The sequence below is a fragment of the Nonomuraea sp. NPDC049750 genome (assembly GCF_040659625.1).
Taxonomy (GTDB): Bacteria; Actinomycetota; Actinomycetes; order Streptosporangiales; family Streptosporangiaceae; genus Nonomuraea.
Genome location: NZ_JBFANB010000025.1, coordinates 55076 through 111004, shown reverse-complemented (window position 1 = coordinate 111004; position 55929 = coordinate 55076). Strand labels below are relative to the sequence as shown.

57 protein-coding genes (2 of these 57 only partly in view) are annotated in these 55929 nt (G+C 69.7%); 32 read left to right on the top strand and 25 right to left on the bottom strand.

The window, feature by feature from the left end; genetic code table 11:
• Positions 1-461: the 5' portion of an AAA family ATPase gene (locus AB0J16_RS43555; RefSeq protein ID WP_358551144.1), read on the bottom strand. 73 nt of this gene lie to the left of the window's left edge; only the first 461 of its 534 coding nucleotides appear in the window; it begins with the start codon at positions 459-461; the stop codon falls past the left edge of the window.
• Between the two features lie 246 nt (positions 462-707).
• Here AB0J16_RS43555 and AB0J16_RS43550 point away from each other — a divergent pair, with 246 nt between their 5' ends.
• Positions 708-1691 carry an MBL fold metallo-hydrolase gene (locus AB0J16_RS43550; protein WP_358551142.1) on the top strand — a complete coding sequence of 328 codons (984 nt, stop codon included), beginning with the start codon at positions 708-710 and terminating at the stop codon, positions 1689-1691.
• A 62-nt stretch (positions 1692-1753) separates the two neighbouring features.
• Here the strand turns inward: AB0J16_RS43550 and AB0J16_RS43545 are convergent, their stop codons facing one another.
• Positions 1754-1972 carry a hypothetical protein gene (locus AB0J16_RS43545; protein ID WP_358551140.1) on the bottom strand — a complete coding sequence of 73 codons (219 nt, stop codon included), beginning with the start codon at positions 1970-1972 and terminating at the stop codon, positions 1754-1756.
• 98 nt (positions 1973-2070) lie between these two features.
• On the bottom strand, positions 2071-3219 hold the full coding sequence (locus AB0J16_RS43540) for a lipase family protein (protein ID WP_358551138.1): 1149 nt from the start codon (positions 3217-3219) through the stop codon (positions 2071-2073).
• Positions 3220-3430: 211 nt separating this feature from the next.
• On the opposite strand from AB0J16_RS43540, the gene AB0J16_RS43535 reads away from it, so the two are divergent.
• On the top strand, positions 3431-4009 hold the full coding sequence (locus AB0J16_RS43535; RefSeq protein ID WP_357961346.1) for a hypothetical protein: 579 nt from the start codon (positions 3431-3433) through the stop codon (positions 4007-4009).
• 3 nt (positions 4010-4012) lie between these two features.
• Here the strand turns inward: AB0J16_RS43535 and AB0J16_RS43530 are convergent, their stop codons facing one another.
• Positions 4013-4951, bottom strand: coding sequence for a YafY family protein (locus AB0J16_RS43530; protein WP_358551136.1), 939 nt, complete (start codon positions 4949-4951; stop codon positions 4013-4015).
• 113 nt (positions 4952-5064) lie between these two features.
• Here AB0J16_RS43530 and AB0J16_RS43525 point away from each other — a divergent pair, with 113 nt between their 5' ends.
• The 9 genes from AB0J16_RS43525 (at position 5065) to AB0J16_RS43485 (ending at position 13970) form a co-directional block, all read left to right on the top strand.
• On the top strand, positions 5065-5898 hold the full coding sequence (locus AB0J16_RS43525) for an NAD(P)H-binding protein (protein WP_358551134.1): 834 nt from the start codon (positions 5065-5067) through the stop codon (positions 5896-5898).
• Between the two features lie 38 nt (positions 5899-5936).
• Positions 5937-7094 carry an epoxide hydrolase family protein gene (locus AB0J16_RS43520; protein WP_358551132.1) on the top strand — a complete coding sequence of 386 codons (1158 nt, stop codon included), beginning with the start codon at positions 5937-5939 and terminating at the stop codon, positions 7092-7094.
• A gap of 60 nt (positions 7095-7154) precedes the next feature.
• Positions 7155-8252 (top strand): winged helix DNA-binding domain-containing protein, encoded by a 1098-nt coding sequence (locus tag AB0J16_RS43515; RefSeq protein WP_358551130.1) that lies wholly within the window; start codon positions 7155-7157, stop codon positions 8250-8252.
• A gap of 349 nt (positions 8253-8601) precedes the next feature.
• Positions 8602-10158, top strand: a complete 1557-nt coding sequence (locus tag AB0J16_RS43510) for an ATP-binding protein (protein ID WP_358551128.1) — start codon at positions 8602-8604, stop codon at positions 10156-10158.
• A gap of 55 nt (positions 10159-10213) precedes the next feature.
• The gene (locus tag AB0J16_RS43505) at positions 10214-10624 is read left to right on the top strand and encodes a roadblock/LC7 domain-containing protein (RefSeq protein ID WP_357961336.1); all 411 of its coding nucleotides are present in this window, start codon (positions 10214-10216) and stop codon (positions 10622-10624) included.
• Positions 10621-10968 (top strand): DUF742 domain-containing protein, encoded by a 348-nt coding sequence (locus AB0J16_RS43500; RefSeq protein WP_358551126.1) that lies wholly within the window; start codon positions 10621-10623, stop codon positions 10966-10968. Before AB0J16_RS43505 ends, AB0J16_RS43500 begins: the two co-directional genes overlap by 4 nt.
• Positions 10949-11527 carry an ATP/GTP-binding protein gene (locus tag AB0J16_RS43495; protein ID WP_358551124.1) on the top strand — a complete coding sequence of 193 codons (579 nt, stop codon included), beginning with the start codon at positions 10949-10951 and terminating at the stop codon, positions 11525-11527. Before AB0J16_RS43500 ends, AB0J16_RS43495 begins: the two co-directional genes overlap by 20 nt.
• Positions 11524-12849 (top strand): cytochrome P450, encoded by a 1326-nt coding sequence (locus tag AB0J16_RS43490; protein ID WP_358551122.1) that lies wholly within the window; start codon positions 11524-11526, stop codon positions 12847-12849. The genes AB0J16_RS43495 and AB0J16_RS43490 overlap by 4 nt, the downstream gene beginning before the upstream one ends.
• Positions 12753-13970: a cytochrome P450 gene (locus AB0J16_RS43485; RefSeq protein ID WP_358551120.1), complete on the top strand. Its 1218-nt coding sequence runs from the start codon at positions 12753-12755 to the stop codon at positions 13968-13970. The genes AB0J16_RS43490 and AB0J16_RS43485 overlap by 97 nt, the downstream gene beginning before the upstream one ends.
• Before the next feature lie 62 nt (positions 13971-14032).
• Here AB0J16_RS43485 and AB0J16_RS43480 read toward each other — a convergent pair whose 3' ends face one another.
• Positions 14033-14986 (bottom strand): LysR family transcriptional regulator, encoded by a 954-nt coding sequence (locus tag AB0J16_RS43480; RefSeq protein ID WP_358551118.1) that lies wholly within the window; start codon positions 14984-14986, stop codon positions 14033-14035.
• A 73-nt stretch (positions 14987-15059) separates the two neighbouring features.
• On the opposite strand from AB0J16_RS43480, the gene AB0J16_RS43475 reads away from it, so the two are divergent.
• Positions 15060-15311 (top strand): hypothetical protein, encoded by a 252-nt coding sequence (locus AB0J16_RS43475; protein ID WP_358551116.1) that lies wholly within the window; start codon positions 15060-15062, stop codon positions 15309-15311.
• Positions 15308-15952: a cyclase family protein gene (locus AB0J16_RS43470; RefSeq protein WP_358551114.1), complete on the top strand. Its 645-nt coding sequence runs from the start codon at positions 15308-15310 to the stop codon at positions 15950-15952. Before AB0J16_RS43475 ends, AB0J16_RS43470 begins: the two co-directional genes overlap by 4 nt.
• A 132-nt stretch (positions 15953-16084) precedes the next feature.
• On the opposite strand, the gene AB0J16_RS43465 is transcribed toward AB0J16_RS43470, so the two are convergent.
• The 3 genes from AB0J16_RS43465 to AB0J16_RS43455 all read right to left on the bottom strand — a co-directional run bounded on the left by AB0J16_RS43465 (position 16085) and on the right by AB0J16_RS43455 (position 18412).
• Complete coding sequence (locus tag AB0J16_RS43465) at positions 16085-16342, bottom strand: hypothetical protein (RefSeq protein WP_358551112.1); 258 nt, start codon at positions 16340-16342, stop codon at positions 16085-16087.
• Positions 16343-16700: 358 nt separating this feature from the next.
• The gene (locus AB0J16_RS43460) at positions 16701-17762 is read right to left on the bottom strand and encodes an ATP-binding protein (protein ID WP_358551110.1); all 1062 of its coding nucleotides are present in this window, start codon (positions 17760-17762) and stop codon (positions 16701-16703) included.
• Positions 17759-18412, bottom strand: coding sequence for a response regulator transcription factor (locus tag AB0J16_RS43455; RefSeq protein WP_358551108.1), 654 nt, complete (start codon positions 18410-18412; stop codon positions 17759-17761). Before AB0J16_RS43455 ends, AB0J16_RS43460 begins: the two co-directional genes overlap by 4 nt.
• Before the next feature lie 88 nt (positions 18413-18500).
• Between AB0J16_RS43455 and AB0J16_RS43450 the strand changes: the two genes are divergently transcribed.
• Positions 18501-19829: a S41 family peptidase gene (locus AB0J16_RS43450; protein ID WP_358551106.1), complete on the top strand. Its 1329-nt coding sequence runs from the start codon at positions 18501-18503 to the stop codon at positions 19827-19829.
• Positions 19830-19859: 30 nt separating this feature from the next.
• Here AB0J16_RS43450 and AB0J16_RS43445 read toward each other — a convergent pair whose 3' ends face one another.
• Positions 19860-20036, bottom strand: a complete 177-nt coding sequence (locus AB0J16_RS43445) for a hypothetical protein (RefSeq protein ID WP_358450280.1) — start codon at positions 20034-20036, stop codon at positions 19860-19862.
• 32 nt (positions 20037-20068) lie between these two features.
• On the opposite strand from AB0J16_RS43445, the gene map reads away from it, so the two are divergent.
• Positions 20069-20917 carry a type I methionyl aminopeptidase gene (gene map, locus AB0J16_RS43440; protein ID WP_358551104.1) on the top strand — a complete coding sequence of 283 codons (849 nt, stop codon included), beginning with the start codon at positions 20069-20071 and terminating at the stop codon, positions 20915-20917.
• Here the strand turns inward: map and AB0J16_RS43435 are convergent.
• The 5 genes from AB0J16_RS43435 to AB0J16_RS43415 all read right to left on the bottom strand — a co-directional run bounded on the left by AB0J16_RS43435 (position 20904) and on the right by AB0J16_RS43415 (position 27220).
• Complete coding sequence (locus tag AB0J16_RS43435; protein WP_358551101.1) at positions 20904-21293, bottom strand: hypothetical protein; 390 nt, start codon at positions 21291-21293, stop codon at positions 20904-20906. The genes map and AB0J16_RS43435 overlap by 14 nt on opposite strands.
• Before the next feature lie 207 nt (positions 21294-21500).
• Positions 21501-23477: a cytochrome c oxidase assembly protein gene (locus AB0J16_RS43430; protein WP_358551099.1), complete on the bottom strand. Its 1977-nt coding sequence runs from the start codon at positions 23475-23477 to the stop codon at positions 21501-21503.
• Complete coding sequence (locus tag AB0J16_RS43425; RefSeq protein ID WP_358551097.1) at positions 23474-24109, bottom strand: copper resistance CopC family protein; 636 nt, start codon at positions 24107-24109, stop codon at positions 23474-23476. Before AB0J16_RS43425 ends, AB0J16_RS43430 begins: the two co-directional genes overlap by 4 nt.
• Positions 24110-24153: 44 nt before the next feature.
• Positions 24154-25437, bottom strand: a complete 1284-nt coding sequence (locus AB0J16_RS43420; RefSeq protein WP_358551095.1) for a helix-turn-helix domain-containing protein — start codon at positions 25435-25437, stop codon at positions 24154-24156.
• Between the two features lie 229 nt (positions 25438-25666).
• Positions 25667-27220 (bottom strand): helix-turn-helix domain-containing protein, encoded by a 1554-nt coding sequence (locus AB0J16_RS43415; RefSeq protein ID WP_358551093.1) that lies wholly within the window; start codon positions 27218-27220, stop codon positions 25667-25669.
• Between the two features lie 93 nt (positions 27221-27313).
• Here AB0J16_RS43415 and AB0J16_RS43410 point away from each other — a divergent pair, with 93 nt between their 5' ends.
• The 3 genes from AB0J16_RS43410 (at position 27314) to AB0J16_RS43400 (ending at position 31234) form a co-directional block, all read left to right on the top strand.
• Positions 27314-29527 carry a molybdopterin cofactor-binding domain-containing protein gene (locus AB0J16_RS43410; RefSeq protein ID WP_358551091.1) on the top strand — a complete coding sequence of 738 codons (2214 nt, stop codon included), beginning with the start codon at positions 27314-27316 and terminating at the stop codon, positions 29525-29527.
• On the top strand, positions 29511-29741 hold the full coding sequence (locus tag AB0J16_RS43405; RefSeq protein ID WP_358551089.1) for an EF-hand domain-containing protein: 231 nt from the start codon (positions 29511-29513) through the stop codon (positions 29739-29741). Before AB0J16_RS43410 ends, AB0J16_RS43405 begins: the two co-directional genes overlap by 17 nt.
• Positions 29742-29848: 107 nt before the next feature.
• The gene (locus AB0J16_RS43400) at positions 29849-31234 is read left to right on the top strand and encodes an NCS2 family permease (protein WP_358551087.1); all 1386 of its coding nucleotides are present in this window, start codon (positions 29849-29851) and stop codon (positions 31232-31234) included.
• 15 nt (positions 31235-31249) lie between these two features.
• On the opposite strand, the gene AB0J16_RS43395 is transcribed toward AB0J16_RS43400, so the two are convergent.
• Positions 31250-32266, bottom strand: a complete 1017-nt coding sequence (locus tag AB0J16_RS43395; RefSeq protein ID WP_358551085.1) for an excalibur calcium-binding domain-containing protein — start codon at positions 32264-32266, stop codon at positions 31250-31252.
• Positions 32267-32474: 208 nt separating this feature from the next.
• Between AB0J16_RS43395 and ald the strand changes: the two genes are divergently transcribed.
• Positions 32475-33596, top strand: coding sequence for an alanine dehydrogenase (gene ald, locus AB0J16_RS43390; protein ID WP_358551083.1), 1122 nt, complete (start codon positions 32475-32477; stop codon positions 33594-33596).
• A 23-nt stretch (positions 33597-33619) separates the two neighbouring features.
• On the opposite strand, the gene AB0J16_RS43385 is transcribed toward ald, so the two are convergent.
• Positions 33620-34201 (bottom strand): DinB family protein, encoded by a 582-nt coding sequence (locus AB0J16_RS43385; protein WP_358551081.1) that lies wholly within the window; start codon positions 34199-34201, stop codon positions 33620-33622.
• Between the two features lie 93 nt (positions 34202-34294).
• Here AB0J16_RS43385 and AB0J16_RS43380 point away from each other — a divergent pair, with 93 nt between their 5' ends.
• From AB0J16_RS43380 to AB0J16_RS43350, 7 genes are all read left to right on the top strand, one after another.
• Positions 34295-34849 (top strand): isochorismatase family cysteine hydrolase, encoded by a 555-nt coding sequence (locus AB0J16_RS43380; RefSeq protein WP_358551079.1) that lies wholly within the window; start codon positions 34295-34297, stop codon positions 34847-34849.
• 118 nt (positions 34850-34967) lie between these two features.
• Positions 34968-35153 carry a hypothetical protein gene (locus AB0J16_RS43375; RefSeq protein ID WP_358551077.1) on the top strand — a complete coding sequence of 62 codons (186 nt, stop codon included), beginning with the start codon at positions 34968-34970 and terminating at the stop codon, positions 35151-35153.
• Between the two features lie 207 nt (positions 35154-35360).
• Positions 35361-35492, top strand: a complete 132-nt coding sequence (locus AB0J16_RS43370; RefSeq protein ID WP_358551075.1) for a hypothetical protein — start codon at positions 35361-35363, stop codon at positions 35490-35492.
• A gap of 28 nt (positions 35493-35520) precedes the next feature.
• Entirely contained in the window at positions 35521-35790 is a 270-nt protein-coding gene (locus AB0J16_RS43365; RefSeq protein WP_358551073.1) for a metal-sensitive transcriptional regulator, read from the top strand.
• An 82-nt stretch (positions 35791-35872) separates the two neighbouring features.
• Positions 35873-37204 carry a rhodanese-like domain-containing protein gene (locus tag AB0J16_RS43360; RefSeq protein ID WP_358551071.1) on the top strand — a complete coding sequence of 444 codons (1332 nt, stop codon included), beginning with the start codon at positions 35873-35875 and terminating at the stop codon, positions 37202-37204.
• Between the two features lie 28 nt (positions 37205-37232).
• Positions 37233-37793: a rhodanese-like domain-containing protein gene (locus tag AB0J16_RS43355; protein WP_358551069.1), complete on the top strand. Its 561-nt coding sequence runs from the start codon at positions 37233-37235 to the stop codon at positions 37791-37793.
• A 70-nt stretch (positions 37794-37863) separates the two neighbouring features.
• Positions 37864-38781 carry a sulfite exporter TauE/SafE family protein gene (locus AB0J16_RS43350; RefSeq protein WP_358551067.1) on the top strand — a complete coding sequence of 306 codons (918 nt, stop codon included), beginning with the start codon at positions 37864-37866 and terminating at the stop codon, positions 38779-38781.
• 161 nt (positions 38782-38942) lie between these two features.
• Here AB0J16_RS43350 and AB0J16_RS43345 read toward each other — a convergent pair whose 3' ends face one another.
• Positions 38943-39872: an oxidoreductase gene (locus AB0J16_RS43345; RefSeq protein WP_358551065.1), complete on the bottom strand. Its 930-nt coding sequence runs from the start codon at positions 39870-39872 to the stop codon at positions 38943-38945.
• An 81-nt stretch (positions 39873-39953) separates the two neighbouring features.
• Between AB0J16_RS43345 and AB0J16_RS43340 the strand changes: the two genes are divergently transcribed.
• From AB0J16_RS43340 to AB0J16_RS43330, 3 genes are all read left to right on the top strand, one after another.
• Entirely contained in the window at positions 39954-40598 is a 645-nt protein-coding gene (locus AB0J16_RS43340; RefSeq protein ID WP_358551064.1) for a TetR family transcriptional regulator, read from the top strand.
• Between the two features lie 67 nt (positions 40599-40665).
• Positions 40666-41496: a helix-turn-helix transcriptional regulator gene (locus AB0J16_RS43335; RefSeq protein ID WP_358551062.1), complete on the top strand. Its 831-nt coding sequence runs from the start codon at positions 40666-40668 to the stop codon at positions 41494-41496.
• 44 nt (positions 41497-41540) lie between these two features.
• Entirely contained in the window at positions 41541-42503 is a 963-nt protein-coding gene (locus AB0J16_RS43330; RefSeq protein ID WP_358551060.1) for a zinc-binding dehydrogenase, read from the top strand.
• 251 nt (positions 42504-42754) lie between these two features.
• On the opposite strand, the gene AB0J16_RS43325 is transcribed toward AB0J16_RS43330, so the two are convergent.
• The 3 genes from AB0J16_RS43325 to AB0J16_RS43315 form a co-directional block, all read right to left on the bottom strand.
• Positions 42755-43303: a hypothetical protein gene (locus AB0J16_RS43325; RefSeq protein WP_358551058.1), complete on the bottom strand. Its 549-nt coding sequence runs from the start codon at positions 43301-43303 to the stop codon at positions 42755-42757.
• Between the two features lie 188 nt (positions 43304-43491).
• Positions 43492-43785, bottom strand: coding sequence for a hypothetical protein (locus tag AB0J16_RS43320; protein WP_358551056.1), 294 nt, complete (start codon positions 43783-43785; stop codon positions 43492-43494).
• Between the two features lie 213 nt (positions 43786-43998).
• The gene (locus tag AB0J16_RS43315; protein WP_358189138.1) at positions 43999-44706 is read right to left on the bottom strand and encodes a DUF3105 domain-containing protein; all 708 of its coding nucleotides are present in this window, start codon (positions 44704-44706) and stop codon (positions 43999-44001) included.
• A gap of 121 nt (positions 44707-44827) precedes the next feature.
• Here AB0J16_RS43315 and AB0J16_RS43310 point away from each other — a divergent pair, with 121 nt between their 5' ends.
• Positions 44828-45481 carry a DUF305 domain-containing protein gene (locus AB0J16_RS43310; RefSeq protein ID WP_358551054.1) on the top strand — a complete coding sequence of 218 codons (654 nt, stop codon included), beginning with the start codon at positions 44828-44830 and terminating at the stop codon, positions 45479-45481.
• A 120-nt stretch (positions 45482-45601) separates the two neighbouring features.
• Positions 45602-47044, top strand: coding sequence for an NAD(P)/FAD-dependent oxidoreductase (locus tag AB0J16_RS43305; RefSeq protein WP_358551052.1), 1443 nt, complete (start codon positions 45602-45604; stop codon positions 47042-47044).
• Between the two features lie 71 nt (positions 47045-47115).
• Here AB0J16_RS43305 and AB0J16_RS43300 read toward each other — a convergent pair whose 3' ends face one another.
• From AB0J16_RS43300 to AB0J16_RS43280, 5 genes are all read right to left on the bottom strand, one after another.
• On the bottom strand, positions 47116-48162 hold the full coding sequence (locus AB0J16_RS43300) for a low specificity L-threonine aldolase (RefSeq protein ID WP_358551050.1): 1047 nt from the start codon (positions 48160-48162) through the stop codon (positions 47116-47118).
• Positions 48159-48788, bottom strand: a complete 630-nt coding sequence (locus tag AB0J16_RS43295) for an SDR family NAD(P)-dependent oxidoreductase (RefSeq protein ID WP_358551048.1) — start codon at positions 48786-48788, stop codon at positions 48159-48161. Before AB0J16_RS43295 ends, AB0J16_RS43300 begins: the two co-directional genes overlap by 4 nt.
• Positions 48785-50854, bottom strand: coding sequence for a DUF6421 family protein (locus AB0J16_RS43290; protein ID WP_358551046.1), 2070 nt, complete (start codon positions 50852-50854; stop codon positions 48785-48787). The genes AB0J16_RS43295 and AB0J16_RS43290 overlap by 4 nt, the downstream gene beginning before the upstream one ends.
• An 88-nt stretch (positions 50855-50942) precedes the next feature.
• Positions 50943-52457 carry a serine/threonine-protein kinase gene (locus AB0J16_RS43285; protein WP_358551044.1) on the bottom strand — a complete coding sequence of 505 codons (1515 nt, stop codon included), beginning with the start codon at positions 52455-52457 and terminating at the stop codon, positions 50943-50945.
• Positions 52457-53995: a hypothetical protein gene (locus AB0J16_RS43280; RefSeq protein WP_358551042.1), complete on the bottom strand. Its 1539-nt coding sequence runs from the start codon at positions 53993-53995 to the stop codon at positions 52457-52459. Before AB0J16_RS43280 ends, AB0J16_RS43285 begins: the two co-directional genes overlap by 1 nt.
• A 106-nt stretch (positions 53996-54101) precedes the next feature.
• Here AB0J16_RS43280 and AB0J16_RS43275 point away from each other — a divergent pair, with 106 nt between their 5' ends.
• Positions 54102-55929: the 5' portion of a hydantoinase/oxoprolinase family protein gene (locus tag AB0J16_RS43275; RefSeq protein ID WP_358551040.1), read on the top strand. Its footprint extends 173 nt past the window's final position; only the first 1828 of its 2001 coding nucleotides appear in the window; it begins with the start codon at positions 54102-54104; its stop codon lies beyond the right edge, outside the window.

Here is a 55929-nt window from a genome sequence, read left to right as displayed (position 1 = left end):
TCCCCGATGACGCTCTCACAGCCATCGGGCAGCAGGTCACGCTCGATGTACCACTGACGCATCTCGCCTGCGCCGAACTGGGAACGCTGGGGCCGAGTCTCATGCCGACGGAGCGTCTCTTCCCAGGAGATGTCGAGGTAATAGAACAACGTCTTGCCAAGATGATCGCGGCCAAGCTCCTGCAGCATCTCCCCGTACCGGCTCGCGGTCAGAATGCCCTCCACGATCACGTGGTAGCCGACATCCAGGGCATGGCGGCACATGCTGTCGATGAGCCCGATATTCACCGCACCCGGTTTGTCCAGCTCACGAAGGATTTCGCGGCGCACCACGTCCTGGCTGATCAGCGCCATACCACGGCGGCCGTAAGTCTCCCGGAGAGCTCGCGCCACGCTCGACTTGCCCGAGCCGGAATTACCACGAATGACGATGAGCGCCGTACCCGGTGAGCCTGTTCGCACGTGGCCAACGTACCGACTCACGACAAACGATGAGGGCGCAGCGCCCGCCCTTGAGCGTGTCGGCAGCACGGCACCTCGGCCGAAGTCCCCGTGCAGGTCACTGAGCGCCACCACCACTACGTCGGCGCCTCTAATTCGCTACCCCATCGAGGGTCGCTGTGCCAGGGTTCTGCAGAAGATCAGGCGAACCGGGGGCTTCGATGTGGAATGGGCGCAGAGCGGCCGGAGGAATGGGATGAGCGAGAAATGACCGAGCTGGACCTGGCCTCGGCCGACCACCCCGCGCGCCTTGAGCAGGGGCACCCGTTCAGGCAGTGGAAGACCTGGCGGATGCCCGGCAGCGAGTTGACCCTCACCGGCTACTCTCGCGCGAACGACAAGACGTTCTTTCACATCCCCGAGCTGCGGTGCAGCCTCGACGCGGGGCTGTGCGAGGGGCGGCAGGTGGACACGGTCTTCCTGACCCACACCCATCATGACCATGCCAAGGACCTTGATTTCCTGGCCGCCAATCCCGCCGGCACGGACATCTACCTGCCCGCCGAGGCGGTGCCGTACGTGGAGTCCTACTTGCGCGCGTCCGCGGAGCTCAATCACGGAGCGGGGTTCGATCCCGCCCTGGCGACAGGACACCGCTTGCATGGGGTGCGGCGCGGCGACGAGTTCAGCTTCGGGCGCCGGGGGCACCTCGTGCGGGTGGTGGAGTGTGAGCACAAGGCGCCCTGTGTGGGGTACGCCTTCTCCGAGCGGAGCAAGGCGCTACGGCCGGAGTTCGAGCAGTTGCGTCAGGACCTGATTGAGCAGGGCAAGGGCGGCGAGTTCGGCCGGATCATGGCGCGGAAACGCAAAGAGGGGGTCGAAGTCGACCACGAGGTTCGGCGACCGCTGTTCGCCTTTCTTGGCGACACTCATGTGAATGTGTTCGCCCGCAACCCGTGGCTGTTTGAATACCCGGTCATCATCACCGAATGCACGTTTCTGGATGACACCGAGTTGGAGCGCGCGGATCGGATCGGGCACACGGTCTGGAGCCTGCTGCGGCCCGTGGTCGAGGCCCATCCGCAGACGTTGTTCGTTCTGACCCACTTCAGTCTGCGTCACTCCGATCAGCAGGTCCTCGCGTTCTTCCGGCAGCAGTGGGAGCAGGCGTCGCGGCCGGACAACAACGTTTTCCTGTGGGTTCACCCGGACAGCCACCTGCCTGAGCAGCACCAGCACCGCACTCCCTGACCATCGGCCGAGGGTCCGCCCCCCGGGGGAAAGGGAGACGGACCCGTTCGTATCAGTGCGTATTAGTAGGGGAAGACCGGATAGCCGTGGTAACCGCCGCCGACGCACGTGCGCCCGGTCGGGCTCAGCCAGTCAGGGACGACCACACCGCCCGCGAACACGCACTGGGTGACGGTGATGTACTCGCGGGCGGCGGCCTGAGCCGTCGCGGCAGGGGCGAGTGTCAGCGCACTCGCGGCGACCGCGGAGACGATGGTGAGGGTGAGGGTCAGGCGACGCATAGGACTCCCATCACGGAGAGTTATTTATCCACTACCCATGGTTACCTTTGCGATCGCCCGCCAAACTGCTACCGCCCCGCCAACCTGCGACAAGGCCGCTAACAGTTACCGAAGGCCGGGATGCCGAGGATGCGGAGTGCGAGCCATTCGATGGCCAGCGGCCCGCCCTCAATGGCCCCCGTCACGTGATTCGGAGCCGGGAGGGACGTCCAGCGGAGGTTGACCCCCGTCCGGCAGTACTCCGAGCGCAGCGTGGCCGAGATCGCCTGCGGGATGATCTCGTCGCCCTGGGCGTGGTAGATGAACATCGGGACACGCGGCGCGGTCGCCCCGAGGCGGTTCTCGGCGAGCCGGGCCAGCCACTTGGGCTGGTTCATCAGGTCAACGGGGCTCAGGTCGGAGAAGCGCAGGCCGGCGAGCTTGCTGCCCAGGTCGCCCACGCAGTCGTCGGCCGCGTCCGCGAGCAGGGCGCGACCGCGGTCGTTGAGGTCGGCGTTGAGATCGAGTTCCGGGTAGGCGGCGTCGAAGCCGACCCCGGCCGCGGCGGCCAGGCCGAAGTTGGCCCCGCCGTCGAGGTGGTCCGCCACCGCGTGCAGGTCGGCCGGGACTCCGCCCGCGGCCACGCCCTTGAGCCGCAGCTCCGACGCGTACGACGGCTGGAGTTGAGCAGCCCACGCGGCCGACGCGCCGCCCTGCGAGTAGCCCATGATCGCGACCGGCCCGCCCGTGGACAGGCCCGAGCCCGACACGCGCGTGGCGGCCCTGATCGAGTCCAGTACGGCGTGACCCTGCGAGATCCCCGCCATGTAGGTGTGCACTCCCGGCGTGCCGAGGCCCTCGTAGTCGGTGATGGCCACCGCGAACCCCTTGAGCAGGAACAGGCTCACCAGCGCGAGCTCCGCCTCGCCGCCCCGGCTCATGCTGGCCGAGGGCGCGCACTGGTCGCCGAGTCCGTGGGTGCCGACGGCGTACCCGATGATCGGGCGCTTGCCCAGCGGGTAGCTCGCCTTGGGTACGAGCAGGGTGCCGGACACGGCGTTCAGCGAGCCGGTGGCGGAGGTCGAGCGGTAGAGCAGGTGCCAGGCGTTCACCGGGACTTCGAGCAGCTTGCCCGGCAGCAGGTAGACGGTGGTGGGCTGGGCGGTGACCACGTCCCCCGCCGCGGCCGCGCGGGCAGGCGGCGCCGCGACGAAGGACGCGATCAGTAAGAGGATCATGGTCATGCTGACGCGGACACGTAACCTCATGTGCCACCCCTCTCCGTGGGGTTCGCTCAGGGGAAGGCGGCGCCGCGAGCCGATCGTTACCCGGCAGTAACCTCGTGTCAAGGCCCGAAACGACGGCGAATCCGAGCCGTCGTCAGACTGCCTGCCGCGCCACATAACACTGGCCACGACCGCATCACCGGGCCGCCCCGAAACGGTGAACTCCAGTGCGACGGTCGGGCACCATGGACGGATGGATGCTGGTTCGGTGACCTTTCTGCGCGAACTGCTCGCCGAGACCGGCTGGGTGGAGCGCACCCGCGAGCTCGGCCTGGCGCTGCGGACCACCCGCTCGCCCGGCGGCCTGATGCTGGTGGGCACGCCCGACGACGAACCGTGGCATCTCACCGCGCACCTCGCCGACGAGGCCCGGCTCTCCGAGCTGCCGCAGCTCGCCCCCACCCTGGTCCGCTGGAAGCCGCCCGCCGACGCCCCGGCCCACCTGCGCGTCGGGCTCGACCGGATTCAGCGGGCGGGGCGCGGCGAGACGCTGTTCGTGGTGGCCGAGCAGGACGCGCCCGTGCCGCTGCTCGAACGGGTCAACGACGCCCGCCGTACGGGGGCGACGATCCTGGCGCTGGAAGGCGGCGACACGGCGCTGGAGGGGCTGGCGCACGACGCGATCGCCGTGCCACGGCTCGGACCGGTCACCTTCGACGGCGCCCAGCACCTGGTCAGCATGGCCGCGGGCGAGCTGCCTGCGCGCCCGGGGCTGCGCGAGCGCCTGGCCCGCCTGCTGGAGAAGGTCAACGGTCCCCAGGTCGCCGACTGACGCTTATGACCCGGCGTTGGTGAGCCTGCCGGCGAGTGCCCGGACATGGTCCTTGAGCTCGGGCGGGTCAAGGACCTGGAAGTCGAAGCCTTTGAGCGCGACGTAGAGGGCGATTTTATCGAGGGAGTCGCCGCCGGCGTAGAAGAGGCAACTGTCCGCGTCGCGGTGTTCGAGGCGGCCCGCGGTAGGTGAGGTGTGTTCGGCGACGACGTCGAGCGGCGCGTGGAACAGGATGGTCGCCCGATACCGGTACGGGGAACTCGTGAGGGCGTTGGAGACATAGGTCCGTACCCCCTCGGCGGGTTCGGGCCGGGGCGTGAAACGCGGCCCAGGCTGCGGAGCCGAGTCCATACGGTCGACGCGGAAGGTGCGCCAGTCGTCGCGGTCGAGGTCGAAGGCGAGCAGGTACCACCGCCGGCCGGTGTGGACGAGGCGGTACGGCTCGACGCGGCGGGCGCGCTGCTGGTACCCGAAGCGGATGCCCTCGTGGGCGCGGCAGGCGGCGGCCAAGGCGGTGAGCAGATCGGGATCCACCATCGGGCCGGGGCCGGTCAGCGGCAGGATGGCCGACTGCATCGCGCCCACGCGGTGGCGCAGCCGGGAGGGCAGAACCTGTTCGAGCTTGGCGAGCGCGCGTAGCGAGGTCTCCTCCATCCCGGTGACCGTGCCCGTAGCGGCGGCGCGCAGGCCGACCGCGATGGCGACGGCTTCGTCGTCATCGAGCAGCAGCGGCGGCAGGGCGGCGCCGACCCCCAGCCGATAGCCGCCGGTGATGCCGGTGGCCGACTCCACCGGGTAGCCGAGCTCGCGGAGCCGGTCGACGTCGCGGCGGACGGTACGGGTGGTGACACCGAGGCGCTCGGCCAGCTCGCCGCCGGGCCAGTCGGGGCGGGACTGGAGCAGGGACAGCAGCCGCAGCAGCCGCGCCGAGGTTTCCAACATCCGCGCGCAATTCCCTTCGATCCGAAGACTTGAGGACCGGACCTGTCCTCAATGGTTTCTAGTGTTCCTCGTACCGGGGTCGCCCGGGAACCCTCGAAATCAAGGAGAGCTTCATGATCCTCGTCACCGGCGCCACCGGAAACGTCGGCCGCCACGTGCTCGACCTGCTGGTCGCCAGCGGTCACGCCGTGCGTGCCCTGACCCGGTCCCCGCAGCAGACGGTGTGGCCGGCCGAGGTCGACGTCGTCGCCGGCGACCTGGCCGACCCGGCGTCGCTGGACGCGGCCCTGACCGGCGTGGAGTCGGTCTTCCTGTTCGCCGTGCCGGGCAGCGGGCCCGCCTTCGCCGCCGCCGCCCAGCGGGCTGGCGTGCGCCGGGTCGTGCTGCTGTCCTCCGGCGGGGTGGACGACGACGCGGAGGTCCAGGACGGGCCGATCGCCACCTACCACGCCGAGATCGAGCAGGCCCTGCGCGGCTCCGGCCTGGCGTGGACCTTCCTGCGCCCGGACGTGTTCGCCGCCAACAGCCTCATGTGGGCCGGGCAGACCAGGTCCGGCGACGTGATCCGCGGCGCCTATGCCGGCGCGGCATCCGCCCCGGTGCACGAAGCCGACATCGCCGCAGTCGCCGTGGCCGCCCTCACCGAGGACGGGCACGCCGGTCAGACCTATCGGCTGACCGGCCCGCAGTCGCTCAGCCACGCAGACCAGGCCGCCATCCTCGGCCAGGCGCTCGGCCGGCCCATCAGCTACGCCGAACTACCCGCCGAGACCGTGCGCGAGGCGATGAGCGCCCACGTGCCGGGCCCCATCCTGGACAGCATTTTCGCCACCTGGGCCGCCTCCGTCGGCCGCATCGCACCCACCACCACCGACATCGAGAAGGTCACCGGTCGGCCCGCGCGCGGCTACCACGACTGGGTCCTCGACCACGCCGCCGCGTTCTAGCCACGAGACATCATTCAAGGAGACCTTGCGTGTCAGACATGAGCGAAACGATCATGCCGTTCCGGATCGATGTCCCCCAGAGCGATCTCGATGACCTGCACCGCCGGCTGTCCGCCGTGCGGTGGCCGAGCGAACTGCCCGATGTCAGCTGGAGCCGCGGCGTTCCCCTGGCCTACCTCAAGGAGCTGGCCGAGTACTGGCGCACCTCCTACGACTGGCGCAAGCATGAGGCCGCGTTGAACGACATCCCGCAGTTCACCACCGAGATCGACGGGCAACGGGTGCACTTCATGCACATACGTTCCCCGCACCCGGACGCCCTGCCCCTGATCCTCACCCACGGCTGGCCCGGATCGGTGGTCGAGTTTCTCAAGGTCATCGGCCCGCTGACCGATCCGGCCGCGCACGGCGGGGACCCGGCCGACGCCTTCCACCTGGTCATCCCGTCGCTGCCCGGCTTCGGATTCTCCGGCCCCACCCAAGAGACCGGATGGAACAGCGGCCGGATCGCGCGGACGTGGGCGCGGCTGATGAGCCGGCTCGGCTACGACCGGTACGGCGCGCAGGGCGGCGACCTCGGCGCCCTGGTCACCCCGGAACTCGGCCGTGCCGCCATCGGGCAGGTCGTCGGTGTACACGTCAACGCGGCCTCCTTCGGGTTCATCCCGTTCGGGGAGGTCTCGGACGAGGAGCGGGCCACGCTGACCGACGCCGAGCGGGCCCGACTGGGACGGGCGAAGGAGTTCATGGACGACCAGAGCGGCTACTTCAAGATCTCGGCCACCCGGCCGCAGACGGTGGCGTACGCCCTCACCGACTCACCGGTCGGCCAGCTCGCCTGGCTCGTCGAGAAGTTCAAGGAGTGGAGCTTCCCCGCCGCCGACCTGCCCGAGGCCGCCATCGACCGGGACCTGCTGCTGACGGACGTGATGCTCTACTGGCTCACCGGCACCGCCGGGTCCGTCGCCAACCTGTACTACGAGAACATGCACGCCAACACCTGGCACACCGAGCCGGCCACCACACCCACCGGTGTCGCCGTGTTCGCCCACGACCTGCCCATCCGCCGCTACGCCGAATACGGCAACAACATCACCCACTGGTCGGAATTCGACCGCGGCGGCCACTTCGCCGCCCTGGAAGCACCCGACCTGCTCACCGCCGACATCCGGGCCTTCTTCCGCCCGCTCCGCTAGCGGCGCCCTGCCGGGCCGCGGCGGCCGCGGCCCGGCTACCCCACCCCTTGAGGACCCTTCGTGCCACGACTCACCACCCGCGCGCTCAACCGAGCCACCCTCGACCGGCAACTGCTGCTGCACCGCGCGGACCTGACCGTGCCGCAGGCGCTGGAACGGCTGGCCGGCCTGCAAGCCCAGACGCCGCACACCTGGTACGTCGGGCTGTGGACCCGCCTGGTCGACTACGCTCCCGAACCCACCGCCCGGCTGCTCACTGACGGCGCCATCGTACGAATGGCGTTGATGCGCTCGACCATCCACCTGGTGACCGCCGCCGACTGCCTCTGGCTACGGCCGCTGGTGGAGCCGGTCATCGAGCGCAGCACGCTGGGTGCCTTCGGCCGCCACCTCACCGGCCTGGACCAGGCCGAACTCGTGTCCACCGCCCGCGAACTGCTGGCATCCGAACCACTGACGTTCAGCGCCCTGGGCCGAAAGCTGGCCCAGCGGTGGCCGGAACGCGACCCGGCCGCGCTGGCCCAGGCGGCCCGTGCCTGGGTGCCGCTGGTGCAGGTCCCGCCGCGCGGGCTGTGGGGCCGCAGCGGCCCGGCCGCCCACACCACGGTCGAGACCTGGCTCGGCCGGACAGTGGACCAGGCCGCGTCGGTGGACACCCTGGTACTGCGCTACCTGGCGGCCTTCGGCCCGGCGACCGTCCTCGACGCCCAGCGATGGTGCGGGCTGACTCGGTTGTCCGAGGTCATCGACCGGCTCCGGCCACGCCTGGTCACCTTCCGGGACGAGCAGGGCCGTGAACTGTTCGACCTTCCCGACGCGCCACGGCCGGATCCGGACACCCCGGCCCCGGTACGTTTTCTCTACGACTTCGACAACCTGCTGCTCTCCCACAACGACCGCAACCGCGTGGTCACCGTCAACTACGCCGACCAGGGCTTCGGCAGGACCAACGAACAGCCCCGCTCCGTACTGGTCGACGGCTACGTAGCCGCCACCTGGAAACTCGCCACCAACCACGACACCGCGACCTTGACCGTGCGCCCATTCCGGAAACTGACCGCGGCCGAACGCGAACAACTCGACGCCGAAGGCGCCCGGCTACTCGCCTTCCTCACGCCCAGCACCACAGTCCACGACATCGCGGTCCATCGGCATTAAACCCGACAAATCGGACGAGAAACCGTATTGCCGAACGCAGTGATTTCCTCACTCATAGTTGACTAACCTAGCCAAACGGGAATACTGGATTTCCCGTTTGGCCGTCGTTCCACTGAGACCGAGGATGCCCATGTCGCTTGGCACCGCCATGCCTCCGGCAGAACCGCACCAGGCACGTAGCGGTGCCGGCGTCGCGGAAGGGCTCGTACCACGCCGACCCGGCCCCCGTCGGCCGCCGCGTGAGACCGACACGCGCCGCTAACGGGCCCTTCGGCGGTCGACACCCTCCCCGCCGGCTCTCCCCGACCCCAGGACTGTCATGCCGCCAGACTCCTTCAGTGTCCCGATAATGATCGGCGCCGCCGTTCTCGCCCTCGCCCTCGCGGGCGTCGTCATCTTCCACATACGCCTACGCCGCGACCTCGCCAAGGTCCGTGGGGAGCTCGTCCAGGCCCGTCAGGCTCACGAGCACCTGACACGCGAGACCAGTGCCAGGAACCAGTGGCAGGCGCAGGTGGAGCGCCAAGCTCAGGAGAGCGTGGAGCAGATCCGCGAGGCGCGCGCCCAACAGGACCTCCTGCGCGCCGAGACCGAGCACCTGATCTCGAAGCGGATACCCGCCCTGCTGTCCCACCTGCGCGCCCCGCACGTGATCGTGCCCGGCGTGCAGAATCCGGCGCTGGCCGGCACGGACATCGACAGACAGCACCGCGCCATCCTCGAGGCGCTCACCCGCGGCGTCCGCGAGGAAGGCGAGCGCATCGACGAGGCGGCCCAGGCCGTCGTCAGGGGCGCGATGTCCCGCGTGCAGACCCAGGCGCTGCGCGCCCAGGACCTGCTGGCCGGCGTGCAACAGCGCTACAGCGGCGACGAGCACACGGCGCTGCTGCGCGAGGTGCTGGGGCTCGACATGTTCAACGAACTGATGATCCGTCGCGTGCAGGTCACCGGCATCGCCTGCGGCGCCACGCCCGGCCTGTCACGTGATGACACCTACCTGGTGGACCTGATGGTCGGCGCCATCTCCCGGGTGGAGAACTTCGAGCAACGCGTCGAGGGCCCGGCCAACCACCTGCGACGCCGGATCGGGGTCGCCGCCCGCGCCGCGGAGTCGATCCTGCTCATCACGGCAGAGCTGCTGGCCAACGCGGTCCACCACTCCCACGGCACGCTCAAGGTGACCATCGCCGTGCACGAGACCAACACCGGCGCCGCCATCGTCATCGACGACGCCGGTGTCGGCCTCAACGAGGACCAGTACGCTCGCGCGACCCGCTTGCTGAGCGGCACCCACCCGGTCCGCCTGATCGACCTGGGCAATCCGCCCCACACCGGCTGGGCCGCGATCGGCCGCCAGGCCGCGCATTACGGCATGCAGGTCACGGTCAAGAAGAGCGCCTTCGGCGGCGTCCAGGCCGTGCTGAACATCCCCACCGCCCTGCTGGTGGAGATGCCGGAGGACAGCCGTCCGTCGGTGCTGGCGCCCGAGCCGATCCGCGCCGCAATCCCGGCCTCCGCCACCGCCCTCCGGTCGGCGCACGTGGCAGCCGTCCCGGCCCCAGCACCGGCCCCAGCACCGGCCCCGGCACCGGCACCGGCCATCCGGCTGGAGCCCGTCGCCTCCTCCGTACGACCCGAGCCCGCGGCGACGCTCCGTACAGAACCCGCGACGACCCCCGAGCAGCGACAGGCCCCTGCGGGGGATCTCGCGCCACTGCCACAGCGCCGCCGCCAATCGCCGACCGGGCCGAGGCCCAGCAGAGGCCGGGGCGGCTCGGACGACAGGGTGCTCACCACCCCGGAGGAGGCCCAGAAGCGGTGGGGCGACTTCCAGGTCGGAGCCGAAGCGGGCCGCCGCGAAGCGCTGCCGCCGGAGCAGCAGCATGACATCACCGAAGGGATTTGACCGCTCCATGGATGCTCACAGCGCTTCCAGCCGTGTTCAGACCAAGGGTCGCCCGTTGTCCCTCGATGTGTCCTGGGTCCTGTCGCCTCTGCTGGCAGTGCCCGGTGTCGCCCGCGGCGTGGTGCTGAGCCGTGACGGGCTCATCCTCGGCGGCTCCGCTGACGTGACCGCCGAGACCGGCGAGCGCGCCGCCGCCATGACGAGCTCCGTACTGGGGGCGGCCCGCGCCCTGTGCGACGGCCTCAGCAACGGCGCCGACGGCGAAGTGGTGGACATCGTCATCTCCGCCGGCAGCGGCGGCTACTACTACATCGCCCCGGCCGGCGACCGCGCCGCCATCGTCGTCGCCGCCACCGGCACGGTCAACATCGGCGCGCTGGCCTTCGAGGTGCAGTTGCAGGTGCAGAAGCTGGTCAAGGCTCTCGACGAGGCCAGCGCGGCCAGGGTGCCGGGCGTCCGGACATGACCTCCGGACGGCGGCGGCGTGTCGTCCCGGACTACATGGCCGCCGCGAGGCTGACCGTGCCCGAGCACATCAATGTCGAGCGCACGACCCTGGTCTACATCGCGCCCGACGCCGCCACCATCGGGCTGGACCCTCCGGGCTCGCATCTGCTCGCCCTGCTGCGGGATGGGCCGCTGTCGGTGTACGAGTGCGCCGCGCATCTGGGACTGCCGTACTGCGTGGTGCGGTTGCTGGTCGCCGGGCTGGTCGGGGGCGGAACGCTGCTGACCCGCGATCCGCCGACCGCCGACCTGCCCGACATCGAGATCTTGGAGTTGGTGCTCAGTGGCCTCCGCGCTCTTTGACAGCGGCATCAGTACCGAACACATCCCGGTCAAGCTGGTCATCGCCGGGCCGTTCGGCGTGGGCAAGACGACCATCGTGAGCGCCCTCTCGGAGATCAGGCCCCTCAACACCGAGGAGGTGCTCACCCAGGCGGGCACGCTGGTCGACGACCTCACCGGCGTGAACGAGAAGACGACCACGACCACCGCGATCGACTTCGGCCGCCTCACCTTGCCGGGTGTGGTGCTCTACCTGTTCGGAGCACCGGGACAGACCCGGTTCCAGGTCCTGTGGAACGAGCTGGTCCGCGGCGCGCTGGGGGTGCTGGTGCTGGCCGACACCCGCCGCATCGACGACAGCTTCGCCGTCCTCGACCTGGTGGAGAAGGCGGGCATCCGCTACGCGGTGGCCGTCAACCACTTCCCCGACTCGCCGGACTACCCGCCGGAGGCCTTGCGCGAGGCGCTCGACCTGGGCCCGCGCACGCCGCTGGTGGTGTGCGACGCCCGCGACCCCGCCTCCGCCCGCGCCTCGCTGATCGCGCTGGTGGAGCACATCAGAGAGCTGGTGCTGTCATGACCATGCGCTATATGCCCGACGCCGGGCGCCTGTACGGATCTGAGTACGCCGGCGACCCGCAGGCGGTCTACGCGGATCTTCGCCGGCGGCACGGCGCGGTCGCCCCCGTGGAGATCGCCCCGGGCGTCGAGGCCCACCTGGTGATCGACTACAAGGCCGCCCTGGACGTCCTCACCAACGTCGGCGGCGTCTGGAGCAAGAACCCCAGCGCCTGGCAGACGCGGCTCCCCGACACCCCCGAGGCCGCGGGCATGATAGCCATGCTCGGCCACCGGCCCAACGCGCTGTTCTCCGACGGGGCCGAGCATGCCCGCTACCGCAAGGTGATCTCCGACTGCTTCCAGCTGGTCCAGCCGCACAAGCTGCGCCAGATGGTGATCGAGGTGTCGGACTCGCTCATCAGCCAGTTCGCCGCGAAGGGCGAGGCCGACCTGGTCGCCGACTTCGCCCGGCTCATCCCGGCCCGCATCTTCAACCTGCTCTTCGGGCGGCCCGACGCCGACAGCGCCGACTTGATCCAGGCCCTGGCGGACATGATGGAAGCTGACGGCGAGACAGGCGCACGGGGCAGCGAAGCGTTCGGCCGCTACATCGGCGAGCTGATCCAGGCCAAGTACGCCCAGCGGGGCGACGACCTGACCTCCTGGTTCATCGACCATCCTGCCGCGCTGCAGACCGACGAGCTGGCGCAGAACATCGTGCTCGTGATGGCCGCCAGCTACGAGCCCACGGCCAATCTGATCTCCAACACGATCTCCCGGATGGTCAGCGACGACCGCTACTACAGCTCGCTCACCAACGGCGCGCTCAGCACGTACGACGCCCTCATGGAGGCCCTGCGCGCCGAGCCCGCCATGTCGAACTACGGCCCGTACTTCGTGCGCCAGCCCGTGCACTTCCACGGCACCTGGATCCAGCCGGCCGAGCTGGTCCTCGTCTCCTACGCCGCGGCCAACACCGAGCCCACCAACATTCCCGAAGAGCTGCGCTCCGACGGCGGCGCGTACCTGGGCTTCGGCGCGGGACCGCACCGCTGCCCGGCCAGCGACCCGGCCGTGCTCATCGCCATGACCGCGATCGAACGCCTGACCTCTCACCTGTGCGACCTGGAACTGACCGTGCCACGCGAGGAGCTCCCGTGGCGGCCCGGCCCGTTCCACCGTGCGCTGGCACATCTGCCGGTGCGCTTCACCCCCATCCGCCCAGATCAGCCAGGAGAATCCCCTTGGGTAGTGCAGCCCCCGTCGTCCTTGACCCCTTCGGAGCAGACCTCCCCGGTGAGGTCCGTCGGCTACGTGACCTCGGCCCCCTGGTCCTCGTAGAGCTCGCGGGAGGCATCCCGGCCTGGGCCGTAACCCGGCACGACCTGCTCAAGCAGTTGATCCTCGATCCGCGGGTGAGCAAGGACAAGCGGCACTGGCGGCTGCTGCCTCAGGCGCTCACCGAGCCGGGCTGGACCTGGATCATGACCTGGATCGGCGTGTCGAACATGCTCAGCGCCTATGGCGAGGAGCACCGGCGGTTGCGCAAGCTCATCGCCCCGAGCTTCACCGCGCGCCGTACCAAGGCCATGCAGCCGGTCGTCGAGGGGATCGTCGCGGAGCTGCTGGACGCCATGGCCGCGGTGCCGCCGGGCCAGGTCGTCGACCTGCGCGGCGCCTACGCCCACCCGCTGCCGATGCGGGTGATCTGCGAGCTGTTCGGTGTCCCGGCGGACATGCGGGTGGCGATGGCCCAGGTGATGGAGGCCATCATGGACACCACCGCCACCCCGGAGCAGGCGGCGGCCACGGCGGCCCAGATCGGCACCGTGCTGCCCGCCCTCGTCTCCTACAAGCGCGAGCACCCGGGCGACGACCTGACCACGGAGCTGATCAATGTCCGCGACAGCGGCGACTCGCTCAGCGACGACGAGCTGCGCGACACCCTGCTGCTCCTCATCGCGGCCGGGCACGAGACCACCGTCAACCTGATCGGCAACGCCGTACACGCCCTGCTCACCCATCCCGACCACCTCCGGCGGGTCCTGGCGGAAGAGATCTCCTGGGAGGCGGTGATCGAGGAGACACTGCGCTGGGCGCCGTCGATCGCCAACCTGCCGCTGCGGTTCGCGATCGAACCGATCGAGATCGGTGGTGTACGGATCGAGGCGGGCGACGCGATCATCACCAGCTATCTGGCGGCCGGGCACGACCCCGACCAGCACGGCCCGGACGCCGACCGGTTCGACCCGACCCAGGACCGCGACGAAAACCTGGCCTTCGGCATCGGCGTGCACCGCTGCATCGGCGCTCCGCTCGCCCGTCAGGAGGCGCTCACCGCCCTGCCCGGATTGTTCGCCCGGTTCCCGGACCTCCGGCTGGCCGTGGACGAGAGCGAGTTGCCGCACGTCCCGTCCTTCATCGCGCACGGCTGGAGCAGGCTACCGCTGCTGCGCCGCTGACCCATGTCGGCGACGCCCGGCCGGGACCGATTCACCGGCCGGGCACAGTTGATCGATCAGCGCTACGAGTCAAGTGGCTCGGGGGTGTGGAGGTGGCCGACGAGGGTGGCGTCCAGCGCGGCGGTGGCGTCCTCGATCGCGCTGATCACCACCGACTGCACCGGGTCCGGCTCCCCCGATCTCGTACGGCTGACCCGCGTGACGGCGTCCAGCCGCCGCGCCCCCACATCCCGGATCTCACTGACCCGCACCTCCCCCTCCGGCACGTCCAGCAGGGCGAGCGACGGCACGATCGCCACCCCGTACCCGGCCGCCACCAGCGCCAGCGTGGGATCGAACTCGGTGATGACGTGCACCTTGCGCGGCTCGAACCCGTGCAGCCCGGCCAGCCGATCGAGCGCCTGCCCGCACGCCTGGTCGGGCTCGCTGGCCACCCACGGCAGTTCCGCCAGGTCGGCGACCGTGTGCGGGTCGGGCCCGTCCGGCGGCACCACGATGCGGTACTCGTCCACGTACAGGGGGCGGACGGCCAGCGACGGCTGAGCCGGCACCGGCAGGCTCATGTCCTGCTCGGTGATCAGCACGTCCACGGCCCCCAGCCGCAGCTCCTGGAGCGCGGGCTGGCCGTACACCTCGTGAATGACCGGCACGATCTTGGGGTGGCGGACGGCGAGGTCGCGCATGGCGGGCACCAGAACGTGCTTGATCACCGTCGGGAAGGCGGCGATCCGCACCGGCCCGGCCAGCCGTTCGGTGAAGCGGGTGAGCTCGCGCCTGGCCTCGGCCAGCTCCTCCTCCACACGCTCGGCGTATCCGGCGAGCACCCGGCCCGCCGGAGTGAGCGAGACGCGGCGCTGTGAGCGGTCGATGAGGGCGAGGCCCACCTCACGTTCGAGCTGGGAGAGTTGCTGGGACACCGCCGACGGTGTCAGGAACAGGGCCTCGGCCGCGCGCATGACGCCGCCGCGGCGGGCGACCTCGTGCAGGACACGCAGCCGGCGGGGGTCGATGTCCATGCAGATCAGCTTACGTCAACCTTTAGCAATCTTTATTTGCGCTTCAGCGCAATAACTCCGGACAATTGCGCGCATGAGCTTCCTCGTTGACGCCCTCGGCTGGCTGGGCGCCGCGTTATTGCTGTTCGGGTACGCCATGGTCTCCTCGTCACGCATGTCCGGTGACGGCGCCCACTACCAGTTGATCAACCTGGCCGGCTCGATCGGCCTGATGGTCAACAGCGCCGCGAACGCCGCCTGGCCCTCGGCGGGCCTGAACCTCGTCTGGGCCCTCATCGGCGCCACGGCCATCTACAAGCTCACCAGGATCGGATTCGCTCAATGATCGTCGAACTCAGCCACCGCATCACCGACGGCATGGTGACGTACCCGGGCATTCCGGGGCCGGTGATCGGTACGCACCTCAGCAGGGAGGCCTCGCGCGAGGTCTACGAGCCGGGCACCGAGTTCCACATCGGCACGATCGCGCTGGCCGCCAATACCGGCACCTACCTGGACACCCCCTACCACCGCTACCCCGACGGCCAGGACCTGTCACAAGTGCCGCTGAGCAAGCTGGCCGATCTGCCAGGGCTGGTGGTACGGGCCGAGGGCGTCAGAAAGGTCGTCCTCGACGAGGACCTGGACGTCCGCGGCCGGGCCGTACTGATCCAGACGGGCTGGGACCGGCACTTCGGCACTGACGAGTATCAGCGCGAGCACCCGTATCTGGCGCCGGAGTCGGCGGCCTGGCTAGCGGAGCAGGGGGCGGCGCTGGCCGGCATCGATTCGCTGAACATCGACGACACCCCGTCGCGCGGCCCGCGCCCGGCACATTCGGTGCTGCTCCAGGCCGGCATCCCGCTGGTCGAGCACATGACCGGGCTCGCGGCGCTGCCGGACGAGGGTTTCCGCTTCCACGCCGCGCCGCCCATGGTGGCGGGCATGGGGACGTTTCCCGTCAGGGCCTATGCGGTGGTCCCTTAATAGCGGGCCATTCAACGCGCATTCAGCGAAAAGCAGGCTACGGCGGGCCACCGCCCGGTCAGCGGCCCGCCGTAGCCTCAGAACTTACTGCGCACTATCGCCTCCGGGCCCCCATCCGAGCCCGGATCCGAATTACGAGCAGACCGATGCGATACAGACGTTGATCTTCTTGATGATAACCGTCGGGTTGAACGACGCGTACGTGTTGAAGACCGAGTTCTTGATGGCCGTGACGTTCACGACGGTGTTGTTGCAGGTGATGACGTTGGCGAGGCCGTTGGAGCAGGAATAACCGCCGGTGGCCTGGGCCATGGAAGCGCCACCCACGAGCGCGGAGCCGAAGAGACCGAGCATAAGTGCGACCGAGGCCACTCGCTTGTTCGCCTTCATGGAATTATCCATCCCCTCTTTTGTGTGGCGCCCTTTCCGCGATTACGGAAGAGTGTTCTCCTTGCCGCTGTGCGGCTGATGCGAAAACGGCTCAATTTCTATCTCAAAGCAGCCCCCCTTTCGCCGCCTCGAACTTTCTACCCCGACGTCGGCCGATGACTAGCCCCGAGTTTCGCTCGGCGCTTTATGGTTGATCACCGTCAGCGTTTTAATTCGAGACCTTACGCGCCCCATACAAGCATTTTGAGGATGCTTGTCCGATAAAGAGTTGATTTATTTGGGGGCGTTTGTCCGCCCCAGGCGAATTGGAGTCACAGGGAATCGGTCTTGCCCGTGACAGCGGCACAACCCGAGCCGCTCAGAAGACGACCACGACCTCCAGGCCGCCCCCGGGGTTGGGGCATGCCCGTACGCCCGCCTCGTGTGCCTTCGCGATCGACGCGACGATCGACAACCCGAGTCCGGCACCCTGCTCACGGGTCGTGTGGAGCCGCCGGAAGGGCTCGAAGAGGTCGTCCACACGCTCGCCCGGCACGTCCGGGCCGGTGTTCCGGACAGTCAGAGCTCTGTCGAAGAGCGTCAACTCGACACTGCCGCCGGGATGGTTGTAGCGGACCGCGTTGTCGAGGAGGTTGGTGACGAGCCGGTTCAGCAGGATCGGATCCCCATCGACGGTGAGCGGTTCGATCCGGGTGGTCACGGTGAGGCCGTCCGCGTTCCCTTCGGCCAGGACCACTCTCACCACCTCGTCCAGGGCCACCGGGAGCCGCTGCTCCAGGCCGTGTTCCGCTTGGGCGAGGACCAGCAGGGCGCCGATGAGGCTCTCGGTACGTCGGTTGTGGAACAGGAGCTTGTCGCGGATCTCGCCGACGTTCTCGGGCAGGCCGATCTCGATCGCCGCTCGCTGGACGGCCAGCGGGGTCCGCAGCTCGTGGGAGGCGTTCGCGATGAAGCGCCGCTGCGCCTCGACGGAGTGCTCGAGGCGGTCGAGCATCGCGTCGAAGGTGTCGGCCAGTTCCTTCAGCTCGTCCTTCGGCCCGACGAGCGCGATGCGTTCGTGCAGGGTCGACATGGACAGCCGCTGCGCGGTCGCGGTGATCCGGTGGACGGGCCGCAGGATCCGCCCGGCGACCAGCCAGCCGACGACCACTGACACCACCGTCAGGAGCCCGACCGTCAGCTCGGTCACCCCCCACTGGTACTGGATCACGTCGTCCACCAGATCGGGCAGCACCGGCGGCGGATCGGCCGGCACTTTCCGCAGCGGCGCCAGTGGCGCCACCGGCGCCCCCTGGATCCGCGAGATCCCCCTGTGCAGCGCCTGGCTCAGCAGCAGGTTGACCGTGATCAGCAGCACGGTCGAGGTCAGCAGGAACAATCCGGAGTAGATCAGCGTGAGCCGTACCCGGACCGTCGTCACAACACGTATCCCGCGCCGGGAACCGTCTGGATGCAGGCCGGTTCGCCCAGCTTCGCGCGTAAGCGGCTGATCACCACCCGCACCACCGTCGTGAACGGGTCCACGTTCTCGTCCCACGCCTCTTCGAGCAGCCGTTCAGAGCTCACGACCGCGCCGTCCGCCCTCATCAGCACCTCAAGGACGGCGAACTCCTTGAGCGACAGGTGCAGATGCCGCCCGTCCCGCGAGGCCTGCAGCCGGTGGGCGTCGAGCACGATCCCGTGCCGCGTCAGCACCGGCGGCACCTGCGCCTGGCTGCGCCGCCCCAGCGCCCGCACCCGGGCGACCAGCTCGGCGTAGTCGAACGGCTTGGGCAGGTAGTCGTCGGCCCCCATCCCGAGACCGGCCACCCGCTCCGGCACCGCCGCGGCCGCCGTCATCATCAGGATCCGCGTACGGCTGCCGCGCGCCACCAGCTCACGGCACACGAGGTCACCGTGCATCCCGGGCAGGTCCCGGTCCAGTACGAGGACGTCGTAGTCGCTCACCGCCAGCCGCTCCGCCGCGGCGGCCCCGTCGTACACCACGTCGACGGCCATGGCGTGGCGGCGCAACCCCACCGCCACGAGATCGGCCAGATCGCGTTCGTCTTCGGCCACCAGCACCCGCATGTCGACGTTCGTACCCGAATCGGGGTAACAGCGGCGTTAACGGATCCGTTCACGGCCGTGCAATCCGCTTCCCGTCACGCTGGCGGCCATGATCAGACTCCTCTGCACCGCCGTGCTGACGGCGGCCTGCGCCCTGGCCGCGCCCGCGTCCTCGCCGGCCGCCGCCTCAGACGACCGCTGCGCCGCCGCCACGTCGCCACCGCCGCAATCGGCGCCACCCACCTCGGTGAACACTCTCCGTCAGGCGTACTTCTGTGTGCTGGACCATTACTACAGCGGTCCGGCCATGGATCCGAAGGCCCTGCTGAAGAGCGCTTTCGCCGCCTACACCCAGGACCTGATGCGGCGCGACGCCGACCGGGCCGACCTCCGGCTGCCCGAACTGACCGGCGACCGCGACACCGACTGGGCCGCCTTCGCGCAAGTCCTCGGGACCGGTGACGTGTCCGCGCTGCGCGCCGCGATCACCGGGATGATCACCGGACTGCACGACAACCATGCCCGCGCGGTCCGGCCGACTCCCCCGCCGGAAGGGGGGCCGACCGGAACGGGCATCGTGGGCGTGTCAGCCGCGCAGGGCCCGCAGCTCGACCCGGCGGCCAAGCCGCCGTTGTTCATCACCCGCGTCCTGCCCGGCAGCCCCGCCGCCAAGGCCGACATCAGGCCCGGCGACATCATCGTCAAGGTCAACGGCATGCCGGCGTTCATCGGGGACACCGCGAACCAGAGCATCGTCAACGCCTTCGCCGCCGACACGGTAACGCTCACGCTCAAGCGCCCTACGACGGGACGGACCCGCACCATCGATCTCAAGGAGGGCCCCGTCACGGTGCAGCCTCCGGGGGTGACGTCGAAGACGCTTCCCGGCGGCGTCGCGTACATCCAGCTCCCCGGGTTCTTCGAAGGCGCCGCCGACCAGGTCATCGCCAAGCTCCAGGACAAACCGAAGGCGGTGGTCCTCGACCTGCGCGGCAACGGCGGCGGGTCGCCCCGTGAGGTGACGCGGCTGCTCGGCGCCTTCGCCCACGGCAAGGTGACCAGCTACTTCTGCCCGCTCCAGGGAGACTGCGTGCCCAACCGGACCGACGACAGCGTCCCGCTGCTCGGCCTGCGCCTCGTCGTCCTGACCGACCGGGCCTGCGCCTCGGCCTGCGAGGACTTCAGCGCGGCCGTCAAGGACAACGGACTGGGCACCCTCATCGGGACCCGCACCGCGGGAGCCATCTCCGGCCCCGCCGAAGGCTACCTCCTCGACGACGGCAGCCTCCTGCTGCTGCCCAAGGTCCGGCACCTCGGGCCCGCCCGCGAGATCATCGACACGATCGGTGTACCGGTCGACCACCACGCCCCGATGACCGCCCTTGACCTGGCCACCGGCCGTGACCCGGGCGTGGCGAAGGCGCTCGCGTCGCTGTAGATCCGCGAGCCCGGACGTAGGATCTGCGGCCTAGTCCTCGTCCTCGTCGGCCTCGTCCCACGCCTTGTTGCGGTCGGCGGCGCGCTGCAGGGCGCCGGCCGCCTCTTGCTCGCTCTCGTAGGGGCCCATCCGGTCCTTGTTGGGGCAGCCCTGTTCGGGCTCGACGCGCATGTGCTTGAGGCAGAACCACCACTGGCCATCGCTCACGGGATCAATCCTGCCCCGTAGACTTGCCTTTCATGACGACATTGCTCCAGCCAGGGCGAGTTTCGCCCATTCGAAAGGTCCCCGCGCACATCCAGCGGCCGGAGTACGTCGGCAAGAAGCGTCCCAAGACCGGTGAATCCGACGTCAAGACCCCGGAGACGATCGAGCGGATGCGGGTGGCCGGCCGGATCGCGGCGCAGGCGATGGCCGAGGTCGCCAAGCACATCCAGCCCGGTGTCACGACCGACGAGCTGGACCGGATCGGCCACGAGTTCCTTGTCGACCACGGCGCCTACCCGAGCACGCTCGGCTACAAGGGCTACCCCAAGTCGCTGTGCACCTCGATCAACGAGGTGATCTGCCACGGCATCCCCGACGACACCGTGCTGCGCGACGGCGACATCGTCAACGTCGACATCACCGCCTTCATCGGCGGCGTCCACGGCGACACCGACGCCACCTACCTGGTGGGCGAGGTCGACGAGGAGTCACGGCTGCTGGTGGAGCGCACCCGCGAGGCGATGATGCGGGCGATCAAGGCGGTCGCGCCGGGCCGGCAGCTCAACGTGGTGGGCCGGGTCATCGAGGCCTACGCCAAGCGGTTCGGCTATGGGGTGGTGCGCGACTTCACCGGGCACGGCATCGGCACCACCTTCCACTCGGGCCTGATGGTGCCGCACTACGAGGACCCGTCGCTGCGGGTCGAACTGGTGCCGGGGATGACGTTCACGATCGAGCCGATGCTGACGCTGGGCACGATCGACTACGACATCTGGCCCGACAAATGGACCGCCGTGACCAAGGACCGCAAGCGCACGGCTCAGTTCGAGCACACGATCGTGGTGACCGACACGGGCAGTGAGATCCTCACCCTCGCCTAGGCACCACGCCGCTGACGGTGGTGCCCTCGCCCTGCGTCCCGGTGACCGACAAGCTCCCGCCTAGTTCGGTGAACGTGGCCCGCATCCGCGCGATGCCGCGGCCCGCTCTGAGCGTGGTGAAGCCCCGGCCGTGATCGCGGATCGTCATCCGGAGGCCGTCCCGGCCCGAGGTCACCGCGACGGAGACAAGGCTCGCGCCGCTGTGCGCCTCGACATTGCCGAGGGCCTCGCGCATGGCGGCCAGCACGCCCGCCCCAATGCGGGACGGCACGTCGGTCGAGGGCAGCGCCCACGTCTCGACGGCGATGCCCGTGCGCTCCGACCACTCCGCCAAGTAGGTCTCCAGCGTCTCCGCCAGGCTTTGCCCCCCGCGCATGCGCGTCTCTTTCGACAACTCTGATCGCCTCTCTGAGCACATGGGGCACCCATCGGCCCCCATACCGATGTCCCATGCGCGTGCGCGAAGTTCCCCCCTCGGGCCTTACGCACACAGCTCATGAGGTTATGCCCGTCTCCCCTGCGAGCAAGGCTACCCGGCGGTTCGGTTACGCGCGGGGGAGGATAGAAGGCCGTGGCCGAACGGCTACTCGGCCCTGTCACTTCTGTTGAGCTTGGCGAGGTAGGCGTTGTAGGAGGCGAGTTCGGGGTCGCCCGCGCCGCCGCGGTCGGCCTTGCGGTCCGCCCGCCGTGCCTGCCGCTCGTCGTCCTGGTACCACTGCATGGCGATCGCCAGCAGCACCATCAAGGTCGGGATCTCGCCGAACCCCCAGGCGATCGCGCCGCCGTTCTGCTGCTCCTCCAGCAGCGGGCCGCCCCACGTACGACCGAGCTGGTCGTACCAGCCGGAGGCCAGCACGGTGCCGGTCATCATCAGCGCGACGCCGAAGAACGCGTGGAAGGGCATCGTGACGAACAGGACCAGCAGCTTGCCCACGTACGGCAGGCGGTGCGGAGCCGGGTCGACCCCGATGATCGCCCAGAAGAACAGCGACCCGCTGAGCAGGAAGTGCAGGGTCATGAAGATGTGCCCGAGGTGTTCCTCCATGGCCGACTCGAACAGCGGCGTGAAGTACAGCGCGTACGTCGAGGCGATGAAGATCGCCGTCGCGATGCCCGGATGGCCGACGACCTTGACGAACCCGCTGTGCAGGATCGTCGTCAGCCACTCGCGCGGCCCCCGGTCACCGCGCTTGGCGGCCGGCCTGAGCGCGCGCAGCGCCAGCGTGACGGGACCGCCGAGGACCAGGAGGATGGGCACGACCATGGCGAGCGTCATGTGCTCGACCATGTGCACGTCGAACATGACCTTGGCGTAGCGGGCCATACCGCTCTGGGTGGCCACGACCAGCAGCGCCACCCCGCCGAACCAGGCGGCGGTGCGGCCCCACGACCAGCTGTCGCCGCGCCGCATCAGCCTGATGACCCCGGCGGCGTAGAGGCCGCCCAGGGCGGCGGCGACCACCGCGAAGAACAGGTCGAGCCACCACAGCGAGGCCAGGTTGCCGATCGTGATCGGCGGCGGCATCGGGAACCCGAGCAGGTCGAAGGCCCGGTCGGCGGGCACGCTGACCGGCGGCGGCGCGGTGCGGGAGAGCACGACGGCCAGGCCCATGGTGGCGGCCATGAGCAACAGCTCACCGCAGGCCAGCCGGGTGAACGCGCCATGGCGGCCGGCGCCCATCCCGGCCAGGGTGCGCTGCCGGTGCCACCAGCCCACGTAGCCGAGCAGGACGAACGCGATGATCTTCGCCACGATCAGCACGCCGTACGCCGACGTCCAGAGATCGGAGACCGAGGTCAGCCGGGCGAGCACGCTGAACACCCCGGACGCGCCGACCCCGATGTAGCACCACAGGGCGAGCCTGGAGAACCTGGCCGCGGCGATCTCCAGCTGCGGCAGCTTCCGTACGGCGTGCAGGGCCACCACGGCGAGGCCGCCCACCCACAGCGACAGCGTGAGCAGGTGCAGCGCCAGCCCCGAGGTGGCCAGGTCGTGGTTGGGCGAGGAGGAGGAGTGACCGGTGAGCGCGGGCGGCAGCAGCGTGGCCAGCGCGAGCACCAGCAGGCCGGCCGCGGCCCCGGCGGTGATGGCACCGCGCGAGAACAGCGCGATGGCCACCCCGAACAGCACTACGAGCGTCAGCGCGATGCCCTGGCCGAACTGGGTGGCGAAGCCGGTCAGGTAGTTGGATTCGAAGATCTCGGTGACCGGGCGGGCGAAGAAGTCGGCCGCCCCGAACATGATCGCGGCGAACGCGGCGGCGGCCCAGGACAGCGCGCTCCAGGAGGCGGCCTTGACGTAGCCGAGCGCGGTCTTGCCCAGCAGGCCCTTGTCGTTGGGCAGCAGGAGGGCGGCGGTCAGCAGCAGGCCGATGGTGACCACGCCGGCCGCGTCCATCCACAGCTTGGAGACCGGCAGCCCCCATCGGGTGATCGGCCCGGCGTCGGGCAGGCCGGCGATGATCCGGGGGAACGCCGCGCCGCCGGCGACCATGGCGATCACCAGGGCGACGAGCGCCGCCCCCACCGCCGCGAGCGCGAGACGCGCGGCCCTGGTCACGGCTTCTTCTCGTCTGTGGGCGGTTGTGTGGGCGGCCCGCTCGGCCGCTTCTGCCGCGCGCTGAGCAGGAAGCCGATGCCGATGCCGACGAGCGCGCCGACCACGACGATCAGCCACACGGGGAACGACGTCGAGGCGGCCCCCGCCTGATCGGCCGGCACGGCAGAAGCCGGAGCCTGGGCCTGGGTTTGGGCTACCGGAGCCTCGGTGACGGGCGCCTGCGACTGCGCGCTCGGTGGCGGCGCGCTCGGCGAGGGCGACGGCGAAGGCGCCCCCTTGACCGTGAACGGGATCTCGCCCTCGATCGGGTGCCCGTCGGAGGAGACGACGCGGTAGGCGATCGTGTATTTCCCATCGGGCAACGCGCCCTTGAGCTCCTGCGTCACCACCTTGCCGTCGGCCCGGGGGTCGCCGCTCTGGTGAGCGGTGCCTTCCGCGCCGCGGACGACCACGACCGGGATGCGCACGCCCGAGGTGAACTCGAGCTTGACTTCGTCGACGGACTCGACCGTGGCGCCCTTGGCCGGGTCACTGCTCTTGAGAGCGTCGTGAGCCAGGGCCGGTCCGGCGGTGCCCAGCAGGACCAGGGCGGCGAGGAACGCGGTGAGAGCCGCGAACGGGGATCTCTTCATGACATCCCCAAGGCTACCGACGCCGCCGCCCGGTCCTGACCCCGCTACAGGCCCGCGCAGGCCAGCGCGCGCTGGTAGGCCTTCACGGCGTTGTCGGCCTCGCCCAGCTGCTCCATGGTCTCGGCGGCGGCGTACCAGGTGGCGGCCACGCTACGGGAGTCCGGCAGCGGGTCGATCCACTGGCGCACGGCCTCGAGCTCGTTGGTGGCCTCACCGAACCTGCCCAGGCCGCCGTAGGTGCGGCTGAGCACGAGACGCAGCTCGGCGTCGAGCGTCCTGGCGGACTCGGGCAGCAGCTCCGTACCGGATCGCGCGTATCTGATGGCCTGCTCGTAGTTGCCGTCCAGGATCTCGGCGCGGGCCAGCTCCACCAGGCAGCTGGCCCGGTCGGCGGTGCTGGCGGAGGACTGGGCCAGCTCGTGGTCGGCCTTGAGGAGCAGCTGACGGGCCTCCTTGGCCGCCGACGGCCTGGCCCTGAGCATCAGCGCCGCGTACGCCTGGCGCATCCTGGCGAGGTTGCGCGGCTGGCCGGTCTCGGACTGGACGGCCAGAGCGCGCTCGGCGAAGCCGAGGGCCTCCTCACCATGCCCGGTGCTCTCGGCCACGATGGCGGCGTTCCAGCAGGCGGCGACCATGGATCGCGGCGTGCCGAGCAGGTCGGCGGCGTTCAGCAGCTCGGCGGCGAACTGGCGGGCGCGCAGGAGGTCGCCGCGCTTCAGGTAGACGTTCAGCAGGGTCGCGCCGAGCTCGATGATCAGGTCGGACCACGCCGGCCGGCTCGCCCCGCCCAGGACCCGCTCGCCGATGCCGACGGCCTCGGTGAGCCTGTCGCTCCTCATATAGAGGCGGCACAGCGCGATGGAGACCTCGATGCGGCGGTCGGGTGAGATGTCCTCCTCGCTCAGCCGATCGAGGAGAGCGATGGCGCCGCTGTGGTCGCCGCAGGCCTCGGTGGCCAGGGCAAGTCCGAATTCGGTGTCTTGACGGAGAGACGTCAGACCTGTCAGGTTATTGTTCGCCATCAGCTCGGCGAAGCGGGTGCGGGCCTCGGTGACCTCACCGTTCTCCAGGGCCAGCCGCGCGTAGCCGAGTGCGAGCTCGATATCCTCCATCTGCTCTGCGGTTACGCCGTTGACCAAGTAGGACAACGAGCAGTCCAGCTTCTGGGCCAGCAGTTCCAGGACGGCAGGAGTCGGGGTACGCTTGCCACTCTCGATCAAGGAGACGTAGCTGTCCGAGAGTTCGGGATGCGCGAGTTGGGCCTGAGACAGGCCACGCTGTCGCCGAACGGTCTTAATACGGAGTCCGACCAGGTCAGATGTGGTCACAGTCGCCGCTCCTTGAGATGATGACAAACGCACAACCCATATAGGCGAGGGAGCCCTAGATGCGCAAGCGTCTTATCCTGTCAGCACTGATTGCGACTGTTTTGGTCGCAGCCACCAATGTTACGACTGCGGAGGCCGAAGTGGCGCCCAGCATCGCATTTGATGTCATTGCGTGCTGCTAGCCACCTCTAGTTAGGCCGCCCGAACCGCTCTCCAGGCCGCGGATCCCTCAGCGTGCCCGGAGCGCCAGAAAAAAATCGACCCGATCCGTCATCGTCGACAGGTCGCGGCCGGTCAGCTCCTCCACCCTCCTGATCCGGTATCGAACCGTGTTGACGTGCACGTGCATCCGCTCCGCGCACGCGTTCCACGAGCCGGCACAGTCGAGGAACGTGCCAAGCGTCCGCACCAGCTCTGACTGGTGCCGCCCGTCATAGTCGAGTAGCGGCGTCAGCAGCCGATCGGCGAAGGAGCGGCGCACATCGCCGGGGGCGGTGGCCAGCAACAGGGCGTGCGTGTAGATCTCATCGCTGGTCACCACTCCGCCGCCGCGCACCTCCGCCAGCCGCCGGGCGTGCCCGGCCTCCTCGACCCCGCCCTTCACGGCCGCCGCGCCGGTGAGCGCGCCGCTCAGTCCGACGCAGACGCGCGTGCCGGGCAGCGCGGACAGCACCTCCGCCCCGGCGCTCAGCCGCTCGGCCACCCCGCTCACGGTCGAGCCCCGCAGCGGCACCAACCCCACCGCGCCGTCGGTCCGTACCGCACCCTCCGCCCGTGCCGCGCTTTCCGTCTGTACCGCGCCTTTCGCCCGTGCCGCGCCTTCCGTCGGTACCGCGGCGACGATCTCGCGGTCCAGCAGTTCCTCCACGGCCTGCCCGCCCAACGTCGCCGCGTCCGGATCGCCCGGCCGGCCCGTCGTGAGGACGGTGGCGTTCACGATCGCGTACGGCTCGGCGGCGTCGAGCCCGCAGGTGCGGAGCCTGGCGTCCAGCTCGGCCGGGCCCGCCCCCGCCAGCGCGGCCGTGACGAGCTGCTCGGCCAGCCGCCGTTCGACCCGGCGCCCCTCCTCCATCCGGCTGTGCTCGACCGCGACACAGGCCGCCAGCTCGTAGCCGAGGTCGGGCCGGTCCAGCAGGTCGCCGTCGCAGGCCAGTACCCAGCCCGCGGCCCGGTGGCCGCGCCCGACGCCGAAGATCGTGTGCTCGCCGACGCGGCAGGGCAGCCGGGACGCCGTCAGGTACGCGCGGGCCAGCCGTGCCGGATCCTCGGCGGAACCCACGATCACCCGGCCGGAGGCGGAGACGACGGCGCCCGTGACGCCCAGCTCCGCGGCCGTCAGCGCGAACAGCTCGGGCAGCGCGGCGCCCTCGGCCACCGCGGTGAGCAGCCTGCGGTGGCGGCCGAGCGCGTCGCGCGCGTCGCCGGACAGGCGGGGCACGACGAGCTCCGCGAGCGTACGGAACGAGGTCTCGGTGGGCACCTCGACGAGCGTCAGCCCGGCCGCCGCGCACGCCGCCACGAGGTCTTCCGGAACGTGGCCGAGCCACGCCTGGCCCGCGCCGAGCGCGGCCACCCCGGCCTCGGCCAGCGCGGCGACGAAAGGGGCCGCGTCGTCCGGCGAGGTGCGCCACATCATCCCCGTGAGCACCAGCTCGCCGCCCGACAGGTAGCGCCCCGGCTCGGGCAGGTCGGTGATGTGCACGCCGGTGAACTCCGTGGCCGGGTCGCCGGTCAGGAGCCTGAGGCGCAGCTCGCCGATGGCCAGCAGGTCACTGATGCGCACTTGGAGGAATATACAAGTCGGCCCGCCAAGCTCTGACCTGGATTTAACGTCACACGCATAGGACCGCCGACACGCTGGTGCTCTACTCGGAAGATGACCGAAACGTCGAGCGAGACGCGGCCGCTCGAGTCCATGGGCGTGGGCGAGAGCGCCCGGCGGCCGGACGCCACACTGAAGGTGACAGGCGAGTTCGCCTACGCCTCCGACCTGTGGCTCGACGGCATGGCGTGGGGCGTGACGCTGCGCAGCCCGCACGTCTCGGCGTGGATCCGCTCGATCGACGTGGGGCCCGCGCTGGCGATGCCGGGGGTGTTCACGGTGCTGACGCACGAGGACGTGCCCGGCGAGAAGTTCTACGGCCTGGAGCTGAAGGACCAGCCCGTGCTGGCCATCGACCAGGTCCGCTATCAGGGCGAGCCGGTCGCGCTGGTGGCCGCCGACCATCCGGAGACCGCGCGCAGGGCCGCGGCGGCGATCGTGGTCGAGTACGAGCCCCGTCCCGCCGTGACAGACCCCCGTGAGTCCCGAAATTTCGTACGACATCAGCCGGTGCGGGTGGGCGACACCTTCGAGGCGGACGTCGTGGTGTCGGCCGAGTACGAGGTCGGCATGCAGGACCAGGCGTTCCTCGGCCCCGAGTCCGGCCTGGCCGTCCCCGCCGAGGACGGCGGCGTGGACCTGTACATCGCCACCCAGTGGCTGCACGTGGACCGCGACCAGCTCGCCCCCTGCCTCGGGCTGCCGCCGGAGAAGGTACGGCTGACCCTGTCGGGCGTCGGCGGCGCGTTCGGCGCCCGCGAGGACCTGTCGATGCAGGCGCACGCCTGCATGCTGGCGCTCCGGCTGAACCGTCCCGTGAAGATCGTCTACAACCGCGAGGAGTCGTTCTACGGCCACGTACACCGTCACCCCGCGTGGATGCGCTACGAGCACGGCGCCACTCGTGACGGCAAGCTCGTCTACGTCAAGGCCGACATCCTGCTCGACGGCGGCGCGTACTGCTCCTCCTCCCCCGCCGTCGTCGGCAACGCCGCCTCGCTCGGCGCCGGCCCGTACGAGGTGCCGAACGTCCGCATCGACGCCACCGGCGTCTACACCAACAACCCGCCGTGCGGGGCGATGCGCGGGTTCGGCGCGGTGCAGGCGTGCTACGCGTACGAGTCGCAGATGGACCGCCTGGCCGAGGCGTGCGGGCTGTCGCCGGTCGAGATCCGGGTGCGCAACGCGGTGTCGCAGGGTTCGTCCCTGGTCACCGGCCAGATCATCGACTCCCCCGCGCCGCTGGCCGGCATGCTCCGCGACCTGGCCGCGATGCCCCTGCCGCCCTCCCGGGAGTCCGATCTGCGCACGCTGCCGGGCGGCGTCTCGCAGACCACCCACGGCGAGTCCGTACGGCGAGGCGTCGGGTACGGCGTGGGCATCAAGAACATCTGCTTCTCCGAAGGCTTCGACGACTACTCCACGGCCCGGGTCCGCGCCGAGCTGATCGGCGGCGAGCCGCACGTCACCGTGCACACCGCGGCGGCCGAGGTCGGCCAGGGCCTGGTGACGATCCAGGCCCAGATCGCCAGGACCGAGCTCGGCGTCGAGAACGTGACCGTGGCGACGGCCGACACCACGGTGGGCTCGGCGGGCTCATCGTCGGCCTCGCGGCAGTCGTACGTCACCGGCGGGGCGGTGAAGGCGGCCTGCGAGGCCGTTCGGGCGCGATTCGAGGGGCTGCCGGCCAGGGAGGCGCTGGAGAAGTACGGGACGATCGAGGAGACGCGGGAGTATCGGCACCGGCCCACGTTCCCGATGGACCCCGAGACCGGGCAGGGTGACTCGCACACCCAGCTCGCCCTGTGCGTACACCGGGCCGTGGTGGACGTGGACGTCGAGCTGGGCCTGGTCAAGGTGGTCGAGCTGGCGGCCGTACAGGATGTGGGACGGATCATGAACCCGCAGGCGCTGGAGGGCCAGATCCACGGCGGCTCGGCGCAGGGACTCGGGCTGGCGCTGATGGAGGAGATCCAGATGCGTGACGGGCGGCTGCTGAATCCGTCGTTCACCGACTACCTGATTCCCACCATTCTCGACATGCCGCCGATGGCGCTGAAGATCCTGGAAAATCCCGACCCCAACGCCCCGTACGGGCTGCGGGGCGCGGGTGAGCCGCCCACGCTCTCGTCCACGCCCGCCATCGCGGCGGCGGTGCGGGCGGCGACCGGACTGCGGTTGACGCGCGTTCCCATCAGACCGGAAGATATCGCCTTGGTTAATGGGCGGATCGACTACGGGGAGGAATCCGATGACCAGCGCACGTGACGCGGCCAAGGCGGAGTTCGAGCGGTACGACACCGACGGTGACGGCCTGCTGTCGACCAGCGAGATCAGGCAGGTCAACGCGGCCCTCGGCGGGCACGGCGTCACCGACGCGGAGATCAGCGCGTTCATCGACGCCATCGACAAGGACGGCGACGGCCGGATCGGCCTGGAGGAGTTCATCGGCCTGGTGGGCGGTGGCAAGCACGAGGCATGATCGGCGCCTTGCGAGGCGTGATCGGCGCCTTGTGGGACCGGCCGGAGGGATGATCACGCACCCGGCCGGGTAAGGCACCCGGCACTCCCCCTTGATCGCGAGGGGGAATGGCCGTGCTCGACAGGTTCTTCGAGCTCTCCGGCCGGTCGACGACGGCCGGGCGCGAGGTGCGCGGCGGCATCACCACATTCATGGCGATGGCCTACATCATCCTGCTCAACCCGATCATCCTGGCCGGGGCCCGTGACGTCACCGGCGCCAGGCTCTCGATCGTCCAGCTCACCACCTCGACCGCCTTGGCGGCGGCCGTCTCGACGCTGCTCATGGCCTTCATCGGCAACGCGCCGTTCGGGCTGGCGGCCGGGCTCGGCCTGAACGCGGTCGTGGCCTACCAGGCCGCGCCCCACATGACCTGGGCCCAGGCGATGGGCCTGGTCGTCCTCGAAGGACTCGCGATCGTCATCCTGGCCGTGACGGGCCTGCGTACCCTGATCATGAACGCGATCCCGCTGGCGCTCAAGCACGCGATCAGCGTGGGGATCGGGCTGTTCATCGCGCTGATCGGCCTGGTCGACGCGGGCTTCGTGGCGGCGGGATCCGGCACGCCCGTGCAGCTCGGCGCGACCGGGCACCTGGCGGGCTGGCCGGTCACGGTGTTCTGCTTCGGGCTGCTCCTGATGATCGTCCTGTACGTACGCCGGACTCCGGCGGCCATCCTCATCAGCATCGCGGTGACTACTGTCCTGGCCGTGGTCGTGAATTCACTGGCCTCCATCGACCCCAAGACCTGGGGCGTGGTGACACCCCGGGTGCCGAAGTCGCTGGTCGCGGCGCCCGACTTCGGGCTGGTGGGACGGTTCGATCTGTTCGGCGGGTTCGTGAGCGCGGGGGCGCTGACGGCGGCCGTGGTGCTGTTCACGCTGATTCTGTCCGGGTTCTTCGACGCGATGGGCACGATCATCGGCGTCAGCGACGAGGCCGGGCTGGTGGACGAGCAGGGGCGGGTGCCGCGGCTGGGCGCGATCCTGACCGTGGACGGCGTCGCGGGCATGATCGGCGGGGCGAGCAGTTCGTCGGCCAACACCGTCTTCGTCGAGTCGGCCGCCGGCGTGGGCGAGGGGGCCAGGACCGGGCTGGCCAGTGTGGTGACCGGGGCGCTGCTGGGCCTGGCCCTGCTGTTCACGCCACTGGCCGGGATGGTGCCCGCGGCCGCGGCGGCACCCGCGCTGGTGCTGGTCGGGGCGCTGATGATGACGCAGAGCAGGAACGTGCCCTGGGAGGATCTGGAGCTGGCGGTGCCCGCGTTCCTGACGATCGCGCTGATGCCGTTCACGTACTCGATCACGAACGGGGTGGGGGCCGGGGTGATCTCGTACACGCTGATCAAGGCGGCTCGGGGGAAGTTCGGGGAGATTCCGTGGCTGCTGTGGGTGGTCTCGCTGATCTTCCTGGCCTATTTCGGGATCACCGCGCTGGAGGAGCTGTTCGGGTAGCTGCTTGGTCGGCTGTCAGCGGATGTCGGCGGTGTTGCAGGCCACGTTGTTCTTGTCGAGGTCGGGGTACCAGGCGTACTCGGGGTGGACGCCCTTGGTGTACGGGCCGTCGCCGGCGGCGACGGCCGCCTTGCAGCTCGCGTAGTGGGGGTCCAGGCTGCCCCGGACGGGAGAGGTGGCACGGCTGGCCGGGGCCGAGGCGCCTGATGTCGGCGCTCCCGCGTTGGGCACGCCCGTCGTACCCGTCGTGCCCGTCGTGCCCGTCGTGCCCGGGGGGGCCTGGCCCGTGGTGGTCGGCGCTCCACCGGTCGGCGCTCCACCCGTTGGGGCTCCACCCGTTGGCGCTCCACCCGTTGGCGCTCCACCCGTCGGTACCCCTGCGGTCGGGGCGGCGTCGGTCGGCCCTCCGTTGGTCGGCGCTCCGCCGGTCGGCGCTCCGGGCGACGGCGTGGAGCCGAGCAGGCTCGCGGCCAGGGCCTCGGCCGCCGCCTTGTCGAAGCCCACGATGCTCAGGCTGTCGCCGTCCATGGGCTGCGTGACGATCGGTGCTGCCACAACGGTCTTGGGCACCTGGACGACCGCCACCTGCCGCTGGTCGGTCACCAGCTCGTCAATGAGGTCCGACACCTTCTGCTTGAACGCGGGCGCGATCGCGATGCGCACCGAATAGGTGCCGTCCTTCTCGCGTACGGCCTCGATCCGCTGTACGGCGTTGACCGTGACCCCGTCCTCCAGCAGGTAACAGGTGGTCTGCTCCTTGTCGAGCACGGCCGTGACACCCGGGCACGGCGCCGGCTTGGTGTCTCTGACCGGCGCGAAGTGGATCGGCGTCGCCAGCCGCAGCGGCGGGACGCCCCCCAGGAGCGGCGCGTCGGGGCTTCTGGTCATCAGGACGGCGACCGTCCCCAGCACGCCGGAGATGAGCACAACGATCACCAGCGAGACGATCAACACGATGGTGGTGAATCTGCTGGCCTTGGGTTCTCCGGGCTCTCCGGGCTCCGCGGGTGGCGGCTCTTCCGGCTTCTCCATCGTTGGCGACCCCATCCTGACGTTCGGGCTGCGGGTGAGCCTATCGAGGACCGGCTGTAGCGGGGTAATCAGGCGAACAATCCTCATCGTCCAGCAAGAAATGGGGAAGATGGGGAAAAGGGCTGCAGATTGTCGATGGATCCTTACGGCGGTCGAGAAGAAAGTGACGCCGCCTGAAGGCAGGGGTTTCCACGCTCAAGGAGTCTCGATGAAGGTCGGCGTTCCCCGCGAGGTCAAGGACAACGAATACCGCGTCGCGCTCACCCCCGCGGGCGTCCACGAACTGGTACGGCACGGCCACCAGGTCCACGTCGAGCACGACGCGGGCCTCGGCTCGTCGATCCCCGACGCCGACTTCGCGGCGGCCGGTGCCGTCATACTCGACCAGGTCGACGACGTCTGGGCCGAGAGCGACCTGGTGCTGAAGGTGAAGGAGCCGATCGCCGAGGAATACCACCGGATGCGCAAGGGCCAGATCCTGTTCACCTACCTCCATCTGGCCGCCTCCCGGGCCTGCACCAAGGCGATGCTCGACTCGGGCGTCACCGGGGTCGCCTATGAGACCGTACAGACGCCGAACGGCGCCCTCCCCCTGCTCGCCCCCATGTCGGAGGTCGCGGGACGGCTCGCGCCTCAGGTCGGCGCGTACCATCTGATGCGCTCGCAGGGCGGCAGAGGCGTGCTGATGGGCGGCGTGTCAGGCGTGCGCGCGGCCCACGTCGTGGTGATCGGCGCGGGCGTGTCGGGCATGAACGCCGCCGCCATCGCGCTCGGCATGCAGGCCGAGGTGCTCCTCCTCGACAAGAACATCGACAAACTCCGCCAGGCCGACATGATCTACCAGGGCCACTGCCAGACGGTCGCCTCCAACACCCTGGAGATCGAGAGCGCCGTACGCGAGGCCGATCTGGTCATCGGCGCGGTCCTGGTGCCCGGCGCGAAGGCGCCCAAGCTGGTGACCAACGAGCTCGTCAGCCGGATGAAGCCCGGCTCCGTGCTGGTCGACATCTCGATCGACCAGGGCGGCTGCTTCGAGGACTCCCGGCCCACCACGCACGCGGAGCCGACGTACCAGGTGCACGAGTCGGTCTTCTACTGCGTGGCCAACATGCCGGGCGCGGTCCCGTACACCTCGACGTTCGCCCTGACGAACGTCACGCTCCCGTACGCCCTGGCCATCGCCGACCGGGGCTGGGCACCGGCCATGCGCCAGGACCGGGCGCTCGCGCTGGGGCTGAGCACGCACGAGGGCCGCCTGACCAGCCGGCCGGTGGCGGAGGCCCACGGGTTGGCATGGACGCCGTTGGAAGACGTACTGACCCGAGCATGACCAGGCGACCGCTGAGCACCTGATTACTGACCTATGCGGCCGTCGATGCGCTCGCGCAGCAGGTCGGCATGACCCATGTGTCGGGCGTACTCCCAGATCATTCCGAGCGCCGCCTCGCGCAGCGACATCAGCCCTCCACCGCTGCCATGCAGATTCGCGGCATCGTCGGCGGTGATGTCGAGACTGGGCGCCTCGGCCATGAACCGCTCGGCGAAGTCCACCTCCGCACGCCATGCCTCCCACGCCTCCGCCACGACCTTGGGGTCGGCGACAGCACCGTCGAAGTCACCGTCGCGGTCGGTCTCGGAGGTGAACAGCTTGGGGACGTCCTGTCCGGCCATCAGCACCCGGAACGTCCCACGCTCCACCTCGGCCAGGTGCCGCACCAGGCCCAGGAGCGACATCGTCGACGGCTCAACGGACCGCCGCGCCATGGCCTCCGCGTCGAGATCCGCGCATTTCATCTCCAAGGTGAGGCGTGCGCAGCGCAGGTTTTCGATCAGCGTGGTGCGCTCGTCGCCCAGCGTTGGCCCGTTCTCACGTGGGTCGTCGTCGGATGGCTTGCCGTCCGCGGTGAACATGTCGGCTCGTCGTGTGGTTGCCATGGCCGCCATCTTGGGCGAAGCGCCTGGCGGCCGACAACTGATTAACGATCCCTAGACTCATGGTCATTCGCCGTAACTCACGGAAGGACGACAGTGGCCAAGACCGCTCTCCTGGTGATGGATGTCCAACGGGTCATCGTGGACCGCTACCCGGACCCCGCCTACCTGCCGCGCCTGCGCGAGGCGATCGACGCCGCCCGGGCCGCCGGCCTCCCGGTGATCTACGCGGCCGTCGGGTTCCGTCCCGGATATGCGGAGATCAGTCCCCGCAACAAGATGTTCGGCGCGATCGCCCGCATGGGGGGAATCGCCGGAAACGAGCAAGCCATGGAGATCCATCCGGACGTGGTGCCGGAGCCTGGCGACGTCGTCGTCACGAAGAAGCGGGTCAGCGCCTTCGCCGGCAGCGACCTCGACATGGTCCTGCGGGCAGGCGAGATCGATCACCTGGTCCTCACCGGCATCGCCACGAGCGGCGTCGTGCTGTCCACCCTGCGCCAAGCGGCCGACCTGGACTTCCAGCTCACCGTCCTGTCCGACGCCTGCCTCGACTCCGATCCCGAGGTGCACCGGGTGCTCGTGGAAAAGGTGTTCCCCGGCCAGGCGGACGTCACCACCGTGGCCGAGTGGGTGGCGACGACCAAGTGATCCGAGGCCGCTTCTATGGCAGCTGGGTGCCGGCGGCCCATTGATCCGAGGCTGTTTGCGTCCCTGACATCTGTTTTCCTGACACCCCGACGGGTACGCCGGGGTGATGCACGAGCCCATGGCAGAGCGGATACGACGACGCGCCGAGCACCTGCTGCCCGAGGAACAGGCAGCAGGGAGCGACGACACTGAGATGCAGGCGGCAAGCATCCTCGCCGACTCCGACGCCCGCGAGGAGTACGCGGAATCAACACCCGATCTACGGATCGACCACCGCACCTCCGAGGAGACCGTCGACCCTTGACGCGCTCTCCGGTGCGAACGCCGGAGATTCAGCCTGTGCCGTCGGGGCCCGGCTGGGGCTGGACGCGCGCCCGACTCCCAGGACCGCCCCGGCGTCCTCTCTGTGCAACGCGCAGGCCGGGGTGTCCGCACACCAGGTGGTGAATTTGGTGAAGACCTGTTCCAGGACGGGCAGGGTCGGCAGTGTCCGGTCGCGCCAGCCGTCGGCGTGGTTGATCGTCCCGTCCAGCTGCGCAGGGAGCTGACCGCCTTCGGCCGCAAGCGGCTGGGTACGGTCGCTCCGAAGGAGATCGCCTTCGAAAGGAAGCTCGCCGCCCCGGCGAGACCAGATTTGCACTGATGGGTACCCCTGGGGGTATATTTGAGACATGGAGCTGAACGAGGGCATGGTGGGTGACGCGCTGACCCGGCTGAAGCGGGCACACGGCCAGTTGGCCGGGGTCATCGCGATGATCGAGGCCGGCGAGGACTGCACGAAGGTGCTGACCCAACTGGCGGCCGTCTCCAAGGCTCTCGACCGTGCCGGCTTCAAAATCGTGGCGACCGGGCTAAGGCACTGCCAGGACGCCCAGAACCGCGGCGATCAGCCGGCTATGAGCGTCGCCGAGCTGGAGAAGCTCTTCCTGGCGCTCGCCTGACACCCGCGGCCACGGCAGACGCCGAGGCCGCACTTTTTTGACCCATCGATACCCCCCCGGGTATAGAAGGAGTGAATGGACCATGGATGTCATGTTGTTCCGGACGCTTGGCCTGGGCGACCAGACCTACCTGCTGACACACGAGGGCAAGGGCGTCCTCGTGGATCCCCAGCGCGACATCGACCGCTTCCTGCGGGCCGCCGCCGAACGGGACGTGGACCTGCGGTTCGTGCTGGAGACCCACCTGCACAACGACTACGTCTCCGGCGGCGAGCAGGCCGCGCTGCGCACCGGCGCCGAGCTGGTGCTGCCTGCCGCCGCGGCCCCCTCCTATCGGCACACACCCGCCTTCCACCTGGAGGAGATCAACGGCGGTGGCCTGACGATCCGGCCCATACACACGCCCGGCCACACCCCCGAGCACACCAGCTACCTGGTGCTCATCGACGGCGAGCCGGTCGCGCTGTTCTCCGGCGGCAGCCTGCTCGTCGCCTCGGCCGGCCGTCCCGACCTACTCGGCCCCGAGCGCGCCCGCTCTCTGGCCCGCCTTCAGCACGGCTCGCTGCACCGCCTGGCAGCACTGCCGCCCGGCATCGCCCTGTATCCGACCCACGGCGAGGGCTCGTTCTGCACCGTCACCGGTGCGGGCAGGCTGACCTCCACCATCGGCGCGGAGCTGAAGGACAACCCGATGCTGGCCATCGAGGGGCCCGACGAGCTGGCCGATACGCTGCTGGCCGCGCCCATGCCCATCCCGGCTTTCTACAAGTTCATGGGTCCGGCCAACACCCTCGGTGTGCCGCCCATGCCCCCCGCCCGAGTGGCTGAGCTCGACCAGCCCGCGCAGGGCAGCCACGTCGTCGACATCCGGCCCCGCCAGGTCCAGGCGCGCGGCATGCTGCCCGGCTCCCTCGGCATCGAACTGGACGACGACTTCGGCAGTTGGACGGGATGGCTGCTGCCGTACGCCAAGCCGATCACGCTGGTCGCCGAGCCCGGCCAGGACGTCGCCGAGGCCGTCACCCAGCTCGCCCAGATCGGCATCGACACCGTCCAGGGCGTCGTGCGCAACCTGGGCGAGGCCGCCACGCAGACCTACCAGCTGGCCGCGCTCGACGCCTTCGTCAAAATGCTGATCCAGCCGACCGCCCAACTGCTGGACGTACGGATGCCCACCGAACGGGAGCAGACCCGGCTGGCGGGCGCGGTGGAGCGCTTCCTGCCCGACCTGTTGACCCAGGGGATCCCCGGCAAGCTCGACCCTGCCCGTCCGGTCCTCATCGCCTGCGCCTCCGGCCGGCGCGCCGCCATTGCCGCCGGACTCCTCGCCCGCGAGGGATACCGGCCGATCGCGCTCACCGGCGCGGGAGTTCCCGAGGTCGTCGCTTCGCTCCGCGAGCGAAACGCCGCCTGACCACCAAGACCAAGCCAGGAGAAACCCCGTGTCCCACATCGACGCCGCCACCGTCCGCTCGCTGATCGCGGCCAACCCCGACGTGCTCGTCGTGGATGTACGCACCCCGGCCGAGTTCGAGTCCGCGCACATCGACGGCGCCATCAACCTGCCGCTCGACCAGGTCGACGCCCACCTGCGGCGCATCGTCGCCCACGCGGGCGGGCGCATGCTGCTCATCTGCCAGTCCGGCAACCGCGCCGAACGTGCGAGGTCGGCGCTGAGCGGCGCCGGTCTGGACGACGTCGCGGTCCTTGACGGCGGCATGAACGCCTGGATCGCCTCCGGAGCGCCGGTCAACCGCGGCCGGGCGCGCTGGCCGCTGGAGCGGCAGGTCCGGCTCATCTCCGGGAGCATCGTGCTCGCCTCGGTCGTGGCGAGCCTCTGGATCCCGGCCACGGTGCTCATCGCCGCGTTCATCGGGGCGGGCCTGGCGTTCGCAGCCGTCACCGACACCTGCGCCATGGGCATGCTGCTGGCCCGGCTGCCCTACAACCGGACGGACGGCGCGGACGTCGAGGCCGCCATCGCGCGCCTGCGCCGAATCTGAGCAGAGACGGACCCCTGACCTCCGACCCGCCGGGCCAATCCATCAAACCCTTATACCCCCGGGAGTATTGGTGATCGTCTTGACCCTTGCTGCCGCTGCCGTGATCGGCGTGACGCTCGGCCTGTTCGGCGGCGGCGGGTCCATCCTCACCGTGCCGGTGCTGGTCTACCTCGTCGGCGTGCCAGCCAAGCAGGCCATCGCCATGTCGCTGTTCGTCGTGGCGATCACCAGCGCGGTCAGCGCCGTCGGCCACGCCCGGGACGGGCGCATCCGCTGGCGTACCGGGCTGATCTTCGGCGCGGCCGGCATGGCGGGCGCGTACGGCGGCGGGCTGATCGGCCCGTACCTGCCCGAGACGCTGCTCATGGCGGCCTTCGCGGCCATGATGCTCGCCACGGCCGTGGCCATGATCCGCAACCGCCGCATCCCCGCCGCCAAGCCTCAGCGCCGCGAACTGCCCGTCCCGCATGTGATCACTGAAGGCGTGGTCGTCGGCCTGGTGACCGGGCTTGTCGGCGCGGGCGGCGGGTTCCTCGTGGTGCCCGCGCTGGTGCTGCTCGGCGGTCTGCCCATGGGGGTGGCGGTGGGCACCTCGCTGCTCGTCATCGCCATGAAGTCCCTGGCCGGCCTGGCCGGCTACCTGCACAGCACGCTCGTCGACTGGTCGATTGCGCTACCGGTGACCGCGGCGGCCGTGGCCGGTGGGCTCCTCGGCGGCTGGCTCGCCGGCCGGATCAACGCCGACCGCCTGCGCACGGCGTTCGGCTGGTTCGTGCTGGCGATGGGCGCCTTCGTCCTCGTCCAACAGACGCCGCCCGCGCTGCTGCACAGCACCTGGAGCGCCGTGCTCACGGCCATCGCGGTGGTGACGGTCGCCGTCACGCTCATGCTGAGGCGCAGACGCCGGTCAATCGTGCGGAACTCGGCTTCGTCGAGTGCTCAGTCCAGCGGCTGTAGCGGGACTTCAAGCCGTCCCAGTCGAGCATGAAGTGGTTCATGTCAGGAGCCTCCACGCCCAGGTGGGGTGGACGATAGCGCTTTTGCCGCGCGCATTGTCTGGAGTGAGCAATGCGATTCACCCCGCCGCCGCTGGGGGCAGCGCACGGAGTTCGACGATCACGAACTGTAGAGGCAGGGGCACGCTCAGACTCAGCCAGTGACCGGAAGCGCGTACCGCACGGCGGTCAGCCGTTCCGACAACTCCCACAGCCGGCGTCCGGTCTCGGCGTCGGCGGCGGCCGGGGCCAGTCGCACCCGTGTTGGCGCGCCACGCAGTTCGCCCATGCCGTCCGGCCCGAAGAACTGCCCGCCGGACGCGTTCGGGGCGGTGGCCGCGTACAGCTGGGGCAGTGCGCCCCGGTCCGGGGGCTGGGCGAGCGGGGTGAGGATACGGCCGTACAGCATTTTCACCATGCCGACCGGTGCGCTCGTCTGCAGGTTGGTGGCGGTGTAGCCGGGGTGGGCGAGCATGCTGGCCACCGGGCTGCCGGCGGCGGTCAGGCGGCGGTGGAGTTCCCAGCCGAAGACCGCGTTGGCGAATTTCGACTGGTTGTAGAACCTCATCGGCGCGTACGCGCGCTCACCGGACAGGTCCTCGAAGAACAAGCGGCCCTGCCGGTGGTTGGCCGAGCTGACGGTGACCACGCGGGGGTCGTCGCCGTCGGCCAGGAGGTCGAGCAGCAGGCCCGTGAGGGCGAAGTGGGCAAGATGGTTGACGGCGAACTGCAGCTCGTGGCCCTGCGCGCTGAGGGTACGGGGTGGCGCCATGACGCCGGCGTTGTTGATGAGCACGTCCAGCCGCGCGTGGTCGGAGCGCAACCCGTCGGCGAAGGCGCGGACGGAGTCCAGATCGGCCAGATCGAGGCGGCGTACCTCCAGACGGGCGCCCGGCTGCTCAGCGACGATCTTCGCGACCGCCTGGCGGGCCTTGAGCTCGTCGCGTACGGCGAGGATGACGTGCCCGCCCTTGCGGGCGAGCGCTTGGGTGGTCGCCAGGCCGAGGCCGCTGGTGGCTCCGGTGACGACGAACGTCCGGTTGGTCTGGTCCGGAATATGCGCGGAGGTCCAGGATTCAATCACACGACACACGCTGCCCTTAGAGGCACTGAGTGTCAAGTTGCGCTTCCGTGCTACCAGCGGCATGGGATGTAAGGTGGGCTGGTGACCATTCGCCCCGAAGTGAGCCTGGCCCAGCGCAAACGTCAGCTCGTCTCTGACGAGCTGACACAGGCGGCGCTGAATCTGCTGACCCGGAAAGGGTTCGACGCGGTCACGGTCGACGAGATCGTGACCGCCGCAGGCGTTTCCCGACGCACGTTCTTCCGATATTTCGCTTCAAAGGAGGACGTGGTGGTCCAGTTCTTGGCCGAGATGGGCGCCGGCATGCGTGCGGAGTTGGCGGCCCGCCCCGCCGAGGAGCCGCCATCGGCCGCACTGCGGCACACCGTCTGGGCCTCCGTCAATGCCTGCGCCAGCCATGCCGACCGGGCGCTGCGCGTGGTGCAGCTGATTCTGGACACACCGGCCCTGCTCGCCCGCTTCCTGGAGCGCCAGGCGCAGTGGCGTGCGGAGTTGACGGCGGAGCTGGCCCACCGGCTGGGACTCGACCCCGCGGCCGACCTGTACCCGCACATGGCGGCCGGGATGGCGCTGACCGCTTTCGACGCCGTGCTGCGGCGGTGGAGCGACAGCGACGGTTCCGAGGACCCCACCGCCCTGATCGACCAGGCTTTCGCCGTGATCGCGCCGGCGCTGGACACTGTCGTAGGACAACAGCCGCTATCCACAGGCCGGCCAGCAGAGTGAAGCCGTCCTCACTTGCGCCCGCCAGCGGCAGTCGGAAGCCGGTTCTGTAGTCGCCTATGGTGTGTTCGTGACTGCCAGTCCAGACCGCCGTGACCAGCTCAAAGAGTTTCTGCGTGCCAAGCGGGAAGCTCTCTCCCCCGCCGACGTCGGTATGCCCGCCGGAGGGCGCCGCCGTACTCCGGGACTGCGCCGGGAAGAGGTGGCAGTGCTCGCCGGGGTGGGAGTGTCCTGGTACACCTGGCTGGAGCAGGGACGCGACATCAAGGTCTCCGATGCCGTGCTGGACGCGGTCGCCCGCGTGCTGAAGCTTGACGAAGCCGAGCGGGCGCACCTGTACGTACTCGCCGGGCTGAATCCACCGGACCCCGCAGGCCGGCCGGGCGCGCCGGTGAGCGAGCAGTTGCGCGCGGTACTGGACGCATGGATGCCCAATCCGGCGCACGTACTGGATCGGCACTACAACCTGGTGGCCATGAACGACGCCGCCAGGTGGGTGTTCGGATTCGACGACGATGTCCGGAACTGCATGGTGGCGTTCTTCACCCACCCGATCTACCGCGGCAGGTTCACCGAATGGCACGAGTTCGCCCCGGACATGGTGGCCGACTTCCGTGCCAGCGCGGCCCGCTATCACGACGATCCGGTGTTCGGCCAGATCGCCGACGAGCTGTGCGGCGCCAGTGCGGAGTTCGCCGAGCTGTGGGCCCGGCCGGACGTACGCTCCCGCTCCCAGGGGATCAAGGCGATCACCCACCCCGAGGCCGGGAACCTCACCTTCGAGTACTCGCTGTTCCGGCTGCCGGATCGTACGGACCTCAACGTGGTGCTGCACACACCGCATCCCGACACCGACACCAAGGAGAAGGTGGAAAGCCTGGTGGTGGCACACCCAGGATGAGCTGACACTGCCTTCCCGAAAGTCTTCCCACCACGATGGAAGACATGAAGGCAATCACGATTCCCGAATTCGGCAGTGCTGATGTCCTCCGCCTCGATGAGGTCGAGCTCCCCGAGCCCGGGCCAGGGCAGGTCTCCATCGACGTGGCCTACGCGGGCGCCAACTTCGCCGAGATCCTCTACCGGCAGGGCGTGGTGGACGTACCGCTGCCCTTCGTGCCCGGCATCGAGGTGTCCGGCCGCATCCGGGCGCTCGGCCCCGGCGTCGAGGGGCTGCGTGTGGGCCAGTCGGTCGCCGCGCTGACGATCGTCGACAGCGGCGGCTACGCGGAGGTGGTGACTACCTCCGCCGACCTGGTGGCCCCGTTGGACGGCTACGACCTGGGGCTGGGCGTAGCGGCGGCGCTGCCCTCCAACAGCACCACCGCGTTCCTCGTACTCGACCGGGTAGCCCGCATCGAACCAGGCGAAACCGTGCTCGTGCACGCCGCCGCAGGAGGCGTGGGCAGCCAGCTCGGCCAGGCCGCCCGGCTGCTGGGCGCGGGCCGCGTGGTGGGCACCGTGGGCAGCCCCGCCAAGATCGAGACCGCCAAGGCGTTCGGCTACGACGAGGTCGTGCTGCGCGAGCAGGTGGCCGAGGCCGGTCGGTTCGACGTCGTGGTGGACATGGTCGGCGGTACGGCACGACGCACCAGCCTGGACCTGCTCGCGCCGATGGGCCGGATGGTGGTGATGGGCAACGCCTCCGGCGCCGAGGACGTCGGGATCTCGGCCGACGAACTGTGGTTCACCAACAAGACGGTCTCCGGGTTCAACCTGGCCGCGTTCTCCGCCGCTTTCCCGGCAGAGGCGGGTCGGGCGCTGAATCGGGCTGTCGCGGCGGCCGCCAGCGGGGAGCTTCGGGTGCAGGTGGAGTCGCTACGGCTGGAGCAGGCCGCAGAGGCGCACCGCCGCATCGAGTCCGGCCGTACGACCGGCAAGCTCGTGCTCGAAGTCGAACGAATCTGACGTTTGCTCGCTCCGCCTCGCTCAAAGACCTTGGCCAGGCCGTGGCGGTTCTCTGTGGATGCACTCCGGCATCGCTTGTACCTCTCCGCTTGTACGGCTCTGTCCCCATGGCATTCACTCCCACGGGACGACTCCATTGCACATGCGTGGCCTGCCGGTTCGGCAACTGGCGACGCTCCGGTCACTCGCGGGTCTCCGGCGACCGGTCGGAATAGCCGTGGCAGGCCGGCGCCGACCAGGCGGCCCGGCACTCAGCCCGCTTCGTCGAACAGCCCTTGGAGGGTCTGGGCGGTGGCCGCTCGGGCGAGCCAGGTCTCGAGTTGGGCAAGGTCCGTGCAAGTGACGATCCGGGTGCTCACCTCGTCGGGAACGTTGAAGCCACGGGCAGCCAACACGAGCAGCACCGACCTGCCGGCCTCTTCCGCCTTGCCCTCTGTCCTGCCCTCCGCCTTACCTTCTGCCTTACCTTCGGCCTTACCTTCTGCCTTACCGTCTGCTTTGCCGCGGCCGTAGTGCTCGCGGGCGAAGGGGCTGTAGACCGGCCACTGCCGGGGGTTCTTGGTCTTGTCCTGCTGGATCTCCACGATGATGGCGTGGACGGGCGATTGTGGTGGCCCCAGCACCAGAACCAGGTCGGCCTCGATGTCATCGGAAGGGCGGGTGTTGAAGGTGCTCGTCTCCCGCCGGATCAGCGGAGTGGCGGGCAGGTCCACCCCCAGGAAGTCACGCAGGATCTCCACCGCCAGTTGAGGGCGGTGGGCGAACAGCTTGACGAGGGTGTCATGTGGAGGGGATGGCATGACACTCATTGTTACATCAAGAGCACGCAAAGTGACGATCATTCGCCTACCTCCGGCCCTGCCCGGACGTCAAGGCGCCACAGCGCGTTCCCGTAGTACTCCAGTGACACCGCCCACGGATACCCGCGGTCTTCATCAGAGCCATCAGCGGCCTCTCCGTGGGTGCGGAGCAGTGCTAGAAGGCCAGTTCACCGGTGGTCAGGTTGCGGCGGCGGATCAGCAGCCCCCGGTATCCCTCGGCGGTGGTTTCGTCGATGCACCCAGACCCAGGCATACCAGCGCGATCCTATGGCGCCATGGCCGGCGCGGTAGCGGTGCCAGTGCCGATCGGCCACCCCGACGGCGATATCGGCGGCGCTGCTGTCGGTTCCATCCGGGTTCACCCGCCGGTTGCCCGCGATCGCCAGCACGTAGTCGACCCCGCGCTGCTCCAGCAGGCCGCATAGGCGCGGGTCCTGGCCGTAGACCTCATCACCCCCCACTGGGCCGACAGTCCAGCAGCCTGTGCCCCCGCGTCTGACAGCCGCGACGGGATCGCGTCCGGGGGTAGCGGGGGCTGGCAGGCCCCCGCCGAAAGGCGGAGCCCCAAAAAGGCAGCCTGAGCGAAGAGCGAAGACCATGCTTTTCGGGGGTCGAAGGGGGCGGAGCCCCCCTGGGAGGCGCCGCCCGACCGCCAGGGAGGCCCGAGCTTGGGGTTACTTGTTGGTGGGGCTGGGGCTGATCATTTCCGTGGGGGGCTGGCTGGCCTGGCCCTTGGGCTCCGGGGGGAGGGGGGCCTGGTCTGCGGTCGTGGTGATGGCGTCGGGGCCGCCGCAGATGGCGCCGGCTTCAGGGGTGTCCGGGCCGTTCTGGTACTTCTTGATGAACGCCGCGAGCTTCGGGTCGTCGGCCTTGTCGAGCTTCAGCTGGTGGCCCCAGGAGGATGCCACGACCGGAGCGGGCAGGTTCGGGTACGGGCTGACCAGCATGTAGTCCTGCTGCCCCGTCGAGGTGGCCGTCTTCTTCAGCGCGTCGACCTGCGCCTTCGGCAGGTCGGGGCGGTAGGTGATCCACAGGGCGCCGTGCTCCAGCGAGTGGACGGCGTGCTCGTTGTGGATCGGCTTGTCGTAGACCGCGCACTGCTGCCAGTAGTTGTTGTGCTGGCCACCGACCGGCGGGGTCTCCTTGTACGTGACCGTGTTCCAGACGTGCTGGCCCGCCTCGTACTTGTAGTTGGCCACATCCCCCAATGACGTCTCTTTGGCCTGCTTGACCAAGTAGAAACCGACCACTCCGACGAGCAGCACGATGACGAGTCCGCCTGCCCCCCACATCAACAGCGCGGCGCGGCGCTCCTTGCTCTTCTGCTGCGCTCGCATCTTCTGCAGATGCTCGCGCCGCGCCTGCGCCTTCTCCTTCGTCATCGTTCCTCCATCGGCATGCCAACTCCGGGTCACCCTATGCCCTAGTGCAGTATGCGGAGAATAAGAGCGTCTTAAGTGTCCGGACTCGTCTCGGCGATGAGATGGGTACGCTGGACGAGCCATGGAAAAGCCCGCCAAGAACTCACTGCTCATCGCCTGCGCCGTGCTCATACTCGCCGGAGCGGTGATCTTCCTCGTATGGGGTCGGAGCGGCACTCCCGGCGACGCCTCGGCGGAGGCCGGATTCGCTCGCGACATGGCCACGCATCACGCGCAGGCCGTCGACATGTCGTTCACGATCAGGGACAAGACGCAGTCCAAGGACATCCGGAACCTGGCCTACGACATCATCACCACCCAGTCCAACCAGCGGGGCATGTTCCAGGGGTGGTTGCAACAGTGGGAGCTCGACCAGGCCACCGACCGCCGGCCGATGGCCTGGATGGCCGGGCACGGGCACAGCGGGTCGGGGACGTCGGCCGCCCCCGCGGCCGTCCCCGTGGGCGGGTTGATGCCGGGCATGGCCTCGCCGGACCAGCTGACCAAGCTCAAGGAGTTGCAAGGTACGGCTGCCGAGGTGCTCTTCCTGCAGTTGATGATCCGCCATCATGAGGGCGGGGTGCAGATGGCCGAGGGTCTGCTGAAGCTGTCCACGCGGGACGAGGTGGTCAGCATGGCGCAGAAGATCGTCAATGGGCAGACCGGCGAGATCAAGCTCATGACCGAGATGCTCAAGCAGCGCGGCGCGCAGCCGTACCCGACCATCCTGAAGTGAGCGCAAGGCGTCTCAGGGCAATGGGCTGGATTGAGGCGGGCCTCAAGTGGGCTCGCGGCGCCAGGGACTGAGGCGGGGATGAAGTGAGCGCGCGGCGTCACGGATTGAGGCGGCCCTGAGGTGAGTGCCGACGCCGTTGTGGTGGGGTCCGGGCCGAACGGGCTTGTCGCCGCCGTGCTGCTGGCTCAGGCCGGGCGTGAGGTGCTGCTGCTGGAGGCGGCCGATCAGTTCGGCGGGGGGCTGCGGTCGGCTGAGGTGACGCTGCCCGGGCGGGTGCATGATCTGGGTGCGACCGTGATGGCGATGGCGCTGGCCTCTCCTGCTTTCAGGGAGCTCGGCATCAGTGGATCCGGCGCCAAAGAGCCCGGTCTCCATGTGGGAGAGTTCGGTTCGGTGGAGTTCGTGCATCCCGCTGTGGTCGCCGCTCATCCGCTCGACGATCGGCCCGCCGTGCTCGTGCACCGTGATGCCCGCCGTACCGCGACCGGTTTGGGGAGGGATGCGGCGGTATGGGAGCGGACGGTGGGGGCGGCGGCGCGGGCCGGGTTGCCGCTGGTCGATCTGCTGCTCAAGCCGCTCGGGCCCTGGGAGCCGCGGCCGCGGGTGTTCGCGCAGGCGGCCAGGTTCGGAGTGGCGGCGGGGCTCCCGGTCACCACGCTCGGGCGGCGGGCGTTCCGGACCGTCGAGGGGCGGGCGGTGCTCGCGGGCATGGCCGCCCACTCCATGCTCGACCTGCGCTCGCCCATGACGAGCGGGTACGGCCTGCTCCTGGCGGCCCTGGCGCACCTGGTGGGGTGGCCGGTGGTGAAGGGCGGGTCGCAGGTCCTGGCCGACGCCCTGGTGGCCAGGCTCAGGGCGCTGGGCGGGGAGGCGGTCACCGGGCATCGGGTACGTCACCTGCGGGAGCTGGATGCCGAGACGGTGGTGCTCGACGTGACCCCCCGGCAGTTCCTGACGATGGCCGAGCTGCCGGCCGGGTATCGCAGGGGGTTGGAGCGCTACCGGTACGGCCCAGGGGTGTTCAAGCTGGACTGGGCGCTCGACGGGCCCGTGCCGTGGCGGGATCCGGCGGTGGCGGCGGCCGGGACGGTGCATCTCGGGGGCACGCTGGAGGAGATCGCGCTCAGCGAGGCCGAGATGGCCCACGGGCGGCACTCACCGCGGCCGTACGTCCTGCTCGTGCAGCCGTACGCGGCCGATGACAGCCGGGGCGGGCACACGTTGTGGGCCTACTGTCATGTGCCGAACGGGTCCAGGGTCGACATGACGGACGCCATCGAGGGGCAGATCGAACGGTTCGCGCCGGGGTTCCGCGACCGGGTGCTGGCCAGGCACGCGATGGGGCCCGCCGAGCTGGAGGCGGCCAACCCCAACCTGGTGGGCGGCGACATCGGGGGCGGGCTGGCGAGCCTGGGGCAGTTCGTCAGGCGGCCGGTGTGGTCGGCGGCGCCCTGGCGGACGCCGCTGCCGGGGGTGTTCCTCTGCTCGGCGGCCACACCGCCCGGGGCGGCCGTGCACGGTATGGGCGGCTGGCAGGCCGCCCGCCTCGCGCTCACCGACTGAGAGCTCGAAGCCCTAAGAACCCGCAAGCCCTAAGAACCCGCAAGCCCTAAGAGTCCTGAGGGCCCAAAGAGTCAGCCCATCTCCTCCCGGATCGCGGCCGCGAACGCGTCCACGTCCGCTTCCGTGGTGTCGAAGGCGCACATCCACCGCACCTCCCCCGTCGCCTCGTTCCAGGTGTAGAACCGGAACCGCTTCTGCAGCCGCTCCGTCACCTCACGCGGCAGCACCGCGAACACCGCGTTCGCCTCCACCGGGCGCGGCACCTCGACGCCGGGGATGTCGCGGACCGCCGCCGCCAGTCGCTGTCCCATGGCGTTGGCCTGGCGGGCGTTGCGCAGCCACAGGTCGCCGGAGAGCAGCGCCTCGAACTGCGCGGACACGAAACGCATCTTCGACGACAGCTGCATGAACGTCTTGCGGATGTAGTCGATGCCGCCGGCCGCCTCGGGGTTGAGCACCACGACCGCCTCGCCGTACAGCAGGCCGATCTTGGTGCCGCCGAAGGAGAGGGCGTCGACGCCCGCGTCGGTGGTCAGCGCCCGCAGCGGGACGTCGAGGGCGGCGGCGGCGTTCGTGAGGCGGGAGCCGTCGAGGTGGACGAGGAGGCCACGCTCGTGCGCGTGGGCGCAGACGGCCGCGATCTCCTCGGGGGTGTAGAGGGTGCCGAGTTCGGTGGTGTTGGAGATGGACACGACGCGGGGCTGGGCGCGGTGGACGTCGCCGAAGCCCCAGGCCTGGCGGTCGATCAGCTCCGGGGTGAGCTTGCCGTCAGGCGTGGGTACGGTCAGCAGCTTGATGCCGCCCACGACCTCCGGCGCGCCGCCCTCGTCGGTGTGGATGTGGGCGGTCTCGGCGCAGATGACCGCCTCCCACTGGGCGGTCATGGCGCGCAGGGAGACGACGTTCGCGGCGGTGCCGTTGAACACCGGCCAGACCCGGGCCCGTTCGCCGAAGTGCCGCTGGAAGACGCTCAGCAGGGCCTCGGTGTAGACGTCGTCGCCGTAGGCGATCTGGTGGCCGCCGTTGGCGTCGGCGATGGCGCGCAGGATCTCCGGGTGTACCCCCGCGTAGTTGTCGCTGGCGAAGCTCTTGAGCTGCGGGTCGTGCCGGGCAATCACTGAGTGAGGTCCAATCTGGTGCCGTTGAGCTGCGCGGCGGGCCGGTCGTAGAGGTCGCCGATCGCCTCCGCCAGCGTATTGACGTCGGTGTAGCCGGTGAAACGGGCGTCCGGCTTGGCGGCGCGCATGGCGTCGTTCACCAGGGCCTTGACGACCAGGATGACCGCCGCGCTGCCGGTGTCCTTCAGGGCGTCGGCCAGGGCCAGGGTCCACGCCTCCGCGGCCGCCTTGGCGGCGGCGTAGGGAGCGCCGCCCGCCGTGGGGTGCTGGGCCGCCTTGGCGGAGACGATCACGAAGCGGCCGTTCTGGCTCTTGCGCAGCAGCGGCTCGAAGGCCAGCGAGACGTGCTGGAGCGTGCGGATCAGCAGGTCGTGCAGGGCGTCCCAGTCGTCGAGGTCGGTCTCGGCGAACGACTTCGCGCCGCGCCAGCCGCCGACCAGGTGCACCACCCCGTCGACGTGGCCGTGCTCGGTGGAGATCCGGTCCGCGAGCGCTTGTACGGCCGCGCGGTCGAGAAGGTCGACGTCGTCCCTGCCGACCCCGATCACAGTGTGCCCATTTTTCCGGAAAAATCCGGAGACGGCCTGACCCGTGGGGCCGCCGGCACCCGTAACCAGAATGATCATGCCCGGATCCCCCTAGTCGATTCGACCACTTCGGCCAGCTTACGGCGCAGCGCCTCATAGAACATGCTCAGCGGGAACTCGTCCGGCAGCACCGCGTCCACCTTGGCCTTCTGCTCCTCCGGCAGCGCCTGGATCCCCTTGGCCCACGTCGATCCGGGGCTCGGCTCGACATACCCGCTCACCAGCTCGTACGCGGCCAGCCAGTGCGCCAGCTTGGACCGGTCGATGCTGTCCCGGTACAGCTTCTCGACCTCGCCCCGCAGATCGGCCACGCCGCCCGCCACGCGCTCCCAGTCGACCGTGAGCCGGTTGTCGGTCCACCGCACCACGTCGTTGCGGTGCAGGTAGGCGAAGAGCAGCTGCCCCCCGAGCCCGTCGTAGTTGCGCACCCGGTCACCGGTGATCGGGAAGCGGAACAGCCGGTCGAACAGGATGGCGTGCTGGACGTACCGCGCGTGCGGCACCCCCTTCTCCTCCAGCCGTACGGCCTCGCCGAACGCCGTCAGGTCGCAGCGCAGCTCTTCGAGCGAGTAGAGCCAGTACGGCATGCGCTGCTTGATCATGAACGGGTCGAACGGCAGGTCACCGTGGCTGTGGGTACGGTCGTGGATCAGGTCCCACATGACGAAGGTGTCCTGGGCCAGCCGCTGCGACTCCAGCAGCCTGGCCGCGTCCGGCGGCAGGTCGAGCTTGAGCGTCGCCGTGGCGGCCGTGGCGACCCGCCGGAACCTGGCGGCCTCACGGTCGGCGAAGATGCCGCCCCAGGTGAACCGCTCGGGCGCCTGACGTACGGCGACGGTCTCCGGGAAGAGCACGGCCGAGTGGGTGTCGTAGCCGGAGGTGAAGTCCTCGAAGGCGATCGGCACGAACATCGGGTTGTCGTAGCCGGACGACTCCAGCTCGGCCAGCCAGTCAGGCCAGATCGTCCGGAGCCAGACGGCCTCCAGGGTGCGGTTCGGATTGCCGTTCTGGGTGTACATGGGGAACACGACGAGGTGCTCCAGGTCGTCCACCCGCTGGGTGTCGGGGTGGAACAGCTCCAGGGAGTCGAGGAAGTCCGGTACGCCCAGATCTTGGGCGCTCCACTTGGCCAGGTCGGCGCGGACGGCGGCCAGGTAGGCGGCGTCCTGCGGGAAATATGGCGATATTTCGGCTAGCTGGCTGTCGATTGCAGCCACCAGCGCCTTCGCCCGGGGCTTGTCGTCGGGCACCGAGCCGTCCTTGATCTGGAGCGGGCGGAGCTCTTCGACCGTCGCCTTGAGAGCGGCGAACAGGGCCGCCTTCCGCTCGTCCCGGGAGCCGGTGGCGCCGTCGTCCGGCACGCGGGCCGCCCAGGTGACCACGTTCCCCCACAGGGTGCGGTGGTCGTAGTCCTCGATCGAGTCGTCGCCGAACAGGTCCGAGTCGGCGAACACCACGACCCGGCCGCGCCCGTGCCGCACAGCCAGGGCCAGCGGCGCCCCCGCCGGATCCGCACTCGCCGAACTGGCGAACAGCACGGTCGCGTCCACGGACGAATCCTCAAGAGCCAGCGCACCGGAGCGGTAGAAGCAGGCGGTCTTGACCCCGGCCAGCACCCCGTCACTCGTGGCCCGCTCGCCGAGCACCCAGGTCGCCACCCCTCGGTGAGCGTGCCCGGGATCCCGCACCGTGGCGTGCGTCACGCCCACCCCGAACCGGCCCAGCAGCTCGGCCAGGTTGTTGCCGTACTTGTCCTGCTCCTCCTCCGCCAGCACCACCAGCCCGCCGCCACCGGCGACGAACGCCTCCACCGCGTCCAGCTCGGCGGCGGAGAACATCGGGCTCCCCTGCCCCGTGGTGCGCTCCCACCGCTCCCCCGACGGATGCGCGATGACCAGCATGTCCTGCTCCTGGAGCGTTCCCGCGTCCAGCGGTCCGGTCAGACGGGCCGTCACCGTGTGCCCCAGGCGCCGCAGCAGCTCGGCCGCGCGGGCGTAGCTGTTGTCGTCGGGGTGGGCCGGGTTGATGGCCTCGGCGACCTCACGCCGGATGGTCCACGACTCGCTGTGGGCCTCGTCGAACAGCACCCTGGGGAACGCCTGCATGAAATATCTCCCGCCATAAGCATCTTCTACGGGAAAATATACATATAAGGACGCCCAAAACCGCCAAACATGTCCGCATGGTGAGATGTCAGGAGAGGTGGACGCTCTGCCTGACGCGGCCCTCGGTGGCGTCGTCGCAGCGGTTCTTGGCGCAGAAATACAGCACCAGCAGCGGTTTGGGCCGGCGGTCGATGACGTAGCTGACGAAGCCGAGCCGGTTGCCGCTGTTGCGGTCGCGCAGGGAGCCGTCGTACCGGGTGGCGTCGCTGTCGCCGGCGCGGTCGGGCACGGGCTGGTCCACCACGATCTCGCCGGGCAGCAACCCTTCCAGCATGGCCTTCATCTGGGCGGCGGTCGCGCTCGCGCTGAGCGCGTCGGAGACCTGCACGTACACGCCCACGGCGTTGTCGGCGTCGCCGGTGATGACCTCGTTCACCGAGGTCCAGTCCGCGGCCGCGCCGGAGACGAACATCGACTCGAACTCGGCGGCGTGCGGCGAGGCCACCACGAACAGGTCGCCATGCGTCCTGACGGTCCAGTCGGCCGGGTACTCGAAGGTGAGCGGGGCGGCGGTGGTGCTCTGGTAGCGGGCCCAGGAGTCGCCCTTCTGGGTCATGACGAGCAGCACGACCAGCGACAGCGCCGCGATGGCCGCGATCACCGTGGCCACCACGAGCGGCAGCTTGCTCGGGCCGGAGGTGGCCGAGGCCGCCTTCTGGCGCTGGCGTACCGCCGACGACGGGGTGGGCGACGGCGTGGCGGGCTGGCCGCTGATCGCGTCGCGCAGCGCGGTGACGAACGCCGTGCACGACGGATAGCGCTGCTCGGGTGACTTGGCCAGCGCCCGCATCATCACGCCGTCGACCTCGACCGGCAACTCCGGCCTGACCTGTGACAGCGGCGTGGGCTGCTCGGCCAGGTGCGCCCAGAGCAGCGCGATGTCGTTGTCGCGCGGGAACGGCAGCCGCCCCGACAGCGCCTCATAGGCGACGCAGGCCAGCGCGTACTGGTCGCAGCGCCCGTCGATGTGCTCCTTGTTGATCTGCTCGGGCGCCATGTAGCGCGGCGTGCCGATGAACTGGTCGGTCTGGGTCAGCCCGGAGATCGACGTACGGTGCTTGGTGATGCCGAAGTCGGTCAGGTAGACGTGGTCCCCGGCCAGCAGGATGTTGGCCGGTTTCACGTCGCGGTGGATCAGGTCGTGCGCGTGCGCGGCGTCGAGCGCGGCGGCCACCTGGGAGATGATCTGGTTCGCCTGCGCGATCGGCAGCGCCCCCCGGTCGTAGATGAGGCGTCGCAGGTCGAGCCCGTCGACGTAGCGCATGGCGATGTAGAGCACGCCGTCGGCGTCGGCGTTCGCCTCGTAGATCGGGATGATGTTGGGGTGCTCGATGCTGGCGACCGTCCGGGACTCCAGAATGAAGCGCTGCCTGAACCGGTCGTCGACGCTGAGCACCGGGTTCAGGATCTTCAACGCCACCCGCCGGCTCAGCCTCGGATCGAGCGCCAGGTAGACGACGGCCATGCCGCCCTTGCCCACGATGTCCTCGATGTAATAGCCGGCCACCTCCTGGCCCACGAGCGATCTGTCGTTCACGGGCATCACGTCTCGATGGGGTGGCCGCAGTAGCCGCAGAAGCGGTGCGCGGCCCCCAGCCGCATTCCGCACGCGGTGCAGTATTTGACCGACGGCTGGTCCTGCTCGGTGAGCACCTGCTTCTGCTGCGGGATCACCTGGAAGGGTTGCGACCTGCGGACCACGACGGTCTGGTTCGCGCCCTCGTCGAGCGGCACCGGCGGTGAGGTCGGCGCGGACGACACCGACGAGGCCGCGGCCGCCGCCGCTGCCGCCGCGACCAGCGGTGGTGGCTGGTTCGGTTGGTCGTCAGGAGTTTTGTCGTTAGGAGTACGGCGTCGCCGCCACAGCAGGAACGCCCCGGCGCCCGCGGCCACGAACAGCACCCCGGCTGCGACGATGAACGGCCAGAGCGGCATGCTCCTGGGCGCCGGTGCCACGGTCTGCTTGCTGCCCGCGTCCTCCGGGCCGCCCCGCTTCTGCAGGGAGGTCTGCAGCAGCTTGGCCGCCACCACGTTGCCCGGGTAGAGCTCCAGTACGCGCTGGAAGCCCGGTGCGGCCTCGGTGTAGTACTTGGTGTGGTAGCGGGTCAGCGCCGCCTCGAAGGCGGCGTCGATGGCGCCACGTCGCGGCGCGACCCCGGCCTTGGCCAGGGCGGCGAGGATCTCCCTGACGCCGATCATCCTGGCTTCCTTGCCGCCGCCGATCAGCATGCCGATGACGTGGCCGTCCTTGTCGCCGATGACCGGCGCGCCGAGCAGACCGCGATCGACCAGGGCGCCGAGCTTCACGGGCTCGTCGATCTTCTTCTCCGGGTCGGCGAAGCTCCGGCCGGCGTCCTGTCCGCCGCCGCCTTTGCCCAGGTGCGCGATCTCGACCGTCTCCTTGACGTTCGCGCCGGGCCGGTCGGTGAACCCGGCCACGTTGGTGGGCGAGCCCTGCTGGTCGGGCACCTTGTCGGCGAGGGGCGCGGTGGGCATGCCGACGCTGCCGACGGTCCGGCCCGTGGGGACCAGGACGGCGGGGCTGTCGGGCTGCGGGCCGGTCTTGACGATGTCGGCCTTGATGCCCTTGGGGTCGGCCGGGGAGACGTTCGGAAATATCGTGACGTTGGTGGTGACGTTGATGATGCAGGTCGACACGTTGGTCTTGGGCGGGTAGCACTCTTTCAAGTGGTGCTCAAGCAGGTCGTCCTTGACCTTGTGCCGCTCGAAGTCGATCGGGATCTTCACTTTGTGGTGCTCGGCGAAGATCTTGTTGGCCGCGTAGATCGCCACGTCCTTGTCGGTCTTGACCACGCGGGTGAGGGTGACGACGGCGCCCTCGGGGTTGACCACGATGCCCGTTCCCACGCCTAAGGGGATGTCGTAGGACCGTTCCACATGCATCAGCTCGCCTATGTGATCGAGCAGAGTGATCTCGACGTGCGAGGAGGCTTCCACGCGAACCACGGCCGGGGTTACGAGGTCGGTGATACCGCTAGGGTGCTCGTGCGCCGCCGCGGGCAGGGCAAGCAGAACGAGTGTCGCCGCGACACCCCCGGCAAGAGCTGTGAGACGTGCCATCTCCGCTCCAATTTCGCAGTTATCGAAATAAGGGTCTCAATCACCTGCCGGAAGTCAATAGACGCGTTCATAGACAAGCGCTTGCTTGGACGTCTACGGTACCGGAATGGGCTACGCGATCGGCATCGACGTAGGCGGTACCTTCACCGACGTGGTCCTGCGCGGTCATGCGGGCGAGGTAACGGTAGCCAAGTGTTTGAGCACCCCCTACGACCCCATCGCCGGAATTACGGACGGTGTTACACACGTGCTCGCCGGCGTGGACCCCGCGTCGGTCACCCGGGTGGTGCACGCCACCACGCTGGCCACCAACGCCGTGCTCGAACGCAAGGGCGTGCGGGTGGCCTACGTCACCACCCAGGGCTTCCGCTCGGTCGTCCCCCTGGGCCGGTACGCCCGGGTCGAGGAGGACCGCTACGACCTGCGCTTCACCCCGCCGCCCCCGCCGGTGGCCGCGGGCGACTGCTTCGAGGTGGTGGAGCGGGTGTCGGCGCGCGGGGCCGTACTGACGCCCCTCGATCTGGAGTCCGTACGGCGGGTGGCGGCGGAGATCGCGCGGCGGGGCATCACGTCGGCTGCGGTGTGCCTGATGCACTCCTACGCCAACCCCGACCATGAGCGGCAGGTGGCCGCGATCCTTCGCGAATCGGTCGAGAACGTGGTCGTCTCGTCCGAGGTGTGGCCGGAGATCCGCGAGTACGAGCGAGCCACAACAACCATCATGTCCGCCTATATCGGACCGATCATGGCCTCGTACCTCTCCAGGCTGCGCGACCAGCTCGCCTCGCTGGGCGTGGAGGCGCCCATCCACGTGATGGAGTCGAGCGGCGGCGTGATCTCCGCCGAGCTGGCCGCCAGGCGGGCGGTCGCCATGATCGAGTCCGGCCCGGCGGCCGGGGTGCTCGCGGCGGCGGGCAGCGGGTTCGCGAACGTCATCTCCTTCGACATGGGCGGAACGACGGCCAAGACCTGTGTGGTGCGTGACGGGCGGCCGGAGATCACGCACGAGTTCCACGTCGGCGGCAAGGGCAGCTTCGGCGGGCGGCGGGCCGGGACCGGGGTGCCGATCAAGACTCCGGCCATCGACCTGGCGGAGGTGGGCGCGGGCGGCGGCAGCATCGCCTGGCTCGACGCCGCCGGAGCGCTGCGCGTCGGCCCGCACTCGGCGGGCTCCGACCCGGGGCCCGCCTGCTACGGACTGGGCGGCTCCGAGCCGACGGTCACGGACGCGAACCTGGTGCTCGGCTACCTGACGTCGGCGTCGATCCCGCTGTCCGCGCCGCTCGCCGACAAGGCGCTGGAGCGGCTGGCCGGGCCGCTCGGGGTGTCCAGGGCGGCGGCGGCGCATGCCGTCCACGAGATCGTCAGCGCCTCGATGGCCGCGGCCGTGCACGTGGTGACCGTGCAGCGGGGGATCGATCCGCGCGGGTACGCGCTGGTGGCCTTCGGCGGGGCCGGGCCGATGCACGCGGCGCGGGTGGCGGAGCGCTTCGGGATCGGGACCGTGGTGGTGCCCGCCCACTGCGGGGTCGCGTCGGCGGCCGGGCTGCTGGTGGGCGACCTGTCGACGGACCGGGTGCTGTCGCGGCTGGACGCCGGGGATCCCACGGAGGTGTTCGACTCGCTGGCCTCTTCGGCGGCGGAGGATCTCGGGGTGTCGCCGACCGATCCGGAGGTGCGGGTCTCGCGGTCGGTGGACGTACGGTTCCGGGGGCAGTCGCATGATCTGACCGTGCCGTGGAGCTCGTCGCGTACGGAGTTGGAGGGGCGGTTCTTCGACCGGTACGAGCGGGTTTATGGGATCTCGCAGCGGGGCGAGGTGGAGATCGTCAGCTACCGGGTCCGCGTCACCCTGCCCGCCGCCCCGATCCCGGCTGTCACCGACGTCCCCGGGGCTTCTTCGGGGCTTTTTGGAGTGCGGCCCGCCTACTTCG

Excerpts from the sequence above, each read along its gene's own strand:
- AB0J16_RS43545 (WP_358551140.1), bottom strand. The coding sequence starts at position 1,972 with ATGCGTCGCCTGACCCTCACCCTCACCATCGTCTCCGCGGTCGCCGCG.
- AB0J16_RS43535 (WP_357961346.1), top strand. The coding sequence starts at position 3,431 with ATGGATGCTGGTTCGGTGACCTTTCTGCGCGAACTGCTCGCCGAGACC.
- AB0J16_RS43490 (WP_358551122.1), top strand. The coding sequence starts at position 11,524 with ATGACCATGCGCTATATGCCCGACGCCGGGCGCCTGTACGGATCTGAG.
- AB0J16_RS43465 (WP_358551112.1), bottom strand. The coding sequence starts at position 16,342 with ATGAAGGCGAACAAGCGAGTGGCCTCGGTCGCACTTATGCTCGGTCTC.
- AB0J16_RS43325 (WP_358551058.1), bottom strand. The coding sequence starts at position 43,303 with ATGCCATCCCCTCCACATGACACCCTCGTCAAGCTGTTCGCCCACCGC.
- AB0J16_RS43480 (WP_358551118.1), bottom strand. The coding sequence starts at position 14,986 with ATGGACATCGACCCCCGCCGGCTGCGTGTCCTGCACGAGGTCGCCCGC.
- AB0J16_RS43290 (WP_358551046.1), bottom strand. The coding sequence starts at position 50,854 with ATGCAGGCGTTCCCCAGGGTGCTGTTCGACGAGGCCCACAGCGAGTCG.
- AB0J16_RS43525 (WP_358551134.1), top strand. The coding sequence starts at position 5,065 with ATGATCCTCGTCACCGGCGCCACCGGAAACGTCGGCCGCCACGTGCTC.
- AB0J16_RS43400 (WP_358551087.1), top strand. The coding sequence starts at position 29,849 with ATGGCCGTGCTCGACAGGTTCTTCGAGCTCTCCGGCCGGTCGACGACG.
- AB0J16_RS43310 (WP_358551054.1), top strand. The coding sequence starts at position 44,828 with ATGGAAAAGCCCGCCAAGAACTCACTGCTCATCGCCTGCGCCGTGCTC.
- AB0J16_RS43385 (WP_358551081.1), bottom strand. The coding sequence starts at position 34,201 with ATGGCAACCACACGACGAGCCGACATGTTCACCGCGGACGGCAAGCCA.
- AB0J16_RS43520 (WP_358551132.1), top strand. The coding sequence starts at position 5,937 with ATGAGCGAAACGATCATGCCGTTCCGGATCGATGTCCCCCAGAGCGAT.
- AB0J16_RS43450 (WP_358551106.1), top strand. The coding sequence starts at position 18,501 with ATGATCAGACTCCTCTGCACCGCCGTGCTGACGGCGGCCTGCGCCCTG.
- AB0J16_RS43330 (WP_358551060.1), top strand. The coding sequence starts at position 41,541 with ATGAAGGCAATCACGATTCCCGAATTCGGCAGTGCTGATGTCCTCCGC.
- AB0J16_RS43425 (WP_358551097.1), bottom strand. The coding sequence starts at position 24,109 with ATGAAGAGATCCCCGTTCGCGGCTCTCACCGCGTTCCTCGCCGCCCTG.
- AB0J16_RS43510 (WP_358551128.1), top strand. The coding sequence starts at position 8,602 with ATGATCGGCGCCGCCGTTCTCGCCCTCGCCCTCGCGGGCGTCGTCATC.
- AB0J16_RS43285 (WP_358551044.1), bottom strand. The coding sequence starts at position 52,457 with ATGCCCGTGAACGACAGATCGCTCGTGGGCCAGGAGGTGGCCGGCTAT.
- AB0J16_RS43405 (WP_358551089.1), top strand. The coding sequence starts at position 29,511 with ATGACCAGCGCACGTGACGCGGCCAAGGCGGAGTTCGAGCGGTACGAC.
- AB0J16_RS43470 (WP_358551114.1), top strand. The coding sequence starts at position 15,308 with ATGATCGTCGAACTCAGCCACCGCATCACCGACGGCATGGTGACGTAC.
- ald (WP_358551083.1), top strand. The coding sequence starts at position 32,475 with ATGAAGGTCGGCGTTCCCCGCGAGGTCAAGGACAACGAATACCGCGTC.
- AB0J16_RS43395 (WP_358551085.1), bottom strand. The coding sequence starts at position 32,266 with ATGGAGAAGCCGGAAGAGCCGCCACCCGCGGAGCCCGGAGAGCCCGGA.
- AB0J16_RS43455 (WP_358551108.1), bottom strand. The coding sequence starts at position 18,412 with ATGCGGGTGCTGGTGGCCGAAGACGAACGCGATCTGGCCGATCTCGTG.
- AB0J16_RS43530 (WP_358551136.1), bottom strand. The coding sequence starts at position 4,951 with ATGTTGGAAACCTCGGCGCGGCTGCTGCGGCTGCTGTCCCTGCTCCAG.
- AB0J16_RS43410 (WP_358551091.1), top strand. The coding sequence starts at position 27,314 with ATGACCGAAACGTCGAGCGAGACGCGGCCGCTCGAGTCCATGGGCGTG.
- AB0J16_RS43500 (WP_358551126.1), top strand. The coding sequence starts at position 10,621 with ATGACCTCCGGACGGCGGCGGCGTGTCGTCCCGGACTACATGGCCGCC.
- AB0J16_RS43280 (WP_358551042.1), bottom strand. The coding sequence starts at position 53,995 with ATGGCACGTCTCACAGCTCTTGCCGGGGGTGTCGCGGCGACACTCGTT.
- AB0J16_RS43475 (WP_358551116.1), top strand. The coding sequence starts at position 15,060 with ATGAGCTTCCTCGTTGACGCCCTCGGCTGGCTGGGCGCCGCGTTATTG.
- AB0J16_RS43360 (WP_358551071.1), top strand. The coding sequence starts at position 35,873 with ATGGATGTCATGTTGTTCCGGACGCTTGGCCTGGGCGACCAGACCTAC.
- AB0J16_RS43365 (WP_358551073.1), top strand. The coding sequence starts at position 35,521 with ATGGAGCTGAACGAGGGCATGGTGGGTGACGCGCTGACCCGGCTGAAG.
- AB0J16_RS43315 (WP_358189138.1), bottom strand. The coding sequence starts at position 44,706 with ATGACGAAGGAGAAGGCGCAGGCGCGGCGCGAGCATCTGCAGAAGATG.
- AB0J16_RS43375 (WP_358551077.1), top strand. The coding sequence starts at position 34,968 with ATGGCAGAGCGGATACGACGACGCGCCGAGCACCTGCTGCCCGAGGAA.
- AB0J16_RS43295 (WP_358551048.1), bottom strand. The coding sequence starts at position 48,788 with ATGATCATTCTGGTTACGGGTGCCGGCGGCCCCACGGGTCAGGCCGTC.
- map (WP_358551104.1), top strand. The coding sequence starts at position 20,069 with ATGACGACATTGCTCCAGCCAGGGCGAGTTTCGCCCATTCGAAAGGTC.
- AB0J16_RS43540 (WP_358551138.1), bottom strand. The coding sequence starts at position 3,219 with ATGAGGTTACGTGTCCGCGTCAGCATGACCATGATCCTCTTACTGATC.
- AB0J16_RS43435 (WP_358551101.1), bottom strand. The coding sequence starts at position 21,293 with ATGCGCGGGGGGCAAAGCCTGGCGGAGACGCTGGAGACCTACTTGGCG.
- AB0J16_RS43550 (WP_358551142.1), top strand. The coding sequence starts at position 708 with ATGACCGAGCTGGACCTGGCCTCGGCCGACCACCCCGCGCGCCTTGAG.